This is a genomic window from Acinetobacter sp. ANC_7504, from assembly GCF_056779995.1.
Genome location: NZ_JBWYIZ010000009.1, coordinates 1 through 57,671, shown reverse-complemented (window position 1 = coordinate 57,671; position 57,671 = coordinate 1). Strand labels below are relative to the sequence as shown.

The window sequence follows — 57,671 nt, the reverse complement described above, 5'->3', positions numbered from 1 at the left end:
AAAACAGCATAAAGCCATACATCAGTGGAATACTCATCGGAATAAAGGCCACATCCAGTTTTTTAATGCAATATAGAGCCACGATTTGCAGGAATGTGCCAATCGAAATGCGCAGTAAATAATCTTCGTTAAAGGATCGAACAATGGCGCGATAAATCCCGAGTAAGGCAAAAATTACCACACCACAGATCGCCACATAGATATACCAAGCCTCTAGCCCTTGCATCACCGTCACATTTGGACGTGCCAAACGAATAGCATAGGCCAGCCACATCATCAGTGGCAACATACACATATCCATGGTCACCAAAACTACCTGTTTTTGGCGACGCGGTAAGGATGCAATAGAACGAATAAAATCTTTCATTAAGGCTCAGCTATCTTGGGCTAAAAAGCACGGCATGATTATACGCTGTTTTTAGCCTGAATCTTCGCGATCACGCTTTGAATCGCATCAAGCGTCTGTTGAATGCTTTGTTCAGACAACGTTGGGTGCACCAAGAACATCAGACTACTTTCTCCTAAAGCTTTGGCATTCTCCAATCGTTGTTCAGGACGCCACGGTGTACCTTCAAAAGCATGTTCTAAATACACTTCTGAACATGAACCACTAAAACACGGCACATTCTGCGCTGAAATTTCTGCCATGATGCGATCACGTGACCAGCCTTCAGGCAAAGCGTCCACGTTGACTTGTACATAACATTTATAAGCAGCATGCACATAATCAGACGATGGCTTCGCAACAGTGAAATAAGGACTCTGTTCAAACACCGCTTGGATACGTGCCATATGAGCATTGCGTTTCACTGTCCAGTTTGGCATCTGTTTCAATTGCAAACGGCCAATCACCGCCTGCATTTCCATCATGCGCCAGTTGGTCCCAAAAGAGTCATGCAACCAACGAAAACCCGGTGGATGTTGTTTGTTATAGACGCTATCAAAGTTTTTGCCATGGTCTTTGTATGACCACATTTTTTTCCAAAGATTTTCATCATTGGTGGTGACCATTCCGCCTTCACCACCGGTGGTCATAATTTTGTCTTGGCAGAATGACCATGCGCCAATATGTCCGATTGAACCCGCAGATTTGCCTTTATACATTGCACCATGCGCTTGGGCACAATCTTCAATCACGAAGATGCCTTTTTCCTCGGCGAATTGCATGATCGGATCCATATCACACATCCAACCTGCCAAATGCACACAGATAATGGCTTTGGTATTCGGTGTAAGTACCGCTTCGATGGTACGGCGTGAGATATTTTGTGAGTCGAGTTCGACATCGGCAAAAATTGGATTAGCCCCTGCTGTGACAATCGAGCTTGCCGAAGCTAAAAAGGTACGTGACGTGACAATTACATCATCACCTGTGCCAATGCCTAAGGCTTTGATAGCTAAATCCAGTGCTACCGTACCATTCGCTACGGCAACCGCATGCTTCGTTCCTGCAAACTGTGCAAATTCCTTTTCAAATTCACGGCATTCCTGCCCCGTCCAATAATTGACTTTATTGGACAAAAGGACCTTTGATACCGCATCGGCTTCTGCTTGGGTAAAGCTCGGCCAAGGCTCAAATGCACTGTTTAACATGGAGTTTTCTCAGTCTAAAAATGGAGTTTAAAATCTATTTGGGTTGCACAATACGTGCAGGGTTGCCGACCACCGTGACACCCGCAGGCACGCTTTTGGTGACCACAGCGCCCATACCAATAATCGCTCCTTCACCAATGACTAATGGCTGATCGGGCGTGCCCTGCTTAATCATGGCACCTGCGCCAATATAAGCATAGTCATGGATGTGGATATTGCCGTTGCATTTTACGCCTGGTGCAAAGGTAACGAAATCCCCAATGATGCAATCATGCTCCACATAACTATATAAATTAGCATGGAAGCATTTTCCAATTTTAATATTGGAAGTAATGCTGACAAATGGACTTAAGGCCGAACCCTCAGCGATCTGTGCTTCATCCATCACAATCACGTTATCCGCCCTAATTGACCACAACTGAATACCGTCAGCCTCTAAACGATGGGCAATTTTTTCACGCACCCGACTATTGGCTATCGCAATTTGCACGTATTTTTTCGATGCTGTTTCATTTAAAAAGGTCTGATAGTTCATGGAACGATGACCATTCACTATGCCCATTTCAGTGAGGGCATCATCAATAAAGACAATTTCAGAGTTGTCTTGATCACGTGCCAATTGCTGACGCGCCACAGGCATTAGACTGCGTCCACAGCCTGAAGCCCCATAAATTGCATAAAGTGTTGTCATTATTGTTATTCCGGTGTGCCGGTAAATTTGGTCATGGTTGCCTCGCCTTCAGCGCTAATATCATCCTTGGCAATCACTTTTTTTATGGTTTTCAGCATGATTTTAAAATCGAGCCACAAGGACTGATTTTCAACATACCATGTATCAAGTTCGAATTTCTTTTCCCATGAAATGGCATTACGTCCATTTACCTGTGCATAACCGGTGATGCCCGGACGCACGTTATGGCGTTTGGCTTGCTCGCTATTATATAAAGGTAAATATTCCATCAGTAATGGACGTGGACCGACAATACTCATATCACCTTTAATCACGTTCCACAGTTCAGGCATTTCATCAAGACTGGTGGCACGAAGCATTTTACCAAATGGGGTAAGACGTTCGCTGTCGGGTAATGGGTTGCCCTCAGCATCCAGCGCATCTTTCATGGTACGGAACTTGATCATTTCAAACGGTTTACCATGTAAACCCGGACGCACCTGACGAAATAGCACCGGTGAACCTAAATTCTTTTTCACCTTATGTGCCACGATCAAATATACAGGCGACAGCAAAATTAAAGCCGTGGAAGCAATGGTGATATCAATAATACGTTTTAACATTGAATTCCTCTGCCCCTTAGTCAAGATCTGTCCAACGTCTATTTACAGATTGACCTGCATTATTCATGTGAATGACTTTGGCATAATTTCCTACAGCCGTAGCATTTTCAGGAATATCTTTCGTCACCACACTACCCGCGCCAATCGTTGAATTATCACCAATCGTAATTGATTCCACGATACAGACATGAGGTCCAATATAAACATTATTACCAATTTTGGCTGCTCGACGACCACCATTGGCACCAATCGTTGTGAATTGAGATAAATTGACGTTATGCCCAAGCTCTGCTGTGGGATTAATGACTAAAGGTCCACCATGTCCAATATATAAGCCATAGCCAATCTTAGTCGTGGTATGAATATCGATCCCATATTGCTTTCTTTTATAATAATAAATGGGATAAGCAAGTTTTGCTAAAAACGTTTTTGAACTAGCAATACGTAACCAAAATGAAAAATTAAAGCCGCGATTAAATAGGTAGTTTTTAATAAACAATTTAAAACTGACTTTTCCCGTATAACGATATAAATCGCTTTTGATGTATTTAATCAACATGCGCCAGACTCTAAATTGATATCGATGATTCCCATTTCAGCAAGCATATGTTTATTTACCTGATGCACATCATATTTATTCAGGGCAATTTCACGAGAACGCTGTCCCATGAATTCAATGAGTTTTGGATCTTCAATAAAATATTGCATGCTCTGTACCAAGTCATCGACTGATTTTACTTCGACCAAATAGCCATTTACACCATGCGATACGGTTTCACGACAGCCCGGTGCATCAGTGGTAATGATCGCACGTCCCATTGCCATGGCTTCTAACACCGTGCGTGGCGTGCCTTCACGATACGATGGCAAGACATAGACTGAGCTTTCTGCAATGGCAGGACGGACATCACTGAGTTTACCCCAATATTTCAGGCGACCATCGGCAATCCATTCATCCAGTTCAGCTTGCGAGATCGCAGATGGATTATCGTCAATCCAACCAACCAAATGAAATTCCGCTTCAGGATGCTTTTCTTTGATGATGCGTGCCGATTCAGCATATTCACGCACGCCTTTATCACCCAATAAACGAGCAATCAGTAAGAATGAGGCTTTGACCTGACCTTGCTGATTTTTTGGTAATGGCATGACATCAAAATCTTGTACATTGACGCCTGAACCATTCACTACCACAGTCGGTTTATTGGCTTCAAGTAAGTGTATGTCTTGGAACAGTTTTAAATCATCAGGATTTTGAAAAAACACTTTGTCGCTATGTTTTAAGGCTTGGGCATATAAGCCATGTACCATTTTTTGGAACAGACTGCGCTTGCCTGATTCCACATTTTGAAAGGCATAGCCAAGACCTGTAATCAACGCAAAACGATGCTGTACTTTGGCAAGCCATGACGCAAGCGTGCCATAAATCACCGGTTTAATGGTATACGACAGCACATAATCAGGCTGAATATGACGAATCTGTTGATACAGGTTTTTCAGCAGTTTTAAGTCCGCTAGTGGATTGGTACCAGTGCGTTGCATCGGAATTTCATGTAAGTGATAGCCAAGTGCTTGTAACTTTTTCTGTTCTTCGGGAAAGCTTGCAAAATCAGGTGCCATGATGTGAATTTCATAGCCTTGGGAAGCAATGGCTTCCAATAATTTGCCACGAAAATTCAGTACTGACGGCAAAAAACTACTGATCATTAAAAATTTCATGCCTGTTGGCTCCACACCTGCATATATTGACGGCTGACGGTTGCAATACTGAAATTCTGCTCGACCCGTTCACGCGTTGCTTGTTTTAAGCCTTGTTTTTCTGCCTTGGTTTTTTGTGCATACGCCAAAATCGCATCTGCCAAGGCTTGGGCATTTCTTGGTGGCACAATACTGCCTAAATCCTGCACAATGTATTTGGCATCACCCACATCTGTACTGATACACGGTAAACCCGATGCCATCGCTTCGACCAATACATTCGGAAAACCTTCCGTAATTGAGGTCATCAGAAATGCATCAATGGATTGATAAAAAGCCGGCATATCTGAAATTTGATCAAGCAAATGGACTTTTTGATGATCTAACTGATATTGCTCAAATAAGGCTTTAACGTCTGGGTTTTCTAAACTGGCGCCTGAACCTGCAATTTTAAAAATAATGTTTTCATTTTTAAGTAAACCCATGGTTTCAAACAAATATGGATAGCCTTTGGCATGTCTATACGTGCCTGCAAAACCGATCACGATCGGTTGATGCAACTGCGCATTCGGCTGAAATTTATCAAGAAATACACCATTGGCAATTACATGTTGATTGGCATTTTTAAAGCCATAATCGCTATGTTGCTGTTTAGATGAATGCGCACAGTAAATAATGGCGTTAGGTTGTTTCGATAAAACTTTACTTAAAGCGAGTGCGATTTTGGTACTGATCGATTCATCTTTTGGAGATGCCAATGAATGATGAATGCCCCACACCACATTGGGCTTTTGGGCTAAACCGATGACACTGAGACTGGTCAGCGCATTGGCATGGTACATCCAACATTGCACGGTTTTGGGTTGTAATTTTTTCAGTAAACCACGCAGTTTTTGAATCGTGCCCAAGGTATTTAGGCCATTCCACTGCAGTGCATAATATGACTGACAACGATCAAGCGTGCTTTGATAGACCTCGGAGGTTTTCATCAAAGCAATAATGACATGCTGATACTGATCTTCAGTATATTGAATCAAACGTGCCAACATCATCTCAGCACCACCGACGCCTGCAAAGTTGGTGATGACATGCACCATTAAGGGTTTAGTCATGCCTTTGACTCCAACAAATCTCGGTACTGATGCACCACGGTATCTTTATGGAATTGCAAACAATGTTGCTTAACGTCTTCAGCATCAAACTCGACATAGTCATGATACAGCGCTTGATGCATGGCATCGCTTAAGGCTTTTTGATCTTCACACGGCACCAAAAGACCAAACTTGCCATCTGCCAAAATTTCACGTGGACCACTTGGACAATCCGTACTGACCACTTTGACTTTTGACGCCAATGCTTGAATTAACACACCTGGTAAGCCTTCCCAATTCGAGCTTAAAACAAACAGCGAAGCATATTTAAAATACGCATACGGATTTGGATCAAAGCCCGGTAGATCCACCACGTCGGTTAAATTCAGCTCGCTAATTAAGGCTTCAAATTCAGCACGTAACTCACCTTCCCCCAAAATAATCAGACGGGTTTCAGGATGAATCTGATGCAATTCATGAAAGCTACGAATCAATAAACCAAAATTCTTGGCTTCGGTTAAACGACCAACCGCCAACACCACTTGATGACCTTGGCTAAAGAATCGATGTTGTACCGGTGCTTTGAGTTTTTGCAAATAACGACTATCAATCACAGGGTTATAAATGGTGCTGAGATTATCTTCAGCATAATGATAGTACTGCTTAAAATCATCCAATACACCATTCGATACACAGATCACTTGATCCGCACTGCAATAGGTCCAATTCACCAAACGGTTAAATACAAACTTTTTCAGCCCTGTCAGCTTCATATTTTTTGAGGGTGTCGACACTTCACGTAAAATCAGTTTACTCTGACTTTTTGCCAAACGTTTTGCAATGGCACAGACGATATTGCTATGACTTTGCGTGGCAATCACCGCATCATAAGGTATGGCTTTTAAAAGTTGTTTTAAAGGTTGAATGGCACGAAACACACGCCCGCAATTGAGGTCAATCAGCTGAATTTTAGAGTCGACTTCAGGCAGTAATTTGGCTTTTTCACCGCTTAAATCACAGACCACCACATCGACATCACGGCCTTGCTGTACCAAGTTATTTGCCAGTTGGATCACGGTACGCTCCGCACCGCCACCGCCTAAAGTTGGCAAGAAAAACATGATTTTATTCAGCATAGAACAACCTAAAATATGGGGAAAATGAATTAAGAGGATTTTTGCCGTTGCACTTGCATGGCCCGTTCAACACGCTGTTGATAATCGGTGATCCCAACCAAGTCGCTATCACTGGCGCAAGTACTTTGAATTTTGGTTTGATATTCGGCAAAGTTTGACACCACTTTGGCAGGTACACCAATCGCTACGGTATTGTCAGGAATATCTTTGGTGACCACCGAACCTGCACCAATCACCACATTGGAGCCAATACTCACACCCGGCATAATAATGCTATTTACACCAATAAATACATGCGAACCAACCTGAATTGGCGCAAAGCGTTGATAGCGTTTACCTTGTTCATCTTTGACCAAACAGGTACTGCCATCATGGGTAATAAACTTCACACCTGAAGTGACGGTGACGTGATCACCCATAGAGACTAAAAACGGTTCTGAGCCCCAATTTTTAATATAAATTCGACAGTTTTCACCGACTTTTACCCCCTTTCTACGTGCATATGCCACACTGCCTTTAGCCATAAAATAAGCTAAATCAAACAACTGTCGCAAAGCAGAAATAATAAATGCCATATACATGACCTATGTCAGGTGTCAAAAGAAGGAAAAATCACTGAATATTTTACGCTGAAAATTTACTTTAGGATATGAATGCCAAAGTCAGCATGATGACCTGATTATAGGTCTTTGATTTTCTTCACGGGACTGCCGACATAAACCCCAGCATCGTTAAGCGGTTTCGAGACTAAACTACAGGCACCAATTACGCTATTGCTTGGAATGTTCACTCCATCTAAAACAGTCACTCGTGCACCCAACCAAATATTTTCACCGAGGCTGACACCAAGTTTGGTAATCGCATCTTTGACCAAAAGGTCAGGCTCACCAAACTTATGATTACTCGCAATAATAATACTTTGTGTGCCAATTCGGGTGTTATCACCTATCGTCACACCACCACAGCCATTGATATACGATTTGGAATTGATACTGACATCTTGACCAATCACCACCTTGCCACCAAAGCATTTGATATAGCAGTTTTCACCAATAAAACTGTTGTCGGCGATCTCTAGCACAGCACCATTTTCAACAATCAGACTGACATGATCGCCAATATAAACATTGTTGCCGATCTTCACCTTTCCACTAATATCGACCGTACAGCCTTTGCCGAAATAGCGAAACTTCGTGCCAAACGCCATGTTATAAAATTGCTGACGACATTGTGCAGTGAACCAATTCATCAGTTTTAATAGTTTAAAAAACATCAGTTTCTGTTTCTCCACACCACATATAAAATGGCAAAGTTATAGATGATGAGTGCGACAGGCACTGCCAATAGCATATAAATTTTATCGTCAAATAAAACATATAAACCGGCAAATAATGCGAACTTAATGATCAGCTCAACAATTTGCAGTTTAAACAACACTTGGCTGTTACGCTTGGCAATTAAAAAAGCCGAGCTAGGCGGATTACAGAAAATCGCCCAATAGCCCAAGGCTAAAATTTGGAAATAGCTTGAGATGCCGACCCATTCAGTGCCAAAAACCCATAAATATAGGGATTCAGGCAAGATAAAGAAAGTGGCAAATAAAGGCAGAGAAACCAAGCTTAACAGCACACTTGCCTTCAAGGCATTTTGATTTGAATCTGTGGTTTTAAACTTACGAATAAAGAATTGACGTAGGGTTTGTGAAATCAGATTGATCGGTACACGCAAAGTCCGCTCGACAATGGCATAGAAACCCATCGCCTGCACACCGACAAAATGCGACAACACATAGTAGGGTAAATTATGCGAGCAACTATTTAACAACGCATGTGGCGTATTAGCATATATAAAATCTTTATAATTTTTAAATGCCTGCCAACTGACTTGATAGAGTTGATGTTTCAACAGATAAATCAACACCACCACAATCATGATGATCGAGCTGACGTTGTAGCTGTTCACTAAACTGATCTGCATCACAAGCGGTAAAGACAGTTGCACCGCCACCACAATTGCACTGCGCAAAATATTTAAACCTGCACAGAAATATTCTTTATGTGCAGAAAATTGATAATTATATAGGCTTTGAATCAGGGTATTGGCAAGCACACCTGTTGCAACAGCCCCTGCCATATCAACATTTAAAATAAAACTAATGAAAATGCCACTGATGATTGCAATGACCGTTGAGAACACCGCCCCTTCAAAAATCAGGCTTTTTTTATCCTGTTCTTCAGCAACCAATAAGGCTTGATCCAGACGTAAATTCGCCACCGTGGATAAAACACTGACAATGGCTAATGCAATCCCATACGCACCAAATTCCGCAACAGAATATAGGCGCGTTAAAACAGGAAGTGCGATAAATGTCATTATCGCACCTGCCAATAAACTTAAGGTAATCAGCCCAATCGACTGATACTTTGCGAACAGTTTCGCAATCATCTGCTCAAGATCATTTTAAGTTATTGACGTACCAACGCATTGCCAATTGAATACCTTCAGCGATTTTAAATTCAGGTGCATAACCCAAATGTTGCTGAATTTTGGCAATACTCGCTTGTGAATGACGGACATCACCAGCACGGAAATCACGGTATACCGGATCACGCTCAAACTGCACATCATTTTCCGCAAGTGCTACTTGAATCGCGCGATATAATTCATTCAATGTCGTACGGTCACCGACTGCTACGTTATAGACTTGATTCTTCGCTTCATCTGATGCTGTTGCTGCCAAAATATTGGCTTGTACTGTATTGTCGATAAAACAGAAATCACGACTGGTTTCACCATCGCCATTGATGAAGACATCTTCACCATCAATCATCGATGCCGTCCATTTTGGAATCACTGCCGCATAAGCACCGTTTGGATCTTGGCGTTTACCAAACACGTTGAAGTAACGTAAACCAATGGCTTTAAAGCCGTAGCTCCGAGCAAATACATCGGCATACAGCTCATTCACATATTTAGTCACCGCATAAGGTGACAATGGATTGCCAATATTTTCTTCGACTTTTGGCAATGCAGGATGATCGCCATAGGTTGAGCTACTTGCCGCATAAGTAAAGCTTGCAACAGCGGCATCACGTGCCGCAGTCAGCATATTGAGGAAACCACTGATATTGGTTTCATTGGTGGTGATCGGGTCTGCAATTGAACGTGGTACTGAACCCAGAGCCGCTTGATGCAAAACATAATCCACACCGGCACAGGCTTTTTGACAATCGGCAAATTGACGGATGTCACCTTCAATAAAGCTGAATTTCGCCCACTGCTCTGTGGTCACAGATGCTTGCACTTCATCTAAATTATACTGATGACCTGTAGCAAAGTTATCTAAACCCACCACAGTTTGATCAAGCTTGAGTAAAGTTTCTAAAAGGTTTGAGCCGATAAAACCTGCAACGCCTGTTACCAGCCATGTTTTTGGCTGTACTTTCAGTTGCTCACATACCTGTTGAAATTGATTCATGAAAAATATGTCCTCTTACAAACGCAAATCAGATTCGGCTTGAGATAACACATATTTCAAGTCATACAATACATGTTCAGATTTACCCAAAGCACGGATAGCATCTGCACCCATCGCTTTAAACTGATCATGTGCCACCGCTAAAATCACGGCATCATATTTGCCATTTTCTAAAGTCGAAATTGGCTGAATGCCATATTCATGCTTAGCTTCTTGAGCATCAATCCATGGGTCATAGACATCGGCATCAATATGATATTCTTTGAGTTCATTCACGATATCAATGATGCGGGTATTGCGAATATCGGGGCAGTTTTCTTTAAAGCTGAGACCCAAAATCAGGACTTTGGCATCTTCCACCTGAATGCGTTTTTTTAGCATGGCTTTCACAAGCTGAGTCACCACATACGCACCCATGCCATCATTGAGACGACGACCTGCCAAAATAATTTCAGGATGATAGCCAATCGCTTGGGCTTTATGGGTTAAATAGTACGGATCCACACCGATACAGTGACCACCCACTAGACCCGGACGGAAAGGTAAGAAATTCCATTTCGTGCCAGCCGCTTGCAGCACCGCTTCGGTATCAATGCCCATTTTATTAAAGATCACTGCAAGCTCATTGATCAGCGCGATGTTCACGTCACGTTGGGTGTTTTCAATCACTTTAGCTGCTTCAGCGACTTTGATACTCGCTGCTTTATGGGTACCAGCTTCAATAATCAAGTTATAAACTTCATCGACAAAGTCAGCGACTTCTGGCGTTGAACCTGAAGTGATTTTTAAAATATTGGTGACACGGTGCAATTTATCACCTGGGTTAATACGCTCAGGACTATAACCTGCAAAGAAGTCTTGGTTAAATTTAAGACCTGATGCTTTTTCTAGTTCAGGAATACAGATTTCTTCTGTCGCACCTGGGTATACCGTAGATTCATAGACCACCACATCGCCTTTTTTCAGAACTTGCCCAATACTTTGCGATGCTTTAACAAGTGGGATAAGATCTGGCTGTTTATATTCATCAATTGGTGTGGGCACTGTGACAATATATAAATTACAGTCTTTTAGATCTTCTAAATTCGCACTATAAATCAACTGCGTAGACTGCGCTAACTCTTCTGATGAAACCTCTAATGTATAGTCATGCCCCTTACGCAACTCATCAATGCGTTTTTGATGGATATCAAAGCCCACGACAGGAACTTTTTTACCAAACTCAACAGCGAGCGGTAAACCGACGTAACCCAATCCGATAATGGCAATTTTTAGATTATAGAGATCATACATCTCTGAAGCCTTATATATGCTCTAAAATGGATATTCTACATCATTAATAGTTTGATAAAAATTACTCTTATTAAACTCCTTTAAGTCAGAGAAGTTATACTTTCTGCATTTAAAACATAAAGATAGCTTGGGTAAGATATATTTATTGTTTTAATTGGTATAAAATGTCGCTTAACTTTATATAGTTAAGTTAAGATTAATTTTTGAATAATCATAAATGTATACAATATAGGAATACGAGTGAGTCACTATCGTTATAGTTTGCTGTTGGCATTAAGTTTAAGCTTTACAGGATGTGCTGTTACCTCAGGTCTTCAAACCTATGACTTACCTGAAGAAGGTGTTTTTCAGACGGATTTGGGCACTCAAGTCAATGTCATCAAACTCACTCAAGAGTCCCTTTTTGCTGTTCAACCTGCACAAGTCAATGTTCACCAAGATTTGGGACATTTGTTTCTACAAAATCAAAAACAATATCTACTCAGTGCTGGTGACGTATTATCCATTTATCTATGGGCATATCCAGAAATTACACCGCCCACCAATACCATTAATAATGAAGAAGCCATTAAATCCAATGGCTATCAAATCGACTCTCGTGGGTATATTCAATTTCCGATTATTGGACGTTATAAAGCGGCTGGCAAAAGTTTAGATCAAGTGAATCAAGAACTTCGTCAGTTACTTGCCCGTTATTTAAAAACACCTGATGTCATCGCTCGAGTTTTGTCTTACCAAGGTCAACGTTATTCAGTACAGGGCAATGTCATGAAAGGTGGTCAATATACACTAAATGATCAACCCACCAGTATCTATACGGCGCTTGGCTTAGCTGGTGGCGTCAACACACAATTTGGTGCGAATACATCGATTAGCCTCGTTCGAAATGGTCAAACTTATAATTTAAATTCGATTGAACTTGAGAAAGCAGGGTTTTCGCTACACAATCTTTTGGTGCAAGCTAACGATACGATTTATGTCAACTCTCGCGAAAACCAAAAAATCTATGTCATGGGTGAGTCAGGTAAAAACCAGTCCCTGCCGATGCGTGATCAAGGCATGACTTTGAGTGATGTGATTGGGGAGAGCTTAGGCCTGAATCCATTGTCAGCAAGCAGCAGTAAAATTTACGTCGTTAGAAGTCAAAGTGACTCACCTATGACTGAAATCTTTCATATGGATCTGTCTAGCATTGCTAATTTTGGTCTCGCTAATCAGTTTAAAATGCAAAGTAATGATATTGTTTATATCGATGCAACGGGTCTAACGCGCTGGCAACGTGTGGTCAACCAGGTTATTCCTTTCTCCAATGCTTTATATAATTTAGATCGTTTGGGGAATTGATGAATTTTCAAAATATTTTAGTGGTCTGTATTGGAAATATCTGTCGAAGCCCCATGGCAGAATATTTCCTAAAAGATGTGTACCCTGATCGAAACATACACTCTGCTGGGATTTCTGGTCTAGTTGGTCATCCTGCAGATGATAAAGCATTACAATGTATGCAAAATTTCGGTATAAATATGCAAGATCATGTGGCGCGCAAACTGAATGCTGAATTGGTCAAAAATGCGGATTTGATTCTTGTCATGAGCCAGAACCAACAGAAGCATATCGAACAAACATGGCCATACGCAAAAGGAAAAACCTTTCGCTTGGGGCACTGGCGTGAAAAAAATATTGCGGATCCTTACCAACACGATCAAGCATTCTTTAATGACACCTGTCAGTTGATTCAGGATTGTATCGCTGATTGGAAAAAACACCTTTAATATTTTGAATAAAGATTATGAGTCAAAACGCGAATACCGAAGATACAATTGATTTAAAAGAATTATTTTTTTCATTAATCGCACAATGGAAACTGATTGCCTTGTGTGTGATTTTGAGTCTGGTCTGTGCCCTACTCTACTTGCGTACAACACCAGATACCTACGCTGTTGATGCTTTGGTCCAAGTTGAAGAAAGTAAAGGTACATCAGCTGCACTTTTGGGTGATCTCTCAAGTATGATTGAGCAGAAACAACCCGCTCAAGCAGAAATTGAAATCTTGAAATCTCGATTAGTCCTCGGTTCAGTAATCAATCAATTGAATCTTGATTTAAAAATTGAAGGTACTCAAAACTCATTTTTCGATCGGTTGTTTGCACCACATGACTATTCGACCAATTATTCACGTCAATCTGTGATTTTTAACGATGACGAACAATCTTTTGCGATTCCCCATTTCCATGTTCCTCAGAAATTTCGTGACCGTGCATTGGCACTTAATTTTACTGAGAAACAATTTACCCTGACGGATATAAAAACCGAAGAAGTGGTGCTAAAAGGTTCAGTAAACCAACTCAATCAAAGCTCTACCCGTGATGGCGTATGGAAAGTTGAGATTCGTACACAAGATCAATTGAATGACCGGTATCTCATCACCAAACAGTCTTTGCCTGCTGCGATGAAATCACTTTTGGCTAACTATTCAGTGGCTGAAAAAGGGAAAATGACTGGTGTTTTAGGATTAAACTATCAAGGTCAAGATAAAGAGCATATTACAAAAGTCCTGAATACGATTTTAAATGCGTATAGTCAGCAAAATGTAGAGCGACGTTCTGCCGAAACTGCGCAAACGCTCAAATTCTTGGATGAACAACTCCCAGAACTAAAACAACAACTGGATGTCGCCGAACGTGAATTTAACAAATTCCGTCAAGGCTTTAATACGGTTGATGTCACCAAAGAATCTGAATTGTATCTTACGCAAAGTGTTGCCTTAGAAACACAAAAAGCAGAACTTGAGCAAAAAGTCGCTGAAGCGGGTGCGAAATACACCAATGAACATCCAATCATGCAACAAATGAACGCTCAACTTGGCGCGATCAATAAAAAAATTAATGAATTGGATGGCACATTAAAACAACTCCCTGACTTGCAACGTCGCTATCTACAGTTATTCCGCGAAGTTGAAGTCAAACAACAGTTATATACAGCTTTACTTAATTCGTACCAACAACTTCGAATTGCGAAAGCGGGTGAAATTGGTAATGTTCGAATTGTTGATACTGCCGTAGAACCGATTGAACCGATTAAACCTAAGAAACTTATTGTTTTAGTTTTATCAATATTTGTCGGCGGTTTCCTCGGGACACTTCTGGCGCTGTTACGTAATATGATGCGTTCAGGCATTAAAGACTCAAGTCAAATTGAAAATGAATTGGATCTGCCAGTGTATGCAACAGTACCGCGTTCTCCAGTGCAAGAAAGCCGCATTAAGATGCTGAAAAAGCATAAGAAAATCCCAATTCTGGCCATTAAGAATAGCGATGATATTGCGATTGAGAGTTTACGCAGTATGCGCACGGCGATTCATTTTGCGCTGAGTTCAGCTCGAAATAATGTGATTATGATTTCTGGTCCTGCACCTGAAGTGGGTAAATCATTTATTTCAACCAATTTAGCAACAATATTAGCGCAAGCCGACAAACGTGTTTTGATTATTGATGCTGACTTACGTCGTGGTTATCTACACAAATATTTCAATATTGAAACACAGCCAGGTTTGACTGATTACATGACAGATCAGCACTCTCTACAAAATATTATTCGAGACACTGAAGTCGCTGGTTTAAGTGTGATCACTCGTGGTAAGAGTCCGAGCAATCCATCTGAGATGTTGAGTTCTGAAAAATTCAAACAGTTGCTTGAACAACTTTCAACACAGTTTGATCATGTGATCATTGACACGCCACCTGTACTTGCGGTGACTGACGGTATTATCATTTCGCAATATGCAGGTGTGAATTTGGTCATTGCTCGCTATGCGAAGACACAAATGAAAGAACTCGAAATCACAGTCAATCGTTTCGAACAAGCCGGTGTGAAAGTGAATGGCTTTATTTTAAATGACATTCAACGTAATGCGGCAGGTTATGGCTATGGCTATAACTATGCGTATGCGTATAAAGCCTCAAAGGACAATGATTAATTATTGTTGAATAAAGGCCTGATCTATTCAGGCTTTTTTTATGCCGATCAAACACTGTATATTTGTGAAATTTTGTTGATTTCATTGAAATTCTATATCGCTGAAAGTGAATTGACGCTATGCTGTTTTGGTTCCGCGATTTTAGAATGTCGCACATAGAATTGAAAAAAATTGGAAATCTCATGAGTAAAGCTTTACCCATCGCTGTTGCTGTCGTTTTAGGCGGTGCTGCGCTCGTCCCTGTTTATTATGCAAGTCAACATCCAACATCTGCGACAGTTTCTAGCATGACTGCTGATGCAAAACCGATTGATAAAATCAGTTATGCACTGGGTTATGAAGTTGCCAGCCAAACTCCTCCTGAAGTTGCCATTGATCCGTTTATTGTCGGTGTCCGTGAAGCGCATGCTAAAAAAGAACGTGCCTATACCGATGAAGAACTGCAAACTGCCTATGTGGCTTTACAAAAAGAATTAGAAGAAAAGAAAGTCGAGGACTCTAAAGCTGCCGATGCACAAAGCAATAGCTTCCTGACTGAAAATGCAAAAAAACCGAATGTTAAAACAACTGCTTCTGGTTTGCAGTATCTCGTCAGCAAAGAAGGTACAGGCAAACAACCTGCTGCAAACTCCGTGGTTAAAGTGCATTACACCGGTAAATTACTTGATGGCAAAGTCTTTGATAGCTCGGTTGAACGTGGTGAACCGATTGAATTTCCGTTGAATCAGGTCATCCCTGGTTGGACCGAAGGCCTACAATTGATGAAGGAAGGCGGTAAAGCAACCTTATATATTCCATCAAAGCTGGCTTATGGTGAACAGGGTGTTCCTGGTACGATTCCACCAAACAGCACGCTCATTTTTGATGTTGAATTAATCGAAGTCAAATAAGTTAATCAAAAGGAGAGCCCTCAGCTCTCCTTTTTTGGATTTGAATAATGAAAAAAATCTCTATATTAAGCAGTCTGCTGATCCTCAGCTCTGCCTCATTTGCGGCAAACATTAGCAATAAAAGTACTGAGAAAGATCAGCTCGGATATAGCTATGGCTATGTGATGGGACGCACTAATGCGGATACATTAAAAGATATTAATTTGGATGCCTTTATTGAAGGATTGAAACAAGGCTCAGCTGGTCAAAAATCGAGTTTAACCGATCAAGAAATGGCGCAGGCTTTAACCAAATACAAAAAGCAGAGTGAATCCAAACAGCTGATCGAATTTCAAAAATTGGCTGCAGAAAATTTAAAATCTGGGCAGCAATTTTTACAAGAGAATGCCAAGAAAGCAGGTATCGTCACACGACCAACAGGTCTGCAATATCAAGTGATTCAGCAAGGTCAAGGCAAAACGCCTAAAGCGACGTCAAAAGTGAAAGTTCATTATGAAGGGCGTTTGATCGATGGCACAGTATTCGATAGTTCGATCGCGCGTAATCAAGCGGTTGAATTCCAAGTGAGTCAAGTCATTCCGGGTTGGACTGAAGGCTTACAACTCATGAAGGAAGGTGCTCAATACCGCTTCTTTATTCCTGCTGATTTGGCCTATGGTGAGATCGGTTCGGGCGATGCGATTGAGCCGAACAGCTCCTTAATCTTTGATGTCGAACTTTTAAAAGTTTTGCCTTAATGTTCACATGACTTATAAAAAAACATCGCTTCCGCGATGTTTTTTTGATTTATTTAGGATCTGGTTGAAGCACTAGCCATGTTTTAATTGTCTTGGTCTAAAGCCAGTCGCAAATAAACCCAATACATAAGCAACCACACCCAATACACAGAGACCAAGCACTTCAAATACACGCATCCACGGTGCTACATCTGGGTTATACCAGCTTAGACCATACCATAAAGCTGCGATCATCACGGCGTTACCGACCATAAATTGGAAAAATAATTTTTTCCAATGCGGACCAAATCGGAATATTTCACGCTTGTGTAAATAGAAATATAGCATCCCTGCATTGACTAAAGCAGAACCTGTAGATGACAACGCCAATGCCATATGGAGTTCTTCCCAGCCCATCCATTTGAAGATACCAATAAAAACCACATTGAGAATGGCATTGGCTGCAACTGCCATTAGGCCAACACGTACTGGGGTTTTGGTATCTTGAATCGCATAAAATCCAGGCGCAAAGACTTTAATCAACATAAATGCCAAGACACCACCACTCATACATTGTAATGCCAAAGCGGTCATTTCTGTCGCTCGTGCATCAAAAGCACCGTGTTGGAACAGCGCTTGAATAATCGGTGTAGACAACATAAATAAAGCGATACTGGCTGGGATACCAGCAAATACGATGACACGTGCAGCCCAATCTAACATAGCCTTAAATTTAGTTTGATCCTGTTCGGCTTTACGCGCAGAGAGTGCAGGCAGAATCACCGTTCCAATGGCTACACCAATTAAGCCTAAAGGCAATTCGGTCATCCGTTCTGCTGTATAAAGCCATGACACAGAACCATTTTGCATAAAAGACGCCCAAATGGTATTGAGCAGCAAATTAATTTGTGTGACTGAAACCCCAAACAGTGCAGGCAACATTAATTTTAAAATACGCTCGACACCTTCGTGCTTAAAATCAACTTTAGGTGGGATCAGGAGTTTTTTGCGCCACAGTTCCGGAATTTGTAGGGCTAATTGCAAAATGCCAGCAAACACCACTGCCCAACCCAATGCCATAATGGGTGTTTCCATATGTGGAGATAACCACAAAGCCCCTGCAATCATAGCGATATTCAACAACACTGGCGCAAATGCGGGTGTGGTAAATGAGCCATAGCTGTTTAAGATACTGCTGGCAAATGCCGTCAGCGACATAAACATCAGGTAGGGAATGGTGAGACGGAATAAGTCGACTGATAAATCAAATTTGGCTGCATCGGCATGAAATCCTGGCGCATAAACATACAATATCGCAGGTGCAACAATCATACACAGCAAAGTTAATGCAGTCATCACGGTAAGCAAACATCCAAATACCCGACTAATTAGGATCTGAACTTCAGCATGGAGTTTGGTGGTTTTATATTCTGTGAGAACAGGAATAAATGCTTGGGAAAATGCACCTTCGGCAAAAAGACGCCTAAAAAAGTTGGGAATACGAAACGCTACGACAAAAGTATCGAAGTCTTTACCTGCCCCGAACACATTTAACAGCACCATGTCTCGAATAAGCCCCATGACACGAGACAACATGGTCATTGCACTAACAATAAAGGTGGATCGCCAAAGCGCCATCATATTCACCACTTAAAAAGATTGACGATATTGTAATAAAACTTCGCTTTTAAATTGTTATTTCATTCGACAAAGCATCATATTTTTCGTTGTTTTAATTGATCTCTAAAATAAGACCATTGAAAATGCGGTCCTGGATCGGTCTTTCGTCCAGGTGCAATATCTGAATGCCCTGCGATATGACTTTTAATTTTAGGATAAGCGTATTGAAGTGTTGCCACGACCTCAACTAAAGCTTGATATTGTTGTTCCGTAAAATCTTGATCATCACTACCCTCGAGTTCAATGCCAATCGAATAATCATTGCATTCTGGATTTGCCATGTACGTAGAGCGTCCTGCATGCCAAGCACGGTCTTTAAAATTAACAAACTGTAAAATTTCGCCTGACCTTAAAATCAACAAATGTGCTGAGACCTGCATCCCTTCAATGGTTTTAAAATAAGGATGTGCATCCCAATCTAATTTATTTTGGAAAAACTGCTCAATATAGCCTCCTCCAAACTGTGAGGGCGGTAAGCTAATATTGTGGATGACCAGCAGTTGAATGTCAGTATGGTCTGGTCTTTGATTAAAATTTGGTGAAGCAATAAATCTTGCACCTTGTAATACACCATCTACCACTTGAAGCTTGGGTACATTCGACATGTGTGATCTCAATCCGTGTTTGCAACTTATGACAATTCATCCACGCTCATCTTTGAAAATGACTTGGACGAAAAAAACAGCACCATTACTTTAAGTGCAATGGTAATATATTGCTCATTTTTCTGGTGCCTACAATAGGGATTTTATGAGCATACCGCAATCTTTGCTTGAACAATCAATTCAAATCAATATCCAACAAGCATTGCAAGAGGATATTGGTGAGCGTGATATCACCGCATTGCTGACACCTGAAGATGAACAAGCAACAGCAACCATTATCAGTCGCGAAACGATGATTCTTGCAGGGCAACCGTGGGTGAATGCTTTAATTAAAGCCTATGATCCAAGCGTTGATGTGATTTGGTTAAAGCAAGATGGCGATCAAGTTCAAGCCAATGAGGTATTTGTAAAACTTGCAGGCTCAGCACGCAGTCTGTTAACCGTTGAACGCCCAGCACTTAATTTTGTACAAACCCTTTCTGCTGTTGCTACAAAAACGGCTGAATATGTGAAACATTTAGAAGGTTTAAATACCAAACTACTGGATACACGTAAAACATTACCAGGCTTACGTATTGCGCAAAAATATGCGGTGGGTGTAGGTGGTGGTCAAAACCATCGTTTAGGTTTATTCGATGCTTTTTTAATTAAAGAAAACCATATTATGGCTGCAGGTGGTATTCAGCAAGCAATCGACAAAGCGCATGCCATTGCACCAGGTAAACCTGTGGAAGTCGAAGTTGAAACTTGGGATGAGTTAAACCAAGCTTTAGATGCTGGTGCGGATATCGTTATGTTAGATAATTTCAGCCAACAACAAATGATCGATGCAGTCAAGCATGTGGCTGGTCGTTGTAAATTAGAAGCTTCAGGTAATATTACCATCGAGAACTTACGTGAAGTTGCTACTTCAGGCGTCGACTTTATTTCAATGGGTGTACTTACTAAAGATGTAAAAGCCATCGATTTATCTATGCGCTTTAACGCTTAATTGATTCAATCCTATCTCTCAATAAAAAGGGGCTTTGCTCCTTTTTTTATTTGCTTAAAACTGTGATGCTACATTAACTTTATTTCAGAAATACAAAAAGATTTGAATTTATGTGGTCCTAGTTGATACCCCCCACACTTTTATATTGTTTTTTTAATCAAAATCATACTAAACCTATAGAATGCAAAGTAAATCATTAAATTTCAATTATTTATTCGCCTTAATTTTACAATTATTCAATTTTCTGTCATGGAATGCTGCCTAATTTTCATTCATAGTGAAGCCAATAAATACAATTAAAGCCATGAGTTCGCATTGTCTAAATAATAGGAGGGTGTCAACGCATAGACCATGCTGAATGTCAGTGAATAAATAAAAAGAAATGCAGTCATCGGATCGATTGCATCCACCATGTTGTACATTAGGGAAATCACATGAAAACGCAAATGATCTATACGCTTTTAAGCGTCGCGATTAGTAGCAGCTTACTCGTCGGTTGTAAAAGCTCCAGCGAATCTGGGGCGAATTCAGGCGGTGGTAATGGATCACAGCCAACTCCGACCAATCCAACTGATCCTGACAATCCAACGAATAAACTTGAAAAAGAATTCGTGACTATTTTATCAACTCGCCCCGATCTTGTGACAGATAATGATGTATTAATCGAATTAGACCCATCGATTAATTTTAATGACGCAAATATAAGCATTCATTTAAATGGACAGGACATCAAATCTCGCTTTTCCAATGCTCAAAATAGAGTGCTATTGGATGGATTACAGTTAGGGGAAAATCTACTTAAAATTGAAACACCAAACGCAATTCAAAATTTATATTTAAAAAATTTCAGTACCACAGGCCCTCTTTTATCTGGACCCCAAATTAATCCATGGACCTGTACCAACGGCTCGACTGATTTATTTTGTCGTAAACCTGTTCAATATAATTACTACTATCGGAATTTGGTCGGAACTTTACAAACCTATAATCCTGAGAAACCACCTTCGGCGGGTCTAATTTCCAAAATTAAGACCGATACAGGCGTAGAAGTGCCATTTATCATTCGAGAGGAGGTCGGCTATCAAAATCGTGATGAATATCGGTTTGCTGTATTGTTTAATCCTAATCAGCCTTGGACTGCGTTGAATCCACAACCCCAATTTAATAATAAACTGTTAGTAACCCATGGGCAAAGTTGCGGAAATGATTATCAGTCTGCAACCGCACCTACCGTGGTTGCGACATCAACTTCTATTTTGCCAGATATTACCATCAAGGCTTTGGGCAAAGGTTATGGCGTCATGTCTACGGCGCTATCCAACAGTGGACATAACTGTAATTTGGCTGTTCAAGCTGAATCAATCATTATGGCCAAAGAACGTTTTATCGAACAATACGGCACTTTAGACTACACGATTGGACAAGGCTGCTCAGGTGGCGCGCTCGCATCTCAATGGGTAGCTAACGCTTATCCAGGTGTATACCAAGGTTTGTTAGTAACGTGCTCCTTCCCTGATGCATGGAGTACAGCGTCTCAGTTTGCTGATTATCATATTATGATCAATTATTTTAAAACAGCAGAAGGCCGCTCTTTCCTCCCTCATCAAATTAACCATATTCAAGGTCATATTTCTGAGATTAATGGTTATGTCAGTGAACTTGCGCAATTCGATGTTGCTCGACCAAATACAATTTGTAGCGGAATATCAGAAACACAACTGTACAATGCCACCTCAAATCCGAATGGGACACGCTGTTCAATTCAAGAGGCTGCTGTAAATTTGTTGGGTCTCAGAAATCCAACTGAAGTTGATCCAAATACACAACAGCTTAGACAAATTTGGAGTCCCGTCGAAAATCAACGCAATGTCGGGTTTGCAAACCTGCCAATTGATAATGTCGGTGTGCAATACGGGCTTCAAACCTTATTTGATGGTGTGATTAATGCTGAAAAATTTGTTTTATTAAATGAACGCCTCGGTGGAGTTGATATTGATATTAATCCAATTCCCGAACGGTTATATGCAACGGAGCAAGGTTTAAAAAATGCTTATCGAACTGGTTTAATCAATGTTGCCAATAATTTAGATCAAGTGGCGATTATTGATTGTCGTGGTCCAGATCCAGCGATATTCCATGATGCTTACCGAGCATTCGCGATTAGAGCACGTTTAGACAAAGCACATGGACATCATAACAATCAGCTTCTTTATGGAGGTGATACCATTATGATTGGCGATCTTAAATGTTTAGAAATCAGTTTCGATGATATGAACCAATGGTTGGATCGCGTAAAAAATGATACAAGCAATTTACCTCTGCCACAGAAACTCACTCGCAATAAAGTAAATCTTAACGACTCATGTATCACATTAGGAACGATTCGAAGATCTGGGTTCTGCAATAACCTTCGTGTACCGGTCTATAAAACACCGCGAATGGTAGCAGGTGATCAAATTAGTACCTACGCCAATAAATGTAAACTACAACCACTCACACGTCGTCTTTACCCCAATATTAACTTTACAGATGAGCAATGGACTCGATTACAAAAAGTTTTTCCAGATGGTGTTTGTGATTACACCCAAGATCCTGTTGGGTTTGGTAAAACCTATCCTTGGTTAACATATCAAAATCAAAATGGACAGATCAATGATGTCATTTATGGTGGTAAGCAACTGGATGAAGATCCAAATCGTCCTGAGGAGCTTATAATGCCTCAACTTCCGAAAGGTTGGATCTCTAATTCATTTCGACTGTCTTAATACCTGAATTTTTCAATTGTGAAAAAAGCCGTGAACATTCACGGCTTTTTTACTTCGTGTTTAAGATTTAGGTTGCAATAATCCCATCATAGGATCGGTACATGTATGCTGCCCTGTTTCAATACGTCCAGCAAAACGACGTTCATAAGCCTGCTCTCCCTGCTGTTGGGCGATCACAACATTAAAATCATACCATCCCCAAGACTCCGTTAAATCTAGATGAAGTTCAGCCTCATTCGCTTGAGTTTTGACAGTCCACATTTTTTGATTGTAGTACGCATTGTCCTTGACCATCATCTCAATGGCTTCAGCACCATCATGCCGTATTTTTAAAATTATTTTAGGTTGACAGGCTTCATAGCAAATTCGAATTTCTGGCAAATGATCTCTTTCAATTTGATGGTGAAGATTTCCTTTAAATGCTCGATGATAACCATTTGGTCCAAGTACCCAAAGATCATATTGATCATCTACTAGCTCCCAAACATCCTCCAGCTGTTTCCCTGCCTCCACCATAAAACGTCGAGGAATGGCATTTAAATCTAGTTTGTCATAGACATGGAAAACCGCACCTTGTTCTCCACCATTTGCGAAAATCAATTGTATGTTTCGGGTTGCAACCTGTACGCGCGCGCTGGTATGTAATAAATAAGGTAATGCTCGAGAATGACGTATTCCAGATTCTTGCACAGGAAATTGTTGATTTGCTGGGACTGGAACCTTGCTGAGTTGCTCTTGCGAACGACGCGTATTGTCAGCTTCTTGTTTTGTTCTTTGCCCATTGAGTGTTGGCAGAACATTAAAGTTAGGTGTCTTAAAGTCAAACGCCGACGTAAGGTCACCACAGACTGCTCTACGATAAGGGCTAATATTAGGCTCTTGCACGCCAAAACGTTGCTCAAGAAATTGAATAATTGAAGTATGATCAAATACCTGAGAGTTGACCCATCCCCCACGACTCCATGGTGAAATGATATACATTGGAACACGTACTCCTGGACCATACACACCATGCCAGAAGTTTTCATTCTTACCATTTTTAAATTTTAATTCAGGCTGTGCTGTCGAACCTGATACACGTGGGTGATTGAAATATTCATATGATATCTCTTGTTCTGATAACGTGGTTTTACCATGAACTTTAACGATATCACCTGCTTCATTGATTTCTCTTGATGGTGCAGATGGCGATGGTACATGATCAAAAAAACCATCATTTTCATCAAAATTGACCAGTAAAACCGTCTGACTCCATAACTCTGGATCTGCCGTTAAAGTGTTTAACAGTTCTTGAATGTACCACGCGCCTTGAACAGGACTTGATGGTCCCGGATGTTCACTATACGCTGCCGGTGCGACCACCCAGCTCACCTGTGGCAATTTACCGTCTAAGATATCTTGTTTAAATTGTCCTAATAAACCGCCGTCCTTAGGCATCGTATTGGCAATCCCCTTATAGAGAGGTTGTCGTTGATCAATACGCTCATCATATTCAGGTGACAAAATATTGGCATGGCTAACTGGCTTACCAGATAATTCATTGGCTTTGCGATATTGCTTAAATCCAGCCAAAGGATTATCCGTAAAATTATCGGGCATATTTTGATAAACCTTCCAACTGATCCCAGCCTGCTGTAAGCGTTCAGGATACGTGGTCCAGTCGTAACCGATCATTGATGAGCCAATACTATCAAACTCGTTGACTACACTCGCGACACCTGCAGCAGTTGGCCCGTTGGTCCCTGTCCAAATAAATTTACGATTGGGATTAGTTCCCGCGTGCATAGCGCAATGATAGGCATCACATAAAGTAAATGCTTCCGCTAGAGCAAACTGAAACTCGAGCTCTTGTTTCTTAAAATAACCCATGGATTGGGGTTGTTTATGTTCCACCCAATTGCCCATACGCCCACAATCCCAAGCGGCTTGACCATCCTTCCATGAATGAGGTGTGCCCGAAACACGTTGAGCATTGCCCAATGAACTGTCTAGGTGATAAGGCAAAATTTTATTTTTGTTGGCATCATACTGTTCCCACACCGCTCTTTTGCCACTCAATGGAATGGTGAATCGATCACCAAAACCTCGTACCCCTTTGAATGTTCCAAAATAGTTATCAAAAGAACGATTTTCTTGAGTCAAAATCACCACATGTTTCACATCTTGAATAGTGCCAGTTTCCACTTTTGCATTAATTGCTAAAGCTTTTTGAATACTCAGCGGAAAACTCGCTAATGCAGATGCGCCCAATAATGTCTTGGTCGAATTTAAAATAAAGTCACGACGGTTCATATATTTATCCTGTTGTTATTCTTGTTATGGTTATGGAGCACAGTGGATTTCACAGCTTGGATCTGAAGGTAGCGGTTTGGATGGTTGGTGATCATCATCTCCTCCACAAGCTGTTAACAAAGTACTTGGTGTAAAGATGAGTATAAAAAAATAAGCTCGCATGTAGTTATCCTTCTCATTTTATGCGAACTCAGTGATACGCTTTTTTCGTGACGCTGCAATGAAGCTTCAATTGCAAATCTATGAAATAAAAAAAGCACCTCTATCAAGGTGCTTTTTTACAATCAACGCATGCAATCAGATGCGAATTACCAGCCTAGTGCTTGTTGTTGCTTTTGAATTAACTCTTGAATGCCTTTCTCAGCCATTTCAAGCATTGCGTTACATTGCGTACGCGTGAACGGTTTATCTTCTGCAGTACCTTGAATTTCAATAAACTCACCCGCCTGAGTCATCACCACATTCAAATCTGTTTGGCAGTTTGAATCTTCTTCATAACATAAGTCGAGTAGTACTTCGTCTTGATAGATACCAACAGAAATTGCAGCCACCAATCCTTTGAGTGGATCTTGTTTGATTTTCTTTTTCTCAAGTAATGAATTCATAGCATCAATCAAGGCTACAGCAGCACCTGTAATAGACGCAGTACGTGTACCACCATCAGCTTGAATAACATCACAGTCGATTGTAATCGTGTTCTCACCCAATTTCTTCAAATCCACCATGGCACGTAAGCTACGACCGATTAAGCGTTGAATTTCTTGAGTACGTCCACTTTGTTTACCACGAGCTGCCTCACGGTCACTGCGTGTATGGGTTGAACGTGGCAACATGCCATATTCAGCAGTCACCCAACCTTGGCCTTTTCCTTTCAAGAAGCGCGGTACTGAATTATCAACACTGGCAGTACAAAGAACTTTGGTATGACCAAATTCAACTAAAACTGAACCTTCTGCATAACGTGTATAGTTTCGAGTAATTTTAACGTCACGTAACTGGTCTAATGCACGCTGGTCAATACGCATAATACGTCCTAATTTTTACTTAAAAAAAGATTGGGCACATTATAGCAGATTGATGGCATCTGACTTTGTTATAAGTCCGTGTTTTAAATCTGACAAACTTAAATTTTGAAAGAATTAAGTCATACCTAAAAGCTCATTGAGAGCAAAAGAAAAAGCGATTTAATCCAACTTCGCATAAGGTGTCTTATTTTAATTTTAGAAAATCTATAAGTCAGTTTCAAATTCCATTCTTCTTGCTGTATTCAATGCAACATCTCTATTCGTTACTTTAGATACGACATATAGAGAAGCATTGATCCCTGATGATATCCCAGCAGAAGTTATTATCTTATTTTCATCTACAAACCTAACATCTTTCATAACTGTAATTTTAGGGTATTCTGCCTCTAGACGTGAAATATCCATCCAATGAGTAGTAGCATTTAGCCCATCTAGTAGCCCTGCCTCCGCTAAGATGAATGCTCCCGTGCAAATAGAGAATGTGATATTTGACGTTTCGTGTTTTAATTTTATCCAATTCAATAGATGAGCATTATATAGCTCGACTGTTTCAGCACCATATCCTCCAGGGATCACGAGAATGTCTATAGATGGACAATTGTCTAAGAGGTAATCACTTTTTACTGCAAGACCATTTCTTGCTTTAATTTCATGTTTTTGTGCCACAGTAAACACATTAAAAAGCTTTTTATTATGATTATCTGTAGTAATAGCAAAGACTTCATAGGGCCCTGCAAAATCTAAGACCTCAACCTCATCAAATAATAAGATTCCAATATTCATTTTTTCACATCTATACTTTTAATTTTCGAAATAATAGTACTCAGAAATAAGACACTGATCTCTTTCATAAATCAAAAAAAGATCTATCCCTTGCTGACTATTTTTACCGAATAATTTTAAATATTCATGCATAATTTGCGAACGAAATACATCGACTCAAAGAAGCTCTCTGAAACACAGTTTAAGCGATATACAGGCATCTCATGGTCAACCTTTGATTTAATGACTGAACAGCTAAAAATGCTTGTACCTGCTAAAGGTAGACCATCTAAGTTAAGTGTAGAAGATCAAATCCTTCTGTGCTTAAGTTATTGGCGTGAATATCACACATTGTTTCATGTCGCAACGAGTTATGGTGTATCAGAGCCTACTGCTTCAAGAATCGTCCGCCACGTAGAGGATTGCCTGATCAAGTCCAATCTATTTAATTTACCCAATAGTTTGCCTGAAGGCGAAGGTATCGACTGGAATGTGGTGATCGTAGATGCCACAGAAATTCCAATACAAAGACCTAAAAAAACAGAAGAAAAGCTATGGTGGTAAGAAGAAGGCACATACTTTTAAAGTACAAGCCATTATCCATTATAGAACACAGCAAGTTCTGAGTTTATGCACGAGTCGTGGTGCAGTACATGATTTCGAGCTCTTCAAACGCAACCTGTATCAGATTCTTAAAGGTGCTTTTATTCTTGCAGATCAATGCTCCATGCCTTTCATGAATTAAACTAAATAGTGATAGTCAGGCAAATATTCCTCTTAATTTTCTTATAGATTGAGAAATTTTAGTTGTCTTATCATTTGGTAAAGAACATTTAGCTAAACGAACCCAAACGCTCCAGAATTGTTTCATAAAGTTAGCTTCATTATAGTGAATGCCATATTCCTCACATAATGCTTTAATTTTTGGCGCAGCTTCTGCATAGCGATTTGCAGGCATATCAGGGAATAAATGATGCTCGATTTGATGACTCAAATTACCACTCAAAATATGCAGCCATGAAGTTCCCGTAAAATTACTTGAACCTCGAATTTGACGTAAATACCATTCTGCTCTCGTTTCATATTCGGTATTATCCATCTCAAATGTTTCTGCATCTTCAGTAAAATGACCATTAAAAATCACTGCAGATGACCATAAACTTCTAATCACATTTGCAACTGCATTTCCTACGAAGACAGGAAGCGCATTTGGACCAGCGATAATCGGGAAAAAGACATAATCTTTCACCACCTGACGTCGTACTTTTTTTCTTAATTTTTCAGCATCTTTCCACACTTGTTTCCAAGATTTGGTTTTATAAACAAGCGCGTCTTCCAAGTGTAGATTTTGAACACCGACATACCATTCAAAAAGCACCATCAATTGAATCGCTAATGGAATATTAAACAAAAATCTTGGTTCCCACGGTTGAGATGCTGAAACACGAAGTAGACCATAACCTACATCATGATCCATACCCACAATATTGGTATAGGTGTGATGTACATAGTTATGGGTATATTTCCAGTCATCGCCTGTTGAGATGGTGTCCCAGTCATATGTCGCACCGTTTAAACTTGGATCATTCAACCAGTCAAATTGACCATGCATCACATTATGTCCAAGCTCCATATTTTCAACAATTTTGGACACGCCCAGTAATCCTGTACCCACCAACCAAACAGGTGGAATCCAACCACCAAACATCAGCAATGCACGTGAGCCAATCTCGCTATAGCGAACAAAGTTACGAATCTTATAAATATATTTGGCATCTTGTTCACCCAAATCATTCATAATACTGAGTCGAATCTGCTCAACGCGTTGTCCAAATGCTTCAATTTGCTCAGCGGTCAGATGTTTAGATTTTGATTGCCATGTTGTATTAAGTGACATATTCATTATTTTTCTCCAGTCTTATACGATACCGTTAAATTACAAATTAATCACAACAGGGCTTACTGCCTGACTAATACATAATTTAATGTGTCGATTTGGCTCATGTTCAATTTCACCTGTGAGCATATTTTTAGTAGCGCCACTCACTTTTTTACAGACACATGCATTACAAATACCCATTCGGCATCCATGAGCGGGTCTTAATCCAGCCTCTTCAGCACTCACCAATAAACTTTTTTGAGCTTCAAACGATTTCTGACTGCGGATAAACGTGACAGATTGTTTTTCAATTTCTTCATCTACACGGATTTGAAAAAACTCTTGTTTGAGCTGATTGCTGATCCCCTCTTCATGACAAATTTGATTTACAGCTTGCATCATCGAAGTTGCACCGCATGCATAAATCTGTGCTTGCCTAAAACTTGGTACTAACTGCTCTAACAACGCCAATGTCAGATATTGTTTATGTTGGCGTGTATTAAAATAGTGATAATTAAAATGATCATGTTTTGAAGCGAGCTGTTGTAGTTTCACGTGGAACGCGTCATCTCGACAGAAATAAATCAAATAGATAGGTACAGATAATGTGTTTAAAGCCTTCGTAAGCAATGCATAAATGGCGGTAATGCCACTCCCCGACGCCAATAACACAATTGGCTGTTGAGTCAGCTCAAGCGTAAATTCACCTTGCGCTTGAGAAATTTCCACAACAGAACCTATCGCCAATTGGCTTAAACAATTCGACACTACTCCTTGAGCTCGGACAGCAATCACCAGATTACCTGTCGCAGAAATTTCCACAATCGAATAACTACGTTGTAGACGCACGCCTGCAATTACGACTGTCACTAAAACACTTTGCCCTGCCTCAATCTGTTGAAAATCGAAATTGTGATTTGGACATAAATGAATCTCATAGAAATCGTGACTAAGTGCCTGACGACTCACGAGTGATGCTTTGACTTTTTTCCAAGCCAAAGTGGGATGTATTTTTTCAGCGATAAAATCGACGAAATCTTCTCGAATCCATTCAGGACGATATGACAGATAACTACTCATCTCAAACGTTCCTCTTTTGTATTTCAATTTAATTGAGTGAACAAGTGTTCTAATAGTGAACATGTGTACACTATATTGATTTTGAAATTGAGTCAACACATGTTCACTGACATTCGTCGTTTAATTTTTATATTTTTTTGATAGACTCATCTCGACTTCACTTCTCAGGTTTTAAGATGTCTATACGCGATGAACGTAAACAACAAAGTCGTCAGGCTTTACTAGATGCCGCTTTGCGTTTAAGCACATCTGGCCGTTCATTTAGCAGTATTAGTCTGCGTGAAGTTGCACGTGAGGTTGGTTTGGTCCCAACAGCCTTTTATCGACATTTTCAAGATATGGATGAATTAGGCCAAGAGTTAGTGGATCAAGTCGCGTTATATTTGAAAACCGTACTTCATCAGCTCGGTCAAGGTTTAGCCCACCCTGATGCGAAAGCCGAAACCAGCATGGAACTTTTTTTTGAAGCCATCGATTTAAATACCCAACCTTGGATTTTTATGATCGCAGAGCGCTGGGGGGGGTCTGAAGTGGTAAGACGTGCGATTGCTCGTGAAATTGAGTTTCTAAATTCTGATTTGGCCAATGACCTACAAAAATTCGAAATCGTACAAAATTTTCATCAAGCTGATGATCTAAAAATGTTGTCGAATATTTTAATTAATTTATGTTTCACATGGGCAATGTCTTGGATTAGCTTGGGCCGTCAATATTCAGGTATGGAGCTTGAATTACAAAAACTGGTACTCAAAAAACAGTCCATTACCCAAATACGATTAATCTTTAAAGGGATTTTGAATTGGAATACTACTGAGGCATAAAAAAACCCGCTCAATGCGGGTTTTCTATTATTTAGCTTTGCGCTCTTTATCCAATAGATAATCAACCACTTGTAACACACGGCCATTATCACCTTGTACGACATACTTCCCATTTACTACAACAGCTGGCACACCCGTCAATTGATATTGTTGTGCTAATTTATTTGCTTGAGAGACTTTGGCAGTAATTGCGAAAGAATTATATAAACTATTGAATTTCGCTTCTGGGATACCATACTTCGTAAAGAATTGCGCTTGTGATTTTTGGTCAAAAATCTGCTGACCTTTGTCATGGATCGCGTGGAATAAAGGCAAATGGGTACGTTTACGAACACCAAGTGCTTCAGAAACGTAGTAGCCACGTGCATTCTGTTCCCATACTTTGTTCATTGCAGCAGGTGTACGGACAAAATTCACATCTTTTGGAATTTTACGTAACCAAGATTGCATATGAGGTTCTAAAGTAAAGCAATGACCACAGCCATACCAAAAGAACTCACGTACTTCCAATTTACCAGCGACATCAACCTTTCCTGGGTTTTGCACGACCGTATAATCTTTGCCTTCAACAAAGTTCGCCATTGCACCTGTTGAAAGTGCCATCAGCACCGCAGCGGCAACGCCACTAAAAACCACCTTTTTCATTAAGTTTTTATCCTCTAAATCATTCTGATTAGCATATGGTTTCACTATAAAACAAATATGAGAAAATCGTTTTGATTCTGTGAACTTTTTTACAAGATTTATCGCTTTTTTTGGAATTAGCGATACACTAAGATCTGATATAAATTCTACCCATTAAAACGAACTTTGCTAAGGTGGCTGTAATGACTCAACTGAATGTTGACCCACAAGAAATTGCTAAATTTGAAGCACTTGCTGCAGTATGGTGGGATCAACACTCTGAGTTTCGCCCTCTCCATCAAATCAATCCATTACGATTGAATTGGATTGATGAACATGCAGGTGGTCTTAGTGGCAAAAAAGTCCTAGATGTGGGCTGTGGCGGCGGCATTTTGGCTGAAAGTATGGCACGCCGTGGTGCCGATGTCCTCGGTATCGATATGGGCGCAGCACCATTAAATGTCGCACGTCTGCATGCAGAACAAGAAAATGTCACCAATATCGAATATCGTCAAATTCCAGTTGAGCAATTGGCTGAAGAACAAGCTGGTCAATACGATGTCGTAACTTGTATGGAAATGTTGGAACATGTACCAGATCCAGCGTCAATCATTCAAGCATGCCAAAAACTGGTGAAACCAAACGGTCATGTATTCTTCTCCACAATTAACCGTAATCCAAAATCATATTTATTTGCGATTATCGGTGCAGAGTATGTGTTACGTCTTTTGAAAAAAGGAACTCATGACTATCATAAATTTATTAAACCTTCTGAATTAGCGCATGATATTCGTAACGCAGGTTTAAAACTTAAAGATATGACAGGCTTACATTACAACCCATTAACTAAACATTATTGGTTAGCCCCAAATGTCGATGTGAACTATATGGTTTACACCCATAATGAGGTGAATGAATGAAGGCCGTACTTTTCGACCTAGATGGGACTTTAATTGACACTGCTGCGGATTTTATTCGTATTATTCAAGCAATGTGTCGTGAAGAAGGTCGAGAGATCGTAGATGCAGCCCTGATCCGAACTCAGGTCTCCGAGGGGGCTCGGGCGATGGTGAAATTGGTTTATCCTGAATTACAGGTTGATGATCCTATTTTCCTTGCACATCGTCAGCGCTTTCTAGATATCTATGGTGCTGATATTGCTGTGGATACAGACCTTTTTGCAGGAATGTATCCTTTAATTGAGGACTTGGAACAACGGGATATTCCATGGGGAATTGTGACAAACAAACCTCGTTGGCTGAGTGAGGCACTACTTCAAGCCTTAAACTTAACTGAACGTTGTGCCGTTCTCGTATGCCCAGAAGATGTTAAGCACACTAAACCTGACCCAGAACCAATGTATCTCGCTGCTCAACAAATTAATGTTCCAGCTGAACAATGCATTTATGTTGGTGATCATCCACGTGATATTGATGCAGGTCGAAGCGCAAATATGTACACGATTTTGGCTGCTTACGGATATTTACCATTAGAACACAAAGATGACTTAGATTCTTGGCAGGCAGATTGTATAGTGAATGATGTACAAGAATTACATCAACACTTAATCGAATTGATCGAATCTCACCAAAAAACAGCTTAATTAATTAGAACAATGAAGGAGGTCGCAAATGAAATATTCAGAATATCAACCTCGCCCAGACTTATTAAAAGATAAAGTAATTTTAATTACGGGTGCAGGTGATGGCATTGGACGCGCAGCAGCGTTGAGCTATGCTTTACATGGTGCGACCGTCGTTCTTCATGGTAGAACGCTGAACAAGTTAGAAGTGATCTATGACGAAATTGAAAGTTTAGGTGCTCCTCAACCTGCAATTTTGCCACTGCAACTTTCTACTGCAACAGCATATGATTACGAACGTCTTGTGGAAACGCTTGACCAACAATTTGGTCGTTTAGATGGGATTTTGCACAATGCTGGGATTTTAGGTGAGCGCGTTGAATTGGCCCACTACCCTGCTGAAGTGTGGGATGATGTAATGGCTGTAAATTTAAGAGCACCTTTTGTTCTTACTCAACATTTACTTCCATTATTAGAAAAATCTCAAAATGCCTCTGTTGTTTTTGCAAGCTCAGGTGTCGGTCGTGAAGCACGTGCGAAATGGGGCGCATACTCAGTTTCAAAAATTGCCATTGAAGCGGTCAGTCAAATTTTTGCAAAAGAAAATGTCTATCCAAATATCCGTTATAACTGCATTAATCCTGGTGCAACACGAACAGCTATGCGTGCTAAAGCATATCCTGATGAAGATCCGAAAGTATTGGCAACGCCTGAACAAATCATGCCAGCTTATTTATATTTAATGGGCGAAGACAGTATAGGTATGAATGGTCAGAGTATTGATGCTCAGGATTAGTTTTTTCAAAATTACATGATGAGGATCGTCAGATCCTCTTTTTTTAAATTATAGTTCTAACAAAACCTATTAAAAAATTTACCTTTAGATTTTAAAAGCTTAAACAAATAAGTCTCAACAACTTTTGAATACACCCATAAACTAAGAAATTATCTAATGGTAGTATCACTTACTTTGCTTTAAGCATCTTAAGTATTTATAACTTAATAAAAACCCGACAATAATGTCGGGCTTTTATTTCATTCTGATCAGTCAAATAAACGATCGAAGAATGATTTCTTTTTAGGTGAAGATTTACTGTCCGCACCATCTAAAGATTCTTGTAACTCTTTTAAAAGTTCACGTTGACGTGCAGTTAAGTTGACTGGTGTTTCAATCACGATACGGCAAAGTAAATCACCTTGCATACTTGTGCGTACTGGTTTTACACCCTTGCCACGTAGACGGAACATTTTACCTGTTTGTGTTCCCTCAGGTACTTTCAAGTTCACACGACCATCAAGGGTTGGAATCTCAATTTCTTTACCCAATGCAGCATCAGCGATACTAATCGGCACATCCATATACAAGTCCGCGCCATCACGTTGGAAGATTTCATGTTCACGAACATTAACTTCTACGTATAGATCACCTGATTGACCATCACGAATCGCTTCACCTTTTCCAGTTAAACGAATGCGATCGCCATTATCTACGCCTGCAGGAATGGTAACTTCAAGTGTCTGTTGACGATCTTTAACACCTGAACCATGACAAGTGCCACAAGGATTTTTAATAATCTTACCTTGTCCGCGACAAGTGCTACACGTTTGCTGAACTGAGAAGAAACCTTGTTGCATACGGACTTGGCCAGCCCCGTGACAAGTTTTACAGGTTTCAACATCATTCGGGTTTTTAGAACCTTTACCATCACACACTTCACATGGTGCTGGCGCAGTAAAAGTAATTGTTTTCTTTACGCCACGTACAGCTTCTTCTAAGCTGAGCTCAAGCACATAACGTAAGTCTGAACCACGTCTTTGACGCTGTTGGCGACCGCCGCCACCAAACGCGCCACCGAAAATGTCACCAAACTGACTAAAAATGTCTTCAGCGCTAAAACCGCCACCGAAACCACCGCCGCCGCCACCGAAGCCGCCTTCAAACGCATTATGTCCCATGCGGTCATACATGCTGCGTTTTTCACTATCAGATAAAACTTCATACGCTTCAGCAGCTTCTTTGAATTTTTCTTCTGCTTCAGCATTATCAGGGTTACGGTCTGGATGATATTTCATCGCCAACTTACGGTAGGCTTTTTTAATTTCATCATCACTAGCTGTTTTAGAAACCCCTAAAACCTCATAATAATCACGTTTAGCCATGTCTGGCGATGCTCCACAAAAAAATTTGATATGACTTCTCTGCGGAATATGTTGGGGTCATATTCCGAGATTACAAGTAAATTAAATCATTATTTTAAAAAGCGGCTTTTTTCTGGAGATATTTAACTAAGCCTTTAAGCCATGCATTTAGGAGAAATAGCCATGCAATTGTGGTAAAAATGACACCAATCACCGTACACCCTTTCACCCATAACACACTATCCCAATAGATAAAGCAGGCAGGAATAAACCAAAGAGCAGCAAATGCGGCCATCATCATGAATAGCACAACATTTCGTGCAATCCATAATGCTTGAGCATGGATCCAGACTTCAGCGTCTTGCGCTTGAGCCACTTTTTGCGCTAAAAAATAGGCGATTGCAGCACTGATACCAGTGAACAATGCAAGAAACATGAATACATAAGACATCGTAATTAATCGACGATGTCTTGTTAAATTGTCTCGCCCCATGGATGCTTTTTTATACCTCAACCGAGTGCACATTCAGTTTTTTTATGTACTCAGCCCACTGTGTTATTTTGTGTTAAAAACTAGGGACTACTATATTGAATTTTTCAATGCTTCGCACCTAGTATTCACATAAAACTACGCGGTTTTTGACTCTTTTTTTACTTTAAACCATGCCGCATAGAGTGCTGGCAAGAAGAACAGCGTTAATAATGTTGCGATAATGAGTCCACCCATAATTGCTACTGCCATTGGACCAAAGAAGATACTGCGTGAAAGCGGAATCATCGCCAACACAGCAGCCAATGCAGTCAAAATAATTGGACGGGCACGGCGTACTGTCGCTTCTAAAATCGCTTCCCATTGAGAATGACCCGCTTTGATATCTTGCTCAATCTGATCAATCAAGATAAGCGAATTACGCATAATCATTCCAGATAAAGCAATGGTACCTAGCATCGCCACAAACCCGAAAGGCTTATTGAATATTAACAGGAACAATACCACGCCAATTAAACCCAAAGGCGCGGTCAAGAAAACAATAAACGAACGTGAAATACTCTTGAGCTGAATCATGAGCAAGGTAAAGACCACAGCCAAAAATAACGGCATGCCAGCATTTACTGAAGTTTGCCCACGTGCAGATTCCTCCACAGTGCCTCCCACTTCTACCAGATAACCACTTGGAAGTTCGGCACGAATTTTCTCAATAGATTCAGTTAATTCACCAACCACAGTAGCTGGTTGGAGTTTAGTCCGAATATCTGCGCGTACAGTAATCGTCGGCAAACGGTTACGATGCCAAATCAGACCATCTTCAAACTTATATTGGATATTCGCAATCTGTGCCAATGGAACTGTTGTACCTTGACTCGTTGGTACAGCGAGACTTTGTAACGATGCTACATCAACACGTTCCGCTTGATCGCCACGTAAACGAATATCAATTAACTCCCGTTTCTCACGATACTGATTAATCGCAGCGCCTGTTATTGAACTATTTAAGAAATTCGCCAAATCTAAGCTAGATACGCCTAACTGACGCGCACGATCTTGATCAATTTCAAGTGAAATAATTTTACTCGGCTCACCCCAATCTAAATGAACATTGGCGGTATTTGGATTTTCACTGATTGCTTGTGACACTAATTGTGCTCGTTGGCGAACAGTATTTAAATCTTCACCAGAAACACGGTATTGAATTGGATAACCGACTGGTGGCCCATTTTCCAATAGCGATACACGTGTCCGTACTTCAGGCAATAACTTAGTAATTTCTTCACTCAGATTCTTTCTAATCTCATCTCGCTCATCTAATGAGGAAGCCAAAACCACAAATTGTGCAAAACTCGCCTGAGGCAATTGTTGATCAAGTGGTAAATAGAAACGTGGAGAACCTGTACCAACATAAGCGACGTAATTATCGATCCCTTTTTGAGTCGACAAGAATTTTTCTACTTTTTTAACCGCATTTTCTGTCGCTGTTAGAGAAGCACCTTCCTCTAGTTTTAGATCCACTAATATTTCAGCACGGTTTGATGGTGGGAAAAATTGTTGTGGAACAAATTTAAACATCAAAATTGACAAGACAAATATCGCAACCGTCGCAGCAATGACGGTTTTACGATAAGTAATACATAACTCAACCCAAGATCTAAATTTTTGATACATCTTAGTTTGATATGGATCGTGATGCTCACCATGGTGTTGAACGACGGGTTGTGGCTCTGGTTGTTGACGTAATCTTGCCCATAAGCGTTGATACCACGGAGCTTTCTGATTCATTTGATTAAAATCAGGCAGTAATTTGTCACCTAAATAAGGAACAAACAGTACCGCTGCAAACCATGACACCACTAAAGCAATGGTTACAACTTGGAAGATTGAGCGAGTATATTCACCTGTGCTCGACGCAGCAGTGGCAATCGGCAAGAATCCAGCTGCAGTGATCAGCGTCCCCGTTAACATTGGAAATGCGGTCGACTTCCAAGCAAAACCTGCGGCTTTTAATCTGCTATATCCTTGTTCCATTTTAATGGCCATCATTTCAACTGCAATGATGGCGTCATCAACCAAAAGTCCAAGTGCTAAAATTAACGCGCCTAAAGAAATCTTGTGCAGTCCAACATCAAAGAAATTCATGCCTGCGAACGTCATTGCCAAGACCAAGGGAATAGAGAAAGCGACCACTAATCCTGTACGGAAACCTAAAGAGAAGAAGCTGACCAATAAGACAATAATCACGGCCTCTGCGAGCACTTTGATAAATTCGTGAATACTGCGTTGCACCGCTACAGGCTGATCTGAAACTTTTTTAAGTTCCATCCCTAAAGGTAAAGTTTGTTGTAGATCATTAAAGGTCTTTTCTAGATTTTTCCCTAGCGCAATGATGTCACCACCCTTACGCATAGACACCGCAATACCAATACCATTTTTGCCCATAAAGCGCATACGTGGTTGAGCTGGCTCACTAAAGCCACGGTAAACTTCAGCCACATCACCCAATTGAATGGTCTTATCACCAACCAGTAATGGCATGTTCTTGAGATCTTCAACTGATTTCAATTGTCCGCTAACACGCACTTGAATACGATCTGAGCTTGTTTCAAAGAAACCTGCGCTCGCCATGGTATTTTGTTTTTGTAGTGCTTCTTGAATTGCAGAAACTGGAATACCCAATTGAGCGGTTTTCGTATTTGAAATTTCTATCCAAATTTTTTGATCTTGCAAGCCGACTAAATCAACTTTCCCGACATCTTGCACACGTTGTAGTTGCAGCTGTAAGCGATCGGCATATTCCTTCATCACAGCATAATCAAAATCATCACCCGTTAAGACATAAATATTCCCAAAGGTGTCACCAAATTCATCGTTAAAGAATGGACCTTGAACACCGCTAGGAAGTTGGTGTTTGATATCTCCAATTTTTTTTCTAACCTGATACCAAACATTCGGTAATTCATGAGAACGCAGCGAGTCTTTGGCAACAAAGGTCACCATTGATTCACCAGGACGAGAATAGGCTGCAATACGATCATAGAGCCCCGTACTCATTAATTCTTTTTCAATGCGATCAGTTACTTGTAATGAAACTTCTTCCGCTGTCGCACCTGGCCAATAGGTTTGAACGACCATTACTTTGAAACTAAATGGAGGGTCTTCACTTTGTGATAGTTTTGAGTAGGAATAAACACCCAATATTCCCATCAAAATCATGAAATAAAGGATCAGTCCCTTATTTTTTAACGCCCATTCTGACAAGTTAAAGTTCATATTTTCGCTCCAACTTGTCCTGCTTTCACATTCACTGCACGGTTTTGACGGTCAATCGGATTAATTTTTTGTTTATCTCGCAGTAAGTGTACACCGCCAACCACGACCCAATCAGAAGCTTTTAAACCTTGAGTCACAGGTACCGTATCACGACCATAAGCACCTATTTGAACATTCACCTTACGGATACTGTGATCTGGATTCACAACCCAAACATAAGGCTGATCTTCTGTTGCAGATACACTGGTCAAAGGAACATTAATCACATTTGAACTGGTATTTGAAAAAAATACTCGCGCACTTTGTCCAAGTTGAATTGCTGAACGCCCTTCAGTCAAAGCAACTTTGACACTAAATGTTCTAGATTGGTCGGCAGCAGGTGAAATTTCACGCACATATGCGGCGAAACGCTCCTCTGGTTTTGACCATAGCGTAACCCAAGCTTTTTGACCTGTTTTAATTTCTGATACTGCTTGTTCTGGCACACCAATCACCACTTCACGATCACCATCTATCGCCAGTTGATATGCTGCCTGCCCTGCTGCGATCACTTGACCAACTTCAATACTACGCTCAGTGATGACGCCATTTTTATTGGCAATGAGTTGGTTATATCCAGTCTGATTACTACTCACTGCATAATTTGATTGTGCTTGTTTTAAATTGGACATAGCCGATTTATATTGATTTTCTACGGCATCATATTGCGAACGACTCACCGCATTAATAGGTAATAACTGCTTAAAGCGTTTGTATTCTTCTTCGGCAATTTTGGCTGCAGATTGCGCGCTTTCTAACTGAGCTTTTGAAGCATTTAACTGCAGTTGAGCATCTTTCACATCTAATTTTGCTAAGACTTGCCCGACTTTGACTCGATCCCCAACATCAACATAGCGTTCAGTAATTTGTCCTCCAACACGGAAAGCCAATGCCGTTTGCTGTCTCGCCTGAACTTCTCCTGCATAACTTTTCAGTTCATCTTGGGAAGTATTCGGCTGGGCAACCATCACAAATGGAATTTGTTCCTCTGTGGGTTTATCCTTACTACACGCGGTGAGTATCACGCTACAAATGAGCATTAGACTGTATGTGGCAAATTTTTGAGGACTCATGTGCACTGCTCTTATGTCAATTTTTAGGCAAATCAAATTAGGGATATTAATTTGATTATTTTTTAATTAATATACCGCATGGTACAGTAATTAAAAATCATTTTTCAAGGTATGACCTAAACTGTTTTTTTTGGATTTTTTTGTGCAAATGAATATTGGACGTCCTAAGGATTTAGTTAAAAAGAAACAAATATTAGAGGCAGCTAAACGTTTGTTTCTAAAACAGGGCTTTCATGGTTCAAGCATGAATCAAATTGCCAAAGAAGCTGGCGTGACTAAACTGACGGTGTATAACCATTTTCAAGATAAAGAATCGTTATTTACCTACGCAATTGCAGAAACGTGCGAAGAATCAATCAATGCTCGGCGAATCCAATTACACCCTGAATCCAATTTTTTAGAAGACTTCTATCAGGTATGTAGTTTAGCGCTGCAAATTGTCAATCTTCCTGAAGCCATTAAGCTTGAGCATTTATTATTAGAATTGGCAGCAGAGCAAAATCCTTTGGCTGAACCTTTTTATAATGCATCTCATAAGCGGTTATTTGTGGTTTGGACTGATTTTTTTGCTCAAGCGATTGAGCACGGATTTATCCAGAAAGATGATGCTGAAAAGCAAACACATTTGCTCCTTTCTTTACTCTTAGGGCATCGACATCATGAAGTATTGTTAGGTGTTCGTCAGGTTCCCAGTGAAGCAGAATGTGATGAAATTATTCATCAAGCCATCGAATTATTTATGCTGAAATACAAAAAATAGCTCTCTCCATTCTTAAATGGCGTATTTTTCACCTAATTTTCTTTAAATTATTTTGCAATCGCTTGGCATGTCATGAATAAGCGGTATAGTCAAAAGAACAAGAAAAGGAGAAAAAAATGATTCAACAAATTGATGCTCCATTACGTGAAGACGTACGCTTACTCGGTAATCTTTTAGGAGAGACTTTAAAAGAACAAGCTGGACAAGATTTGTTTAATCAAGTTGAACAAATTCGTGCACTCGCGAAAGGTGCACGTGATGGTGATAGTGAAGCTGAAAAACAATTAGAAAGTTTATTTTTAAGTTTAAAAGATGATGAGATTCTTCCACTGACACGCGCTTTTTCACATTTTCTGAACTTTGCCAATATTGCAGAACAATATCATGTGGTACGTAGCCGTCGCCAAAATGAGTTTGATGAAAACGGTGCTGCAGCAAATGTCCTTATTCCCCTTTTTGAAAAATTTCAACAACAGCTGATTTCAGCGGAAACCCTTTATCAACAAATTTGTGAGCTAAATATTGAGCTTGTACTCACCGCACATCCTACGGAAGTTAGTCGTCGCACCTTGATCCAAAAATATGATGGGATCAACGAGTGTTTATCTAAGTTTGATCAGCAAAAGCTGACCCCCAAACAGCGCGCTCAAGTTCTTTCTGAATTAAAACAATTGGTTTGTTCAGCATGGCAAACCGATGAAATTCGCCAACATCGTCCAACCCCAATTGATGAAGCAAAATGGGGTTTTACTACCATTGAGCAAACTTTATGGAACGCTATTCCTAAGTTTGTCCGTGAATTGAATCAATTGGTTCAAGAGCATTGTTCTCAAGCTTTACCTTTAGATATTGCACCTGTGCGGTTTGCATCTTGGATGGGTGGTGACCGAGATGGAAACCCAAATGTCACACACAAAGTGACTCAAGAAGTTTTATGGTTATCTCGATGGAAAGCCGCGGATCTCTACCTCCGAGATATTGAAGATTTACGTTGGGAGCTTTCTGTTCAGGCGTGCAGTGATGAACTAAAGACTGCCTTAGGTCAGCCTCATCCAGAGCCTTATCGTGAATATTTAAGAACAACACGTGAACGCTTAAAAATTACAAGAGAATGGCTCACTGCAAAATTACAAGGTCAACATTCTGATGTGGATCGTAGCCAGATTATTCATCACAAAGATGAGTTGTTGCAGCCATTATTGTTATGTTATCGCTCATTAGTCGATTCAAACCTTTCCGGTATTGCTCAAGGAAAGTTACTCGATTTTATTTATCGCGTGAATTGTTTCGGTATTGAGTTATTAAAACTAGATATTCGCCAAGAGTCAGGTCGTCATCGTCAAGCAATTTCAGCGATTACTGAGTATCTTGGACTTGGCAATTTTGAGACATGGACTGAACAAGCCCGTCAAAACTTCTTATTACAAGAACTGCAAAGCAAACGCCCTTTACTTCCTAAACATCTTAATGAATCTGCTCAAAGTCTTATTGAGCATCCTGATGTTCAAGAAGTATTCGCTACCATGCGAACTTTGGCAGAACAACCTGCTGAGAGTCTAGGTGCTTATATTATTTCAATGGCGGAATATCCAAGTGACGTTTTGGCGGTTCTATTACTCCAAAAAGAAGCAGGTATTAAGCAACCTCTGCGTGTAGTTCCATTATTTGAAACGTTAAAAGATTTAGATGGCGCAGCTTCGACCATGAATACTTTATTCAGTATGCATTGGTACAAACAACATATTCAAAACAAGCACGAGGTCATGATTGGTTACTCTGACTCAGCAAAAGATGCAGGTTTCATGTCTGCGAATTGGGCTCAGTACCGTGCACAAGAAGAGTTAACAGCTATTGCCAAACAACATGGTATACAACTCACTTTGTTCCATGGTCGTGGTGGCTCAATTAGTCGTGGTGGTGCTCCAACCCAACAAGCACTATTTTCACAACCACCTGGCTCAATCTCAGGTGCAATCCGTGTGACCGAACAAGGCGAAATGATCCGATTCAAATTTGGATTAGAAGAAATCGCACTGCAAAATTTAGAAATTTATACCGCAGCTACCTTAGAAGCGACTTTACTCCCACCACCAGAACCCAAGGCAGCATGGCGCGAGTTGATGCACAAGATGACGGAACTCTCTGTGAATGTTTACCGTCAAACAGTCCGCGAAAACCCTCATTTTGTCCAATACTTAAGAACCGTGACGCCAGAGCTTGAATTACAGATGCTACCTTTGGGTTCAAGACCAGCGAAACGAAAAATCAGCGGTGGTATTGAATCCTTACGTGCAATTCCATGGGTATTTGCATGGACTCAAATTCGATTAATGCTTCCAGCATGGTTAGGTACTGGTGCAGCCATCAATCAAGTCATTTCAGAAGGTCACAAAGCTGAGCTAGATGAAATGTTAGAACAATGGCCTTATTTCCAAACTTTAATTGATATGTTGGAGATGGTGCTATCTAAATCAGATAGCAATGTCGCATTGTATTATGAATCTCATCTCACCCAAGATGAAAATCTTAAAGTATTGGGTGCGGAACTACGCCAACGCTTACATGACGCAGTACAAACTTTATTGGCAATGAAAGGTGAATCTAAATTACTCAGTTCTAATGAAGTTCTTGATCAAGCCATGAAGATTCGTAAACCCTATCTTCTTCCATTACACCTGTTACAAGCAGAACTCATGAAAAGACGTCGCGAATATTTAGCTGAACGAACTGTCGAACAAACTGAGGTTGACCATGCATTAATGGTAAGTATCGCAGGTATTGCTGCTGGATTACGTAATACGGGTTGATTTCACGACTGTCTATGCTCAAGTACCTTTATGGGCTTGATGGGCTTGAGCAATTTAGAGACTTTATTCTAATTTTCAGTAATGACAACAAAGCACCTATAAATTTTTTACTCAATATGGATATAGATTTTTTTGATATAGCTGAATTGCAATAGGCTGATTTTACTTTATTTTTAAAACATATTTTTTTTACCAATGGGTAAAAATTCAATAAAAGTCAGACTATTAGTTTTAATAATTTTTCAAGAAACAGATGATTTCTCGTAAAACAGGCGTATGATGTGCACAATTTAACTATTGAGTGCTCACTTTATGACCAGTTGGTTTCCTAAATGGCGTCCCTTCACGGATGATATTGATACGCGTCCTGTTGGCACGACCGAATATTTACCTCCTGCGCAAAGTGTAGTTCTTGGCATTCAACATGCTTTTGCCATGTTTGGTGCGACAGTTTTAGCACCATTATTAATGGGTTTTGATCCTAATCTTGCCATATTAATGTCAGGTATTTGTACCCTGTTATTTTTCCTCATCACTGGCGGTCGAGTGCCCAGTTATTTAGGCTCAAGCTTTGCTTTTATTGGTGTAGTCATCGCGGCAACGGGATATGCCGGTGCTGGAGCAAATGCCAATATTGCATTAGCTGCTGGGGGAATTATTACCTGTGGTGTACTTTATGCCTTAATTGGTTTTCTGGTGATGGCAACAGGTACTCGATGGATTGAAAAGCTCATGCCTCCTGTCGTAACAGGTTCTGTGGTCATGATCATCGGTCTGCATCTTGCACCGGTAACGGTAAAAAGTGTCGCGGGTAATCCATTTAATATGTGGATGGCATTGATTACTGTCATGTGTATGGCTTCAATTGCAGTATTCACCAAAGGGATGCTACAACGCCTACTTTTACTTGTGGGTTTGGTGCTGTCTTATATCGTATACTTTTTTATTACGAATATCATGGGTTACGGTACTCCAATTAACTTCACGCCGATTACACAAGCTGCATGGTTTGGTCTGCCTAACTTTCATGCTCCTGAGTTCAGTACGAACGCGATGCTCATCATTGCTCCTGTAGCTTTAATTTTAGTGGCTGAAAACTTAGGTCACATCAAAGCAGTCTCTGCCATGACTGGTGAAAATCTAGACCCACATATTGGTAAAGCGTTTGTAGCCGATGGTGTTGCAACATCATTAGCCGGTGGTGTAGGTGCTCCAGGCATGACCACTTATGGGGAAAATATTGGCGTGATGGCTGTGACACGTGTCTATTCCACGATTATTTTTGCCATCGCAGGTGTATTCGCAATTTTCCTTGGCTTATCACCAAAATTTGGTGCAATTATTCAAACCATTCCAACTGCGATTCTTGCAGGTGCATCAATTGTGGTGTTTGGTTTAATTACCATCGCTGGTGCTAAAATTTGGATCGAACATCGTGTCGATTTCTCTAAAAATAAAAACCTCATGATTGCTGCGATCACGCTGATCTTAGGTACTGGTGACTTTGCGCTTCAATTTGGTAGCTTCAATTTAGGTGGTATTGGAACGGCTACCTTTGCTGCATTATTCCTGAATTGGTTCTTTAGCTTAGGTGGAAAGTCTAACTAAAAATCTATCGCATATAAAAAAAGAGAGCTTAATGCTCTCTTTTTTAATTTTTTATTCTAATTAAGTATTTTAAGATTTTTTTTCAATGGGTCTAGGTCGACCAAAATAATAGCCTTGAAACGTATTACAACCATTTTCTTTTAGAACTTGGAACTGCTCTTCAGTTTCTACACCCTCTGCCACCACATTCAGATCAAGAATTTGTGCTAAATCAATAATCGTTTTCACAATAGCAATATCACGTGGATTACCGACAATATTTTCTACAAATGAACGATCAATTTTGAGTTGATCCAGTGGAAGCATTTTGAGGTAATTCAATGAAGAATATCCTGTTCCAAAATCATCCATAGAGAATCTTAATCCACGCTCGATGAGCTTTTTCATTTTCTCAATTGAGTTATGCATATCGGTATAGAACATGCTTTCAGTGAGTTCTAAACGTAATAATGTTGGATCAATTCCTGCTTCATCAATAATCCGAAGCACATTTTTATCAAAGTCAGTCTTACGGAATTGTTCGACACTAATATTGACTGAAATCGTCCAGTTTGAAGATTCTGGGTATTGGCTCCAATCTTTTAACTGTTGGCATGCTAATACTAATACACGATTACCAACATCATGTATGAGATCAGTTTTCTCCACTTCTTCAATAAATCGACCTGGTAAAATTAAACCGTGTTCAGGATGACTCCAACGTAGCAAAGCCTCATACCCGATCACTTCCTCTTCGCGATTTACTAAAATCTGATAATAAAGTTGGAACTCATCTCGCAATAAAGCTAATCTTAAATCATTTAATAAAGCAGCTTTAGCAATAACACTTTGTTCCATTTCAGGATCAAAAACACATATGCAGTTTTTACCATTTTCTTTAGCTTGATACAGCGCCATGTCGGCGTACTTAAGCAACTCATTTTTTGGCAATTTTGAATTACGGAAAATAAAAATTCCGATACTAGAGCTAGTATGGATTTTATTATCCTTTAATACGAAAGGCTCATTTAATGCAGCACGAACTTTATCAGCGATTTGCATCACTGCTTGATTAGCAATCGTTTCATCTGGATCTAAATCTGAAAGAATAATTAAAAACTCGTCTCCACCAAGACGGACAATTGCATTCTGCTGTGCCACACACTCCATAAGACGCACCGAGACCATTTTGAGTAGGTCATCTCCACGATCGTGTCCTAACGTGTCATTAATATTTTTGAAGTTATCCAAATCCAACATCATGAGTGCACTATGTGTACCATTTTGTTTACATGATTCAATCACCGCCAACATGCGTTCTTGCATAAAACGGCGGTTAGGCAATCCCGTTAATTCATCATGTAATGCCATATAACGTGCATGGTCTTCGGAATTTTTTAGCTGTGTGATATCAGTTCGAATGGAGATATAGTTTTGTAAAACGCCATTATTATCTTTAAGCGGCACAATCGTGGTTTCAACCCAATATAAAGAACCATTTTTAGCTCGGTTACAAATTTCGCCTTTCCAAATTTCTCCACTCGAAATGGCTTTCCACATATATTTAAAAAAACTTCTCGGGTGATAGCCTGAATTAATAATTTTATGTGTTGATCCGACCAGTTCTTCATAAGAATACTGTGAGATATTACAAAACTTCTCATTGACATGAGTAATGACGCCACGTGCATCTGTTATGGCTACAATTGAATGTGCATCAATGGCTACTTTATAGTTTTCAAGATCCTTGACTATTTTTTCTAATTGTAACTGGGTATCCATAGCGCCTTCGACCGTCAGTCTAAAAAGTGATGTATCCAAATGTTAACTTAATATTATTTTTTGTAACACTAAGCTTTGTTGAACCAGTTCACAAATCGGCTATATATTTTGTAAATTTCAATGAATAAAAGAGGAAACTAAGTTCCTCATTCTTATTAAGAATTCCGACTATTATGGTCGTATTTCTTTTAACTCTCTTTGAATAAAGTGTTGAATCATCTCTCGATATATTTTTTCCATGAGTAATGGATCCACACCATTCTTTGTAGCCAATTCACGTATTTTTTCAATCACTATTTCAACACGTTCAGGTGACTGTACATCTTGTATAGTTCTTTTAAAACGAACTGCCTGATCTACATAATATTGGCGTAAACCAATTAATTCTGTTATGGCTTGATCAATTGAATCTATTTGTGCTCGAGCTTGCTGAAGGGTGTCGCATTTTTCTTTATTGATTTTCAATTGATTCGGTATCCCTGTGTTCAGATTCATTTTCACTTTTGTACTTTTGTTCTAACACATTACTGAAAATACTTTCAATCATCCATACACGATATAAGCTATTAAACACATAACTCTTTCCATCGATACGAAGCTCAAGCACTGGTAAATCAGGTTGTGATTTCATCTCACAGAGTAATTGATTTTCTTCCAGCTTTTGACTGATCGACTCTTCAGTGAGCGTTGTGATATTCAAGTTCTGTTTTAAGGCTTGAATATGAGGTCGATACGATAGATCTTTACCTTTACTCCATACAGCCTGCAAGATTTCATACATTGCATCAAGACGTTGATCCTCAGGCACACTGTAAAACAATCGTGCTATTTCATATGTCGCCTGCTGAGTCGGTCGGCAAAACGGCGTAAATTTTACTTCTGTTCGTTTAGATAAACGAGTTGCCAAACTCCAATCAAATAAATCTCGTCCCTGATATTGCAATGGATAAACGGTAAGTTGGATATCGTAATAATCGGCAAGTTCCTCTTTAATATAAGCTAATAATAACCAAGAGATCGGATCTTCTAATGCAATATAGAGGTCCAACTCAGGATTCATCGCCTGAATCTCAGATAATTCTTCAGCATCATTCATTAGGTGTTCCCGCCACTCAATATGATTGATGAGAAAAATAGGATTACCGGTCAAGAGTCTTTGTTGTTTTAAACGGCGGGTCAATCTTAATAAATCATCTACCGCATGATACCGACGATTACCGAGCTCAAAAAAGCTTGCTAAAACTGGCGTGTGATCAAAAGTTCGCTCAGCGATTTGTTGTTCTTTTCGATGTCGACTAGCCATGACATACAAAGTACGTAATTTTCCATACTGCTGTTGCCACAACATATGGAAGACATCTTCCAATAAATAGAGAAAATTTTCACCTGTTAATGGGGTATTTCGTAAAATTGTTTCTGCCTGTTGAATCGCTTCAGCACTTGGTATTTCAGGCTTTTCATTATCGAATCCGAAACGATGCTGGTACGCTAAAATTTGGGCATCACGTAGACTGTAATCTTGCCACTCTTCAGGACTCATATCATTTGGAGCTTCAGCAGCAGTATCTGAGATAACAATTTTTAACGGCTTAATTTCATCTTTTAAAATGTCATTTAATTGTGCCAATTGCTGGACTGCAAGATAACTATACACATCATCTAAACGAAGATAGATCGTTAAACCCTGCTCAGTTGACAAGACCTCTTGACGATTTGGTTTCTGATAAAACCAACTCGATCGTAGCGGATCAAACCAACGGCGTAACAATGACATGAGATGTGCCTCAGATGATTTTACTGGTAAATTATGTGCTCAAAGTATCGAATTCATCGCTTTTTTTAAAACTAAAAAAGTTTGAACGCGAGCAAAACTTATATCAAGACAAAGAGAATTGATCAATATTTATGACCTTTCTATCAAATATTGTCATTAATGTAATTGACGCTTTCAGATGAAATTCAAACTTTTCGTGATTAAAAAAGCATCCCAAAGGATGCTTTTTTAATCATGATTGATCTAGTTTATAAGCAGATTAGATATCACGTACCGCACCTTTTGCAGCACTTGTTGCATGCATTGCATACGCTTTCAGTGCTTTAGATACTTTACGTGGACGCTCTTTCGCAGGCTTCCAACCTTTAGCTTCTTGTACTTCACGGCGCGCAGCCAATACATCATCAGCAACTGCTAAGTGAATCGTACGGTTTGGAATATCAATTTCGATACGGTCGCCATCTTCAACTAAAGCAATTGCACCGCCTTCAGCCGCTTCTGGAGACACGTGACCAATTGAAAGACCTGATGAACCACCCGAGAAACGACCATCAGTCACAAGCGCACAGTCTTTACCTAAGCCTTTTGATTTTAAGTAGCTTGTTGGATACAGCATTTCTTGCATACCCGGACCACCTTGTGGACCTTCGTAACGAATCAGAACCACGTCACCTGCTACGATTTTGCCGCCTAAGATTGCTTCTACTGCATCATCTTGGCTTTCAAATACGCGTGCTGTACCGTTGAATTTCAGAATCGAGTCATCTACACCAGCCGTTTTTACGATACAACCATCAAGTGCGATGTTACCGTAAAGGACTGCTAAACCGCCGTCTTTAGAGAAAGCATGTTCTGCATTACGAATCACGCCATTTTCACGGTCGCCATCAAGACGTGTGTAGTAACGGTCTTGTGAGAATGCTGTTTGTGTTGGTACACCGCCCGGTGCTGATTTATAGAAGTTATATACCTCTTCATTTTCAGTACGAATAATGTCCCACTTATCTAAAGCGTCTTTTAATGTTTTTTCGTGTACGGTTGGTACAGAAGTATCTAACAAACCTGCACGGTCTAGTTCGCCAAGGATCGACATGATACCGCCTGCACGGTGGACATCTTCCATGTGAACATTTTTAACCGCAGGTGCAACTTTACACAGTACAGGCACTTTACGTGATAAACGATCGATATCATCCATTGTAAAATCAACTTCTGCTTCATGCGCAGCCGCTAATAAGTGAAGTACTGTATTGGTAGAACCACCCATCGCGATATCTAAAGTCATGGCATTTTCATAAGCAGCTTTAGGGGCAATGTTGCGTGGTAATACGCTGTAATCATTTTGTTCGTAATGGCGTTTTGTGATTTCAACAATCAACTGACCCGCACGCTCAAATAGTTTTTTACGGTTGGCATGCGTTGCAAGTGTTGAACCATTACCCGGTAATGATAAACCTAATGCTTCTGTCAAACAGTTCATTGAGTTTGCAGTAAACATCCCTGAACATGAACCGCAAGTCGGGCATGCAGAACGTTCGTATGCTTTTACTTCTTCATCTGTGTAGTTGTCATCTGCAGCAACAATCATGGCATCCACAAGGTCAATTGCTTGTTCACCACCACGAATTTGGACTTTACCAGCTTCCATTGGACCGCCTGAAACAAACACCACAGGAATGTTTAAGCGCATTGCCGCCATCAACATTCCCGGTGTGATTTTGTCGCAGTTCGAGATACAAACCATTGCATCTGCACAGTGTGCATTGACCATGTATTCAACTGAGTCAGCAATCAAGTCACGCGATGGTAATGAATACAACATTCCGTCGTGACCCATTGCAATACCGTCGTCTACTGCGATTGTATTAAATTCTTTAGCTACACCACCCGCTTGTTCAATCTGACGTGCAACAAGCTGACCTAAGTCTTTAAGATGCACATGACCCGGTACGAATTGTGTGAATGAGTTGACTACTGCAATAATTGGTTTGCCAAAATCTTCGTCTTTCATTCCAGTTGCACGCCATAAGCCACGTGCACCCGCCATATTTCTTCCGTGTGTTGATGTTTTCGAACGATAGTCAGGCATTTTTATTTCCAACTTAAGCTGAGCTCGATGAATATGTATTCAATCTGGCTAAATGATACTGAAATATAAGGCTAAATCAGTTGAACCTTACTTCTATTATGACAGCTTTCTGATTAACAGTTAACCATTGCTTGCAATTGTTCGTATAGGTCTGATTTGCCCTCAACGATCTAAATCGATGTAAGAGATGTGATCTACTATAAACCCTTATCTGAAATCGTAATACAAAACTTTCATAAATCTTTTTTTAAAAATACATAAATTTTATTAATCACACCTTAAGCACAAAATGCACATGAAAACGTTTCAAATTACGACCTTATTTGGGCGAAAATCGCTTTTGGCATATAATGTTCTTTATATTGTTTTGGAAGTGTCTGAGTGAAAATCATCTTTGCGGGAACCCCTGAATTTGCAGCGAGTGCATTAGCAGCTTTGCTAAAGACTTCTCATGAAATTGTTGCTGTGTATACGCAGCCAGACCGTAAAGCAGGACGTGGACAAAAACTAACAGCGTCAGCGGTAAAGCAATTGGCGCTTGAGCACAATATTCCTGTTTACCAACCTTTACATTTTAAATCGTCGACTGAGGAAGGTTTGGCTGCTCAAGCTGAACTCAAGTCTTTCAATGCTGATGTGATGGTGGTCGCAGCATACGGTTTAATCTTGCCTCAAGTCGTTTTAGATACACCTAAATACGGCTGCTTGAATATTCATGGTTCCTTATTGCCTCGCTGGCGAGGTGCAGCCCCTATTCAACGTGCTATCGCGACAGGTGATACTGAAACAGGTATTACGATCATGAAAATGGCAGCTGGTCTAGACACTGGTGACATGATGTTTAAAACGATCTGTCCTATTACGGCTGAAGATACTTCCGCAACCTTACATGATAAACTGGCTCAACAAGGGGCTGAAGCCACTCTCGCTGTTTTAGAAAGTGAAGACACTTTAAAGCATTATTTAGATACACGTGAAGTTCAAGATGAATCACTTACAGTGTATGCACATAAACTGTCGAAGGCTGAAGCTCAAATTAACTGGGCAAATGATGCTGTGACGATTGATCGAAATATCCGTGCTTTCAATCCTTGGCCCGTAGCTTTCACTCCTATTGATGAAACCAACAATTTACGTATTTGGAATTCGAAACTTTCTTCACTCACTCCATCAACTCAACAAGTCGGTGAAATCATCGGTGTCGATCAGGATGGTGTTCACGTTGTGTGTGGTGATCATCAAGTGATTTGCCTCACTCAACTTCAGTGGCCAGGCGGTAAAGCGCTCAATGCTGCACAAATTCTACAAAGTCAAAAATTGCAGCCAGGACAGATCTTCGCATGAGCCAACAATCTTCTCATTTAAATTTACGCGGACATGTGATTAAAACATTACTGGCCGTTCAGAATGGGCAATCCCTCACCTCTGTTCTTTCCCAACATCTTTCATTGGTTGGTGAGCGTGATCGGGCCTTATTTCATGAATTGACTTTAGGCACTTTACGCCAATGGCATGCACTTAAAGCAATTACTCTCCCTCTTCTGACTAAACCGCTCAACAACGAAACCGTTGAAAGCTGCCTATATTTAGGTTTATATCAACTGCTTTGCACGCGTATTCCAGCACATGCGGCTATCTCAGAAACGGTAACAGCCACCAAACAACTTGGTTTTGAAGCTTTAAGTGGCGTCGTGAATGCGATTCTACGTCGTGTTTCACGTGAAACTGAAGAATTCGGCGAAGCATTAGACCAAGCCCATGGTTTACCTAGTTGGCTATTTAAACGCTTGAAAAAAGATTGGCCAGAGCATCTTCAAATGCTTTCAGCTGAGCTTAAACTGGCTGCGCCTTTGACACTACGTGTAAATGAACGACAGGTAAGCCGTGAGGAATATTTAGATATTCTTGATGAAGAAGGGATTGATGCTCATCCATGTGAATGGTCCGATGTAGGCATTATCTTAGATCAATCCGTGCATATTCCTCACCTCCCTGGCTTTGAAGAAGGTGGTTTTTCTGTTCAGGATGAACATGCTCAACTTTGCGCGACCTTGTTGCCGAATCTTGATGATAAGATCGTAATTGATGCATGTGCGGCTCCAGGTGGAAAAACAGCACATATTTTAGAGTGTTATCGTCCTAAAAAGCTGTATGCGATCGATCACGACACAAAGCGTTTAAGCCGCGTAAGTGAAAACTTAGAGCGTCTTGCACTTAATCATTATGCTCCAGTAGAAATACTCCCTGCTGATGCTACGGTATGGTCTGCACCTGAACAAGCTGACTGTATTATTCTCGATGCACCGTGTTCTGCTATTGGAGTTGTACGACGTCATCCAGATATTCGTTTACTTCGCCAATCTACCGATATCCAACAAACGGTTGCTCTTCAAAAACAGATTCTGAATCATATGTGGCAACAACTCAAAGTTGGCGGGTCAATGCTTTATATTACCTGCTCGATTTTGAAAGCTGAAAATGAACACCAAATGATTGATTTCTTCAACACGCATGCAGATGCTCAAGAAATCAAATTAAATGTAAATTGGGGAATTGAACAAATCCACGGCCGTCAGTTATTGCCACAACAAGGTCATGGTGATGGATTCTATTATTGTTTAATTCAAAAGATTTAATGCTATTTTTTAAGATAGTTTATTTCTAATTTATCGACATATTAAAAAAGCCATGACTCATGTCATGGCTTTTTTAATATTGATCTAAAGTGGTTTAATCTTCAAGCTCATCTGGGTTTTTTGCCAAATGAATCATGGCTAAAATAAGACCACCCCATAACAGCACTGTTGAGATAATAAGCATCATTAAAGCAGAAGTATTCATCTTATTTCTCCTCAGGTCCATTGTCTTTTAGACGACTAAAAACAACCGCACAGAATACAAAGATTGCAACTACACCGCCACCAATTGGCAATAGAATCTCAATTGGATAACCGCCATAACCTTCAGTAAATATTGACTTCAAGGTCATCAATAGCGCAGCTAACAATGAGATTGGCGTAACTACAGTCAACATGAAGTTCCAACCAGCACCTAGCTTAATACTAGCATATTGATTTACATGCTCTTGAAGTTGCTTTAACAACGGTCGACGGAACCATGACACCAATACGATTGATAATAAGCCACCCGCGACAATACCAATATTATTGGCAAAGTAATCGATAATATCGACAAACGTAATCGCGCTGTGAGTTGAGAACAATAAAGTTGAAACAATTGCTGAACCACCTGCAATAATTGTCACAGCCTTCTTACGAGACCATCCTAACTTGTCTTGGAAACCTGCGATTGGAACTTGAAGAATACTGACCATGGATGTAATCCCTGCAACTGTTAAAGATGCAAAGAACAAGAAGCCAAATAAGTCTCCGCCAGCCCCCATGCTTGAAATGATTTTAGGGAAAGCGATAAAAGCTAAACCAATACCACCAGATACCACATCGTCAACTGAAGCACCCGCACTGTAGGCCATGAAACCTAATGCTGCAAATACCCCAATACCAGCTAAAATTTCAAAAGATGAATTTGCAAGAGCAACGACTAGTCCAGAACCAGTTAAATTCGTTTTTTTCTTCAAATATGAAGCGTAGGTCAACATAATCCCGAAACCAACGGATAACGAGAAAAAGATATGGCCAAATGCAGCTAACCACACTTTATAGTTGCCCATCGCTTCCCAGTTTGGTGTAAAGAATGCATTTAAACCTTGGACAGCACCTGGTAAACGAATAGCTTGAATCACGAGAATCGTGAATAAAACCACCAACAAGGGCATAAAGATCTTATTCGACAATTCCACGCCTTTCTTCACCCCACCATACAGGATGAACATAACGATCGCCCAAACGACAACCAAACCTATAAATAAGGTCGGAACAAATCCAAATGCTAAGCCTTCACCATTCTGAAGATAGGTGGTGAAAAAGAATTTTTCTGTATCACTTCCCCACTGTTGACCAAATGAGTAGAACATATAACTACCCGCCCATGACAATACACTGGCATAATAAATACCAATAATTAATGTCACAGCGACTTGCCACCAACCCAATGATTCACCATTCATCAACTTCTTGTAAGCTGTAGGTGGGGCCTTACGGTATTTATGTCCAACTGCATAATCTAAAAATAAAAGTGGAAGACCGGCAGCAAAAATTGCAACCAGATAAGGGATTAAAAATGCCCCGCCACCATTTTCATATGCGACATAGGGAAAACGCCAAATATTGCCTAAACCTACTGCAGAACCAATAGCTGCAATAATAAAACCTGATCTGGCGCTCCAATTTTCACGTGAAGCTGTCATATAGTACCTAATCCGTAAATGGGTACACGCTTACTGCTATTGTTGATGTTATCTCGCAAGTAATTGCATACCATTAAAATTTTGTTGTTTGAATCAGAAACGGCCTTTTGAGCATTTTTTTCGAATTACAAACCACCCCTTATTTAATATTCTTGGTTAAAGAAAGATGAAATAAAGGATGTTTAATGAATCAACAATAGCGCTTTTAATCAGATTTTTCTGTAATTAATTCAGGAAAAAACCGTGTTTCATCATTTTTTTATTCTTATTGATTAATTTTTAACTCAATATGTTTATTTTTAAATCACAGCGTTAATCTAAACTAAATAATTTAAAAGGAGCGTTATGCTCCTTTTAACATAAAAAATAATTTATCCTTGTTTAATCACAAGCAAACGCTCTTCTTGCATATCTCGAATTGCTGATTGAATCCCTTCTCGACCTAGACCCGAATCTTTAACGCCACCATAAGGCATATTATCTACACGGAATGATGGAATATCATTAATGATGACACCACCTACATGTAAATGATTCCACGCATACATCATTTTATTCAGACTTTGTGTATAAACGCCAGCTTGTAGACCAAATCGGCTTTGATTAATTGTAGCAATGCCTTTTTCAAAATCTTTGTACTTCTCTAGAATGGCAACGGGTCCAAAAGCTTCATCTTTATAAATTTCTAAAGACGCATCAACATTTTCTAACAATATTGGATCAAATAAAGCCCCTTTAACCTGACCTTCAACTAAAACTTTGGCACCCTTCTTTACAGCTTTATCAACCCATTTTTTAAGCCTTTTAGCTTCTGCCTCCTTGATCATAGGGCCACATAAGGTCGAGTCTGAATTCGGATCGCTCGCTTTGATTTTTTTTATTTTGGAAATTAATTTCTTCTTTAAATCCGTATAAATATTTTCATGGACTAAAATTCTTTGGACACTAATACAAACTTGACCTGCATGGTTATAAGCTCCCCCAATAAGACGATCAATTAACACATCAGATATTTCAGTATCAGGTTCAATTAAAACAGCAGCATTTCCACCAAGCTCTAAGGTGACTTTTTTTCGACCAGCACGTGCTTTCATATCCCAACCGACTTCATCCGATCCAGTAAAACTGAGTAATTTGAATCGGTCATCGGTTACCAAGATATCTGCCTGTTCGCGAGGACAAGGTAAAACTGAAAATGCACCTTGAGGTAAATCAGTTTCAGCCAACACTTCTGCAATTTTTAGAGCAGAAACTGGTGTAAGTGACGCAGGTTTCAGTACGAAAGGACACCCTGCTGCAATTGCAGGTGCAATTTTATGAGCAGTTAAATTAAGTGGAAAATTAAAAGGACTAATTAATGATATAGCACCAATCGGAACATGTTTAATCATACCTGTGTAACCCTGTGCAGCAGCTGTTACAGCCAATGGCATTAAACGCCCATCGTCGATTTGTGTAACAGCATCAGCAGCAATTTGAAAGGTATTTATAAGACGCTCAACTTCAGCCTGAGCTGCTTTTAATGGCTTTCCACCCTCTGCAATCAAAATTGCAGTTAATTCCTCTCTCATTTCGCTAAAGCGTTTGACACAATGTAATAAAATCTTTTGCTTTTGAAATGGTTCTAATTTTGCCATCGCCTGTTCTGCATCAATTGCAGATTGGATTGCTTTTTCTAAAGTATTTGCATCTGCTAAGGCTACTCGGGCAAATGTTTTTTGGCTAAATTTATCTTTTACTTCAAGCCATTGACCTGTTTGGGATGCTTTAGAGGCAACATAAAGAGAATAATCACACTCAATTTTTTTTTCTGAATTGGTCATCGCGTATCCTTAAATATATTCGGATTTAAAACTTTTAAATTCACTATATCATGACCTCTCAAGCAACTTCTGTTCATGAGTAATTAAGTAATATATTTTTCACTCTTACTTTTTATTATGTAAATGCCTCTATTGCATCTCGCATGCATTTTAATCACTCATTATTTAAAGCATTAAAATACAACCACGACCAATTGATTAGGCGATCATTTTTCTATGTACACAGGTGTAGCAATAGAAACTAATCATACTTTATGAATTTGAGCATCAGATGGATAAGAGAGGTTGCTATAACTGTTCAAGACATAAAATTTATCGTCTATATGATTATTTATTTCAATTTTTTCACATAAAAAAACACCCCCTTCTATTGAAGGAGGTGTTTAGAATAATGAGCTGGCGATGACTTACTCTCACATGGGTAACCCCACACTACCA

At 40.0% G+C, this 57,671-nt stretch carries 51 protein-coding genes (1 of these 51 running past the window's edge); 18 read left to right on the top strand and 33 right to left on the bottom strand.

Going from position 1 to position 57,671, the window contains the following annotated elements; translation table 11 throughout:
* From AC1M9F_RS10420 to tviB, 13 genes are all read right to left on the bottom strand, one after another.
* Window positions 1-367, bottom strand: the beginning of a protein-coding gene (locus AC1M9F_RS10420) for a polysaccharide biosynthesis protein (protein ID WP_481597726.1). It extends 1,481 nt beyond the left edge of the window; 367 of the gene's 1,848 nt are visible here — the first part of the coding sequence; it begins with the start codon at window positions 365-367; its stop codon lies beyond the left edge, outside the window.
* Window positions 368-405: 38 nt separating this feature from the next.
* Entirely contained in the window at window positions 406-1,593 is a 1,188-nt protein-coding gene (locus AC1M9F_RS10415; protein ID WP_481597725.1) for a DegT/DnrJ/EryC1/StrS family aminotransferase, read from the bottom strand.
* Window positions 1,594-1,627: 34 nt separating this feature from the next.
* Entirely contained in the window at window positions 1,628-2,284 is a 657-nt protein-coding gene (locus AC1M9F_RS10410; protein WP_481597724.1) for an acetyltransferase, read from the bottom strand.
* Between the two features lie 5 nt (window positions 2,285-2,289).
* The gene (locus AC1M9F_RS10405; RefSeq protein ID WP_481597723.1) at window positions 2,290-2,886 is read right to left on the bottom strand and encodes a sugar transferase; all 597 of its coding nucleotides are present in this window, start codon (window positions 2,884-2,886) and stop codon (window positions 2,290-2,292) included.
* A 16-nt stretch (window positions 2,887-2,902) separates the two neighbouring features.
* On the bottom strand, window positions 2,903-3,445 hold the full coding sequence (locus tag AC1M9F_RS10400; protein WP_104498391.1) for a serine O-acetyltransferase: 543 nt from the start codon (window positions 3,443-3,445) through the stop codon (window positions 2,903-2,905).
* The gene (locus AC1M9F_RS10395; RefSeq protein WP_481597722.1) at window positions 3,439-4,605 is read right to left on the bottom strand and encodes a glycosyltransferase family 4 protein; all 1,167 of its coding nucleotides are present in this window, start codon (window positions 4,603-4,605) and stop codon (window positions 3,439-3,441) included. Before AC1M9F_RS10395 ends, AC1M9F_RS10400 begins: the two co-directional genes overlap by 7 nt.
* Entirely contained in the window at window positions 4,602-5,696 is a 1,095-nt protein-coding gene (locus AC1M9F_RS10390; protein WP_481597721.1) for a glycosyltransferase, read from the bottom strand. The genes AC1M9F_RS10395 and AC1M9F_RS10390 overlap by 4 nt, the downstream gene beginning before the upstream one ends.
* Window positions 5,693-6,811 (bottom strand): glycosyltransferase, encoded by a 1,119-nt coding sequence (locus tag AC1M9F_RS10385; protein ID WP_481597720.1) that lies wholly within the window; start codon window positions 6,809-6,811, stop codon window positions 5,693-5,695. Before AC1M9F_RS10385 ends, AC1M9F_RS10390 begins: the two co-directional genes overlap by 4 nt.
* 29 nt (window positions 6,812-6,840) lie before the next feature.
* Entirely contained in the window at window positions 6,841-7,386 is a 546-nt protein-coding gene (locus AC1M9F_RS10380; RefSeq protein ID WP_481597719.1) for an acyltransferase, read from the bottom strand.
* Window positions 7,387-7,490: 104 nt separating this feature from the next.
* Window positions 7,491-8,084 (bottom strand): acyltransferase, encoded by a 594-nt coding sequence (locus AC1M9F_RS10375; protein ID WP_481597718.1) that lies wholly within the window; start codon window positions 8,082-8,084, stop codon window positions 7,491-7,493.
* Window positions 8,084-9,256 carry a lipopolysaccharide biosynthesis protein gene (locus AC1M9F_RS10370; protein ID WP_481597717.1) on the bottom strand — a complete coding sequence of 391 codons (1,173 nt, stop codon included), beginning with the start codon at window positions 9,254-9,256 and terminating at the stop codon, window positions 8,084-8,086. The genes AC1M9F_RS10375 and AC1M9F_RS10370 overlap by 1 nt, the downstream gene beginning before the upstream one ends.
* A 10-nt stretch (window positions 9,257-9,266) precedes the next feature.
* Window positions 9,267-10,289, bottom strand: coding sequence for an NAD-dependent epimerase/dehydratase family protein (locus tag AC1M9F_RS10365; protein ID WP_481597716.1), 1,023 nt, complete (start codon window positions 10,287-10,289; stop codon window positions 9,267-9,269).
* Window positions 10,290-10,304: 15 nt separating this feature from the next.
* Window positions 10,305-11,582: a Vi polysaccharide biosynthesis UDP-N-acetylglucosamine C-6 dehydrogenase TviB gene (gene tviB, locus AC1M9F_RS10360; protein WP_481597715.1), complete on the bottom strand. Its 1,278-nt coding sequence runs from the start codon at window positions 11,580-11,582 to the stop codon at window positions 10,305-10,307.
* A 240-nt stretch (window positions 11,583-11,822) separates the two neighbouring features.
* On the opposite strand from tviB, the gene AC1M9F_RS10355 reads away from it, so the two are divergent.
* The 5 genes from AC1M9F_RS10355 to bamJ (AC1M9F_RS10335) all read left to right on the top strand — a co-directional run bounded on the left by AC1M9F_RS10355 (window position 11,823) and on the right by bamJ (AC1M9F_RS10335) (window position 17,185).
* Window positions 11,823-12,926 (top strand): polysaccharide biosynthesis/export family protein, encoded by a 1,104-nt coding sequence (locus AC1M9F_RS10355; protein WP_481597714.1) that lies wholly within the window; start codon window positions 11,823-11,825, stop codon window positions 12,924-12,926.
* Window positions 12,926-13,354 carry a low molecular weight protein-tyrosine-phosphatase gene (locus AC1M9F_RS10350; RefSeq protein WP_481596467.1) on the top strand — a complete coding sequence of 143 codons (429 nt, stop codon included), beginning with the start codon at window positions 12,926-12,928 and terminating at the stop codon, window positions 13,352-13,354. The genes AC1M9F_RS10355 and AC1M9F_RS10350 overlap by 1 nt, the downstream gene beginning before the upstream one ends.
* Window positions 13,355-13,371: 17 nt before the next feature.
* Window positions 13,372-15,558: a polysaccharide biosynthesis tyrosine autokinase gene (locus AC1M9F_RS10345; protein WP_481597713.1), complete on the top strand. Its 2,187-nt coding sequence runs from the start codon at window positions 13,372-13,374 to the stop codon at window positions 15,556-15,558.
* Between the two features lie 182 nt (window positions 15,559-15,740).
* Complete coding sequence (bamJ, locus tag AC1M9F_RS10340) at window positions 15,741-16,448, top strand: BamJ family beta-barrel-assembly machinery protein (protein ID WP_481597712.1); 708 nt, start codon at window positions 15,741-15,743, stop codon at window positions 16,446-16,448.
* Between the two features lie 47 nt (window positions 16,449-16,495).
* Window positions 16,496-17,185, top strand: coding sequence for a BamJ family beta-barrel-assembly machinery protein (gene bamJ, locus AC1M9F_RS10335; RefSeq protein ID WP_481597711.1), 690 nt, complete (start codon window positions 16,496-16,498; stop codon window positions 17,183-17,185).
* A 72-nt stretch (window positions 17,186-17,257) separates the two neighbouring features.
* Here bamJ (AC1M9F_RS10335) and murJ read toward each other — a convergent pair whose 3' ends face one another.
* Together murJ and ampD are read right to left on the bottom strand one after the other, a co-directional pair.
* Complete coding sequence (murJ, locus tag AC1M9F_RS10330) at window positions 17,258-18,811, bottom strand: murein biosynthesis integral membrane protein MurJ (protein WP_481597771.1); 1,554 nt, start codon at window positions 18,809-18,811, stop codon at window positions 17,258-17,260.
* Between the two features lie 68 nt (window positions 18,812-18,879).
* Window positions 18,880-19,449 carry a 1,6-anhydro-N-acetylmuramyl-L-alanine amidase AmpD gene (ampD, locus tag AC1M9F_RS10325; RefSeq protein WP_481597710.1) on the bottom strand — a complete coding sequence of 190 codons (570 nt, stop codon included), beginning with the start codon at window positions 19,447-19,449 and terminating at the stop codon, window positions 18,880-18,882.
* Window positions 19,450-19,594: 145 nt separating this feature from the next.
* Between ampD and nadC the strand changes: the two genes are divergently transcribed.
* Complete coding sequence (gene nadC, locus AC1M9F_RS10320) at window positions 19,595-20,440, top strand: carboxylating nicotinate-nucleotide diphosphorylase (RefSeq protein ID WP_481597709.1); 846 nt, start codon at window positions 19,595-19,597, stop codon at window positions 20,438-20,440.
* Window positions 20,441-20,874: 434 nt separating this feature from the next.
* Window positions 20,875-23,205, top strand: coding sequence for a DUF6351 family protein (locus AC1M9F_RS10315; RefSeq protein WP_481597708.1), 2,331 nt, complete (start codon window positions 20,875-20,877; stop codon window positions 23,203-23,205).
* Between the two features lie 60 nt (window positions 23,206-23,265).
* Here AC1M9F_RS10315 and AC1M9F_RS10310 read toward each other — a convergent pair whose 3' ends face one another.
* From AC1M9F_RS10310 to AC1M9F_RS10295, 4 genes are all read right to left on the bottom strand, one after another.
* Complete coding sequence (locus AC1M9F_RS10310; RefSeq protein ID WP_481597707.1) at window positions 23,266-25,497, bottom strand: phosphocholine-specific phospholipase C; 2,232 nt, start codon at window positions 25,495-25,497, stop codon at window positions 23,266-23,268.
* Window positions 25,498-25,527: 30 nt separating this feature from the next.
* Complete coding sequence (locus AC1M9F_RS10305; RefSeq protein ID WP_481597706.1) at window positions 25,528-25,659, bottom strand: hypothetical protein; 132 nt, start codon at window positions 25,657-25,659, stop codon at window positions 25,528-25,530.
* 146 nt (window positions 25,660-25,805) lie between these two features.
* Window positions 25,806-26,522 carry a ribonuclease PH gene (rph, locus tag AC1M9F_RS10300; protein ID WP_035270511.1) on the bottom strand — a complete coding sequence of 239 codons (717 nt, stop codon included), beginning with the start codon at window positions 26,520-26,522 and terminating at the stop codon, window positions 25,806-25,808.
* Between the two features lie 204 nt (window positions 26,523-26,726).
* The gene (locus AC1M9F_RS10295) at window positions 26,727-27,305 is read right to left on the bottom strand and encodes a DJ-1/PfpI family protein (protein WP_481597705.1); all 579 of its coding nucleotides are present in this window, start codon (window positions 27,303-27,305) and stop codon (window positions 26,727-26,729) included.
* Window positions 27,306-27,431: 126 nt separating this feature from the next.
* Here AC1M9F_RS10295 and AC1M9F_RS10290 point away from each other — a divergent pair, with 126 nt between their 5' ends.
* Complete coding sequence (locus AC1M9F_RS10290) at window positions 27,432-27,848, top strand: transposase family protein (protein ID WP_481597704.1); 417 nt, start codon at window positions 27,432-27,434, stop codon at window positions 27,846-27,848.
* Complete coding sequence (locus tag AC1M9F_RS10285; RefSeq protein WP_481597703.1) at window positions 27,790-28,029, top strand: transposase; 240 nt, start codon at window positions 27,790-27,792, stop codon at window positions 28,027-28,029. The genes AC1M9F_RS10290 and AC1M9F_RS10285 overlap by 59 nt, the downstream gene beginning before the upstream one ends.
* Window positions 28,030-28,044: 15 nt before the next feature.
* On the opposite strand, the gene AC1M9F_RS10280 is transcribed toward AC1M9F_RS10285, so the two are convergent.
* Together AC1M9F_RS10280 and AC1M9F_RS10275 are read right to left on the bottom strand one after the other, a co-directional pair.
* A complete protein-coding gene (locus tag AC1M9F_RS10280) occupies window positions 28,045-29,181 on the bottom strand; it encodes a fatty acid desaturase family protein (RefSeq protein WP_481597770.1) in 1,137 nt (378 codons plus the stop codon).
* Between the two features lie 39 nt (window positions 29,182-29,220).
* Entirely contained in the window at window positions 29,221-30,243 is a 1,023-nt protein-coding gene (locus AC1M9F_RS10275) for a flavin reductase family protein (protein WP_180028923.1), read from the bottom strand.
* Window positions 30,244-30,419: 176 nt separating this feature from the next.
* Here AC1M9F_RS10275 and AC1M9F_RS10270 point away from each other — a divergent pair, with 176 nt between their 5' ends.
* A complete protein-coding gene (locus AC1M9F_RS10270) occupies window positions 30,420-31,064 on the top strand; it encodes a TetR family transcriptional regulator (protein WP_180000353.1) in 645 nt (214 codons plus the stop codon).
* A gap of 27 nt (window positions 31,065-31,091) precedes the next feature.
* Here the strand turns inward: AC1M9F_RS10270 and AC1M9F_RS10265 are convergent, their stop codons facing one another.
* Entirely contained in the window at window positions 31,092-31,709 is a 618-nt protein-coding gene (locus AC1M9F_RS10265) for a thiol:disulfide interchange protein DsbA/DsbL (RefSeq protein ID WP_180000355.1), read from the bottom strand.
* A 182-nt stretch (window positions 31,710-31,891) separates the two neighbouring features.
* Here AC1M9F_RS10265 and ubiG point away from each other — a divergent pair, with 182 nt between their 5' ends.
* From ubiG to AC1M9F_RS10250, 3 genes are read left to right on the top strand one after another with little or no spacing between them, the layout of a single operon-like run.
* Window positions 31,892-32,608 carry a bifunctional 2-polyprenyl-6-hydroxyphenol methylase/3-demethylubiquinol 3-O-methyltransferase UbiG gene (gene ubiG, locus AC1M9F_RS10260; RefSeq protein ID WP_035268814.1) on the top strand — a complete coding sequence of 239 codons (717 nt, stop codon included), beginning with the start codon at window positions 31,892-31,894 and terminating at the stop codon, window positions 32,606-32,608.
* Window positions 32,605-33,291, top strand: a complete 687-nt coding sequence (locus AC1M9F_RS10255) for an HAD family hydrolase (RefSeq protein ID WP_035268813.1) — start codon at window positions 32,605-32,607, stop codon at window positions 33,289-33,291. The genes ubiG and AC1M9F_RS10255 overlap by 4 nt, the downstream gene beginning before the upstream one ends.
* Window positions 33,292-33,319: 28 nt before the next feature.
* Window positions 33,320-34,066, top strand: coding sequence for a YciK family oxidoreductase (locus AC1M9F_RS10250; protein WP_035268812.1), 747 nt, complete (start codon window positions 33,320-33,322; stop codon window positions 34,064-34,066).
* Between the two features lie 248 nt (window positions 34,067-34,314).
* On the opposite strand, the gene dnaJ is transcribed toward AC1M9F_RS10250, so the two are convergent.
* The 4 genes from dnaJ to AC1M9F_RS10230 form a co-directional block, all read right to left on the bottom strand.
* Entirely contained in the window at window positions 34,315-35,430 is a 1,116-nt protein-coding gene (gene dnaJ, locus AC1M9F_RS10245; protein WP_481597702.1) for a molecular chaperone DnaJ, read from the bottom strand.
* 94 nt (window positions 35,431-35,524) lie between these two features.
* A complete protein-coding gene (locus tag AC1M9F_RS10240; RefSeq protein ID WP_035268802.1) occupies window positions 35,525-35,902 on the bottom strand; it encodes a hypothetical protein in 378 nt (125 codons plus the stop codon).
* A 135-nt stretch (window positions 35,903-36,037) separates the two neighbouring features.
* Window positions 36,038-39,172, bottom strand: coding sequence for an efflux RND transporter permease subunit (locus AC1M9F_RS10235; protein WP_481597701.1), 3,135 nt, complete (start codon window positions 39,170-39,172; stop codon window positions 36,038-36,040).
* Window positions 39,169-40,284, bottom strand: coding sequence for an efflux RND transporter periplasmic adaptor subunit (locus AC1M9F_RS10230; RefSeq protein ID WP_481590647.1), 1,116 nt, complete (start codon window positions 40,282-40,284; stop codon window positions 39,169-39,171). The genes AC1M9F_RS10235 and AC1M9F_RS10230 overlap by 4 nt, the downstream gene beginning before the upstream one ends.
* A gap of 142 nt (window positions 40,285-40,426) precedes the next feature.
* Between AC1M9F_RS10230 and AC1M9F_RS10225 the strand changes: the two genes are divergently transcribed.
* From AC1M9F_RS10225 to AC1M9F_RS10215, 3 genes are all read left to right on the top strand, one after another.
* The gene (locus AC1M9F_RS10225) at window positions 40,427-41,044 is read left to right on the top strand and encodes a TetR/AcrR family transcriptional regulator (RefSeq protein ID WP_035268797.1); all 618 of its coding nucleotides are present in this window, start codon (window positions 40,427-40,429) and stop codon (window positions 41,042-41,044) included.
* Between the two features lie 116 nt (window positions 41,045-41,160).
* The gene (gene ppc / locus AC1M9F_RS10220) at window positions 41,161-43,851 is read left to right on the top strand and encodes a phosphoenolpyruvate carboxylase (protein ID WP_481593771.1); all 2,691 of its coding nucleotides are present in this window, start codon (window positions 41,161-41,163) and stop codon (window positions 43,849-43,851) included.
* 312 nt (window positions 43,852-44,163) lie between these two features.
* Window positions 44,164-45,459 carry a solute carrier family 23 protein gene (locus AC1M9F_RS10215; protein WP_481597700.1) on the top strand — a complete coding sequence of 432 codons (1,296 nt, stop codon included), beginning with the start codon at window positions 44,164-44,166 and terminating at the stop codon, window positions 45,457-45,459.
* 69 nt (window positions 45,460-45,528) lie between these two features.
* On the opposite strand, the gene AC1M9F_RS10210 is transcribed toward AC1M9F_RS10215, so the two are convergent.
* The 4 genes from AC1M9F_RS10210 to ilvD form a co-directional block, all read right to left on the bottom strand.
* A complete protein-coding gene (locus AC1M9F_RS10210) occupies window positions 45,529-47,220 on the bottom strand; it encodes a putative bifunctional diguanylate cyclase/phosphodiesterase (RefSeq protein ID WP_481597699.1) in 1,692 nt (563 codons plus the stop codon).
* Window positions 47,221-47,391: 171 nt separating this feature from the next.
* The gene (locus AC1M9F_RS10205; protein ID WP_481597769.1) at window positions 47,392-47,679 is read right to left on the bottom strand and encodes a chorismate mutase; all 288 of its coding nucleotides are present in this window, start codon (window positions 47,677-47,679) and stop codon (window positions 47,392-47,394) included.
* Window positions 47,672-48,994 (bottom strand): hypothetical protein, encoded by a 1,323-nt coding sequence (locus tag AC1M9F_RS10200; RefSeq protein ID WP_481597698.1) that lies wholly within the window; start codon window positions 48,992-48,994, stop codon window positions 47,672-47,674. Before AC1M9F_RS10200 ends, AC1M9F_RS10205 begins: the two co-directional genes overlap by 8 nt.
* A gap of 259 nt (window positions 48,995-49,253) precedes the next feature.
* Complete coding sequence (gene ilvD, locus AC1M9F_RS10195) at window positions 49,254-51,083, bottom strand: dihydroxy-acid dehydratase (protein ID WP_081403313.1); 1,830 nt, start codon at window positions 51,081-51,083, stop codon at window positions 49,254-49,256.
* A gap of 381 nt (window positions 51,084-51,464) precedes the next feature.
* On the opposite strand from ilvD, the gene fmt reads away from it, so the two are divergent.
* Together fmt and rsmB are read left to right on the top strand one after the other, a co-directional pair.
* Window positions 51,465-52,427: a methionyl-tRNA formyltransferase gene (gene fmt, locus AC1M9F_RS10190; protein WP_481592125.1), complete on the top strand. Its 963-nt coding sequence runs from the start codon at window positions 51,465-51,467 to the stop codon at window positions 52,425-52,427.
* Window positions 52,424-53,719, top strand: a complete 1,296-nt coding sequence (gene rsmB / locus AC1M9F_RS10185) for a 16S rRNA (cytosine(967)-C(5))-methyltransferase RsmB (RefSeq protein WP_481592124.1) — start codon at window positions 52,424-52,426, stop codon at window positions 53,717-53,719. Before fmt ends, rsmB begins: the two co-directional genes overlap by 4 nt.
* A 94-nt stretch (window positions 53,720-53,813) precedes the next feature.
* Here the strand turns inward: rsmB and AC1M9F_RS10180 are convergent, their stop codons facing one another.
* From AC1M9F_RS10180 to AC1M9F_RS10170, 3 genes are all read right to left on the bottom strand, one after another.
* On the bottom strand, window positions 53,814-53,924 hold the full coding sequence (locus AC1M9F_RS10180) for a methionine/alanine import family NSS transporter small subunit (protein ID WP_081403317.1): 111 nt from the start codon (window positions 53,922-53,924) through the stop codon (window positions 53,814-53,816).
* Between the two features lies 1 nt (window position 53,925).
* Window positions 53,926-55,410 (bottom strand): sodium-dependent transporter, encoded by a 1,485-nt coding sequence (locus AC1M9F_RS10175; RefSeq protein ID WP_481587760.1) that lies wholly within the window; start codon window positions 55,408-55,410, stop codon window positions 53,926-53,928.
* A 371-nt stretch (window positions 55,411-55,781) separates the two neighbouring features.
* The gene (locus AC1M9F_RS10170; RefSeq protein ID WP_481597697.1) at window positions 55,782-57,233 is read right to left on the bottom strand and encodes an aldehyde dehydrogenase family protein; all 1,452 of its coding nucleotides are present in this window, start codon (window positions 57,231-57,233) and stop codon (window positions 55,782-55,784) included.
* Window positions 57,234-57,671: the final 438 nt, after the last annotated feature.

Bases quoted from the DNA above. Each gene is read 5' to 3' on its own strand.
- tviB (WP_481597715.1), bottom strand. From the start codon at position 11,582: ATGTATGATCTCTATAATCTAAAAATTGCCATTATCGGATTGGGTTAC.
- AC1M9F_RS10385 (WP_481597720.1), bottom strand. From the start codon at position 6,811: ATGCTGAATAAAATCATGTTTTTCTTGCCAACTTTAGGCGGTGGCGGT.
- AC1M9F_RS10365 (WP_481597716.1), bottom strand. From the start codon at position 10,289: ATGAATCAATTTCAACAGGTATGTGAGCAACTGAAAGTACAGCCAAAA.
- ampD (WP_481597710.1), bottom strand. From the start codon at position 19,449: ATGTCGAATGTACCCAAGCTTCAAGTGGTAGATGGTGTATTACAAGGT.
- AC1M9F_RS10265 (WP_180000355.1), bottom strand. From the start codon at position 31,709: ATGAAAAAGGTGGTTTTTAGTGGCGTTGCCGCTGCGGTGCTGATGGCA.
- AC1M9F_RS10405 (WP_481597723.1), bottom strand. From the start codon at position 2,886: ATGTTAAAACGTATTATTGATATCACCATTGCTTCCACGGCTTTAATT.
- AC1M9F_RS10255 (WP_035268813.1), top strand. From the start codon at position 32,605: ATGAAGGCCGTACTTTTCGACCTAGATGGGACTTTAATTGACACTGCT.
- AC1M9F_RS10250 (WP_035268812.1), top strand. From the start codon at position 33,320: ATGAAATATTCAGAATATCAACCTCGCCCAGACTTATTAAAAGATAAA.
- AC1M9F_RS10280 (WP_481597770.1), bottom strand. From the start codon at position 29,181: ATGTCACTTAATACAACATGGCAATCAAAATCTAAACATCTGACCGCT.
- AC1M9F_RS10315 (WP_481597708.1), top strand. From the start codon at position 20,875: ATGAAAACGCAAATGATCTATACGCTTTTAAGCGTCGCGATTAGTAGC.
- AC1M9F_RS10395 (WP_481597722.1), bottom strand. From the start codon at position 4,605: ATGAAATTTTTAATGATCAGTAGTTTTTTGCCGTCAGTACTGAATTTT.
- AC1M9F_RS10170 (WP_481597697.1), bottom strand. From the start codon at position 57,233: ATGACCAATTCAGAAAAAAAAATTGAGTGTGATTATTCTCTTTATGTT.
- AC1M9F_RS10210 (WP_481597699.1), bottom strand. From the start codon at position 47,220: ATGGATACCCAGTTACAATTAGAAAAAATAGTCAAGGATCTTGAAAAC.
- AC1M9F_RS10200 (WP_481597698.1), bottom strand. From the start codon at position 48,994: ATGTCATTGTTACGCCGTTGGTTTGATCCGCTACGATCGAGTTGGTTT.
- AC1M9F_RS10380 (WP_481597719.1), bottom strand. From the start codon at position 7,386: ATGGCATTTATTATTTCTGCTTTGCGACAGTTGTTTGATTTAGCTTAT.
- AC1M9F_RS10310 (WP_481597707.1), bottom strand. From the start codon at position 25,497: ATGAACCGTCGTGACTTTATTTTAAATTCGACCAAGACATTATTGGGC.
- dnaJ (WP_481597702.1), bottom strand. From the start codon at position 35,430: ATGGCTAAACGTGATTATTATGAGGTTTTAGGGGTTTCTAAAACAGCT.
- AC1M9F_RS10370 (WP_481597717.1), bottom strand. From the start codon at position 9,256: ATGATTGCGAAACTGTTCGCAAAGTATCAGTCGATTGGGCTGATTACC.
- AC1M9F_RS10290 (WP_481597704.1), top strand. From the start codon at position 27,432: ATGCATAATTTGCGAACGAAATACATCGACTCAAAGAAGCTCTCTGAA.
- AC1M9F_RS10305 (WP_481597706.1), bottom strand. From the start codon at position 25,659: ATGCGAGCTTATTTTTTTATACTCATCTTTACACCAAGTACTTTGTTA.
- AC1M9F_RS10180 (WP_081403317.1), bottom strand. From the start codon at position 53,924: ATGAATACTTCTGCTTTAATGATGCTTATTATCTCAACAGTGCTGTTA.
- nadC (WP_481597709.1), top strand. From the start codon at position 19,595: ATGAGCATACCGCAATCTTTGCTTGAACAATCAATTCAAATCAATATC.
- AC1M9F_RS10375 (WP_481597718.1), bottom strand. From the start codon at position 8,084: ATGTTTTTTAAACTATTAAAACTGATGAATTGGTTCACTGCACAATGT.
- AC1M9F_RS10410 (WP_481597724.1), bottom strand. From the start codon at position 2,284: ATGACAACACTTTATGCAATTTATGGGGCTTCAGGCTGTGGACGCAGT.
- AC1M9F_RS10175 (WP_481587760.1), bottom strand. From the start codon at position 55,410: ATGACAGCTTCACGTGAAAATTGGAGCGCCAGATCAGGTTTTATTATT.
- AC1M9F_RS10270 (WP_180000353.1), top strand. From the start codon at position 30,420: ATGTCTATACGCGATGAACGTAAACAACAAAGTCGTCAGGCTTTACTA.
- bamJ (WP_481597712.1), top strand. From the start codon at position 15,741: ATGAGTAAAGCTTTACCCATCGCTGTTGCTGTCGTTTTAGGCGGTGCT.
- AC1M9F_RS10345 (WP_481597713.1), top strand. From the start codon at position 13,372: ATGAGTCAAAACGCGAATACCGAAGATACAATTGATTTAAAAGAATTA.
- ppc (WP_481593771.1), top strand. From the start codon at position 41,161: ATGATTCAACAAATTGATGCTCCATTACGTGAAGACGTACGCTTACTC.
- rsmB (WP_481592124.1), top strand. From the start codon at position 52,424: ATGAGCCAACAATCTTCTCATTTAAATTTACGCGGACATGTGATTAAA.
- ilvD (WP_081403313.1), bottom strand. From the start codon at position 51,083: ATGCCTGACTATCGTTCGAAAACATCAACACACGGAAGAAATATGGCG.
- AC1M9F_RS10400 (WP_104498391.1), bottom strand. From the start codon at position 3,445: ATGTTGATTAAATACATCAAAAGCGATTTATATCGTTATACGGGAAAA.
- AC1M9F_RS10285 (WP_481597703.1), top strand. From the start codon at position 27,790: ATGCCACAGAAATTCCAATACAAAGACCTAAAAAAACAGAAGAAAAGC.
- AC1M9F_RS10350 (WP_481596467.1), top strand. From the start codon at position 12,926: ATGAATTTTCAAAATATTTTAGTGGTCTGTATTGGAAATATCTGTCGA.
- AC1M9F_RS10390 (WP_481597721.1), bottom strand. From the start codon at position 5,696: ATGACTAAACCCTTAATGGTGCATGTCATCACCAACTTTGCAGGCGTC.
- AC1M9F_RS10230 (WP_481590647.1), bottom strand. From the start codon at position 40,284: ATGAGTCCTCAAAAATTTGCCACATACAGTCTAATGCTCATTTGTAGC.
- rph (WP_035270511.1), bottom strand. From the start codon at position 26,522: ATGCGTATTGACCAGCGTGCATTAGACCAGTTACGTGACGTTAAAATT.
- bamJ (WP_481597711.1), top strand. From the start codon at position 16,496: ATGAAAAAAATCTCTATATTAAGCAGTCTGCTGATCCTCAGCTCTGCC.
- AC1M9F_RS10295 (WP_481597705.1), bottom strand. From the start codon at position 27,305: ATGAATATTGGAATCTTATTATTTGATGAGGTTGAGGTCTTAGATTTT.
- AC1M9F_RS10240 (WP_035268802.1), bottom strand. From the start codon at position 35,902: ATGGGGCGAGACAATTTAACAAGACATCGTCGATTAATTACGATGTCT.
- AC1M9F_RS10415 (WP_481597725.1), bottom strand. From the start codon at position 1,593: ATGTTAAACAGTGCATTTGAGCCTTGGCCGAGCTTTACCCAAGCAGAA.
- ubiG (WP_035268814.1), top strand. From the start codon at position 31,892: ATGACTCAACTGAATGTTGACCCACAAGAAATTGCTAAATTTGAAGCA.
- AC1M9F_RS10275 (WP_180028923.1), bottom strand. From the start codon at position 30,243: ATGAGTAGTTATCTGTCATATCGTCCTGAATGGATTCGAGAAGATTTC.
- AC1M9F_RS10215 (WP_481597700.1), top strand. From the start codon at position 44,164: ATGACCAGTTGGTTTCCTAAATGGCGTCCCTTCACGGATGATATTGAT.
- AC1M9F_RS10235 (WP_481597701.1), bottom strand. From the start codon at position 39,172: ATGAACTTTAACTTGTCAGAATGGGCGTTAAAAAATAAGGGACTGATC.